This window comes from Rhodoferax saidenbachensis, assembly GCF_001955715.1.
GTDB classification, from domain to species: domain Bacteria; phylum Pseudomonadota; class Gammaproteobacteria; order Burkholderiales; family Burkholderiaceae_C; genus Allorhodoferax; species Allorhodoferax saidenbachensis.
In genome coordinates, this window is record NZ_CP019239.1 from 2778545 (window position 1) to 2836215 (window position 57671).

Consider the following 57671-nt stretch of genomic DNA (forward strand, 5'->3'; position numbering starts at 1 on the left):
GCCAGCGACTTCATGGCTACGCCGCCGTGCGCTGCAGCCAGCGTGTCAGGCTTTGCGCCACAGCTTCGGGCCGCTCCATCAGGGACATATGGCCCGCGTCCTCAATCACATCCAGCACCGCGTGGGGTGCGAGCTTCTGCATGTCCGCATGCTGCGCGGGGGTGGACCAGGCGTCCTGCGCACCACACAACAACAGCGTGGGCACGGTCAGCGTGCACAGCACGTCTGACGCATCAGGCCGCGCCAGCAGCGCTTCGATCTGGGCGGCAAACACACCGGCACTCTTGCGCGCAAACATCGCCACCACCGATTCAATCAACACCGTATCCTGCACACGCGCGGGGTGCACCATGCCCTGCACCCAGGTCTGCGCCATGGCCCGCACACCCTGCATACGGGCGATGTCCAGCAGGGCGTGGCGCTTGGCCGCCTCTTGCGCGCCCGCATCACCGGCCGGGCGTGGCAGATGCCCCGTGTCCAGCAGTGCCAGGTGCGTCACGCGTTGTGGCGCCAGGCGCACCACTTCCAGCGCCGCACGCCCGCCCATCGAATGCCCCGCCAGCGCAAAGTATTCCGTGGGCGCCTGCTGCAACACCAGCTCGGCCATGGCCGTGATGCTGTTGGCCATGCCGTAGTCGATCACACGGGGCGTCGTACCCGCAGGCAAATGCGGGTACAGCGACGCCCAGGCCTCGTCATCACACATCAGGCCGGGCAACAAAATCAGCGTGGAAGAAGTCATGGTGAAGAGGTCCTTGGGGTTGAAAAAGTCAAGTGGTAGTCAGCAGCGGAAACAACGCATCATCCATCACCGCACCATCGGGCAGGTGATCTGACAATCCGGCAAACGGCGGAGAGGTGCGCCAGTTGCGCACCGCGTGGCGCGCGTCGTCGCCCAGGTAACGGGCCGAGAACACACGCCGCCGGTTGCCCGGCCCCACGCCGCTGCTGGCGTGTAACGCGAGCATGTGGAAGGCCACCGCGTCGCCGGGCTGCAGCGTCCAGCCCAGTTGTTCAAACTGCTCCGGGTGCGCGTCAATCTGCGGCAGCTCGGCCAGCGTGCCCTCGGGGAACCACTTGGCCTGCTGGTCGCGGAAGGTGCGCGGCATGTACCAGGTGCCCGCGTGCGAGCCGGCCACAAACCGCAACGTGCTCTCCAGCGGCACCGGGTCCACCGGTATCCAGAAGCTCACGTTCTGCCGCCCGCTCACGTTGTAGTAGGGCTGGTCCTGGTGCCAGGGTGTGGGCTGGCGCGTGCCGGGCTCTTTGACCAGCAGGTGGTCGTGGTAGATGCGCACCGTCTCGCTCTGCATGAGCTGCGCGGCCACACGCGGCAAGGCGCTGTGCTGCATCACGTCCGCATAGTCTGCGTTGTGCTGCCAGGTGCAAAAGTCTTCGACAAACTTGCCCGGGTCATCGGCCTGGCTCGCCACCAGCGCCAGCGGGCTCAGGTGGGCCAGGTTGTGCTCTATGCCGCGCGCAAGCTGGGCCACTTCATCGGGTGTGAGCACACCGCGCAGCACCACGGCGCCCTGGCGCGCGTAGTCCTGCACAGTGGCGGGGGGCAAGGTGTAGGTGGTGGGCATATTGGACATTCAAGTACGGCGGGCTGCGGCCTGCCGAATGGCCGCCAGCAACAGGTCGATATCTTCTTCCCGCGTGCGGTGGTTCACCAGCGCCACGCGAATGGCCATCTTGCCATCCACACGCGTGGTGGAAGGCACGGCCATGCCGGACTCCTGCACGTCGGCCGCTACATCGGCGTTGAACTGGTCCAGGTCTGCCCCTTCCAGGCCTTGGGCCAACACACGGAAGCACACCACGTTCAGCGTCACCGGGGCCAGCAGCTCCAGCGATGCATCTGCCCGCACCCGCGCGGCCAACGTCTGCGCCAGCGCGCAGTTGCCGGCTACCACCTGGCCCAGCTTGTCGGTGCCATAGGTCTTGAGCGTCATCCACACCTTGAGCGCGCGAAAGCCGCGCGACAGGTCGGGCCCGAAATCGGTTGGCCACGGGTGGTTGCCCGCCAGGCCGCGCGCACTGCGCAGCAGGTAGGACGGCTGCGTGGCAAAGGTGGATGCATGCAACGCCGCATCGCGCACCAGAATGCAACCCGCGTCGTACGGCACCTGCGCCCACTTGTGAAAATCAAACGCCACCGAATCCGCATCGCTGAGCCCGGCCACCACATGCCGCTGCGCGGGCGACAACATGGCCAGCGCGCCAAACGCCGCATCCACATGGAACCACAAGGCCTGCGCCCGCGTGAGTGCAGACAGGGCCACCAGGTCATCCACGGCGCCGGTGTCCACCGTGCCTGCACTGCCAATCACCATGAAGGGCTGCAGGCCCGCCGCGCGGTCTTGGGCGATGGCGGCTTGCAGTGCATCCATGTCCATGCGGTGCTGTGCGTCCAGCCCAATCAGCCGCAGCGCCTGGCTGCCCAGGCCGGCCATGTCCATGGCGCGGGCCACGCAGTTGTGCGCCTCGACCGATGTATAGGCCACCAGTTGCTGACCTTGCAGGCCCTGCTGGCGCACGGCCGTGCCCAGCGCCCGCGTGCGCGCCACCAGCACCGCAATCAGGTTGGCCATGGACGTGCCGGTGACCAGCACGCCGCTGGCATCCTGCGGAAAACCCAGCATCTGCGCGGACCAGCGGATCACCTGGCGCTCTACCTCGATGGGCGCGTGGTCGCGACCACCCAGGTTGGGGTTGGTGGCAGAGGCCAGCAGCTCGGCCAGCATGCCCACGGGGTTGCCCCCGCCCTGCACCCAACCCATGAAACGCGGGTGGATGTTGCCGCTGCCATAGGGCTGCACCAGCGTCTGAAAGTCTTGGTACACCGCGGCCAGATCGCCGGGCGCCGTGGGTACATCACCCGTGCGCAGCGCTTGCCGCTTGTCTGCCGGCATGGGCTGCCACACCGGGGCTTCGCGCAGGCCGGCCAGCATGTCCACCATATCGTCCAGCATGCGGTGGCCCATCTGGCGCACAGCGTTCCAGTCGGTCGGGTCCAGGCTGTCGGCTGCCGCCTGGAAGGGGGTGTCGGGCTGGGTCACAGAAGAAGCCATGCCGCTCTACTCTGCCCCGCCTTGCGTCAGCGCCTGCTGCATGCCGGGCACGTAGTCGGTGCTGATCCACTGGGCTATCACTTCGGGGATCAAGCTCTCGGGGTGGCCCGCTTCCTCACTCACACGCGCCACTTCTTCGGCGCCAGTGAGCGTGCCCACAAACATCTGAAACACCGCCTGCAAGCCGCCCTGCGCCAGTGCGGCGTCGCCCAAGGCTTTGAGCGCCTCCCAGGCTTGGGTTTCTGAAGTGGCGGTGGTAGAGAGGTAAGGCGTGGTGGACATGGGAAAACGAAAAGAAATGGCGATGAGGCAAGTCTAAACGGGGTGCCTGCCGCAGGTTGCCGTACGTCAACCCGGCTGGGGCAAGGGAATGCTTTTACCTCGGTGGGCACCGGGAGTTTATGCATGAAATAGGCCCCTAGCCCTTATGAAATATGCGCAAGCAGCTTCTATTTTGATAGCACTTTGGCACTTCTGCACCGGCCCACCATAACCCTTGCACTCACCAAGGTTTATCACATGCAACTAATAATGTTGCATGAAACAGAACAGCCAACTCTCTGACGTCCTCCACGTGCTGCTGCACATGGCCGAGGGCGAAGGCCCCGCCACTTCCGAGGCGCTGGCCGCCGCCATGCAGACCAACCCCGTGGTGCTGCGCCGCCTGATGGGTGGCCTGCGCGACGCCGGATTTGTGGTGTCGGCCAAGGGCCATGGTGGCGGCTGGGTACTGTCGTGCGACATGGACCGCATCACCCTGGGCGACGTGTACCAGGCGCTGGGCGCGCCGCCGCTGGTGTCGCTGGGCTTCCGCGAAGACCAGCCCACCTGCTTGGTGGCCCAGGCCGTGAACGACGCCCTGGCCGGCGCCGCCCAAGAGGCCGAAGCCCTGCTGCTCAAACGTTTTGGCGCCGTCACCCTGGCCACGCTCTCCAACGACTTTCACCACCGCATGGCGCAGCACAAAGCGCTGGGCCATGCGGGCCACCACCATCTACAGGAACACACCCATGAAAACCATTGACTTTGCCGTCATCGGCGGCAGCTACGCCGGCCTCTCTGCCGCCCTGCAACTGGCCCGCGCGCGCCGCAACGTACTGGTGGTAGACGCCGGCCAGCGGCGCAACCGCTTTGTGGACGCAGCAGGCGAAACATCGCACGGCTTCCTGACGCAAGACGGCCGCCCGCCCGCCGAGATAGCCGCCGACGCCCGCGAGCAGCTCATGAACTACCCCAACGTGGAATGGATGCACGGCACCGCAGAAGACGCGCGTGTGGCAGCGGATGGGCGGCTGGAGTTCCGTGTGGGCACGGAGGCCATCAGCGCCCACCGGCTCATCCTGGCCACCGGCGTGCGCGACGAACTGCCACCCGTGCCCGGCCTGACCGAGCGCTGGGGCCGCAGCATCTTCCACTGCCCGTATTGCCACGGCTACGAGATGAACGCAGGCCGCATCGGCATCATCGCCGCGTCACCACTGGCGCTGCACCACGCCCTCATGCTGCCGGACTGGGGCAGCCCTACCCTGTTCCTGAACGATGCCTACACACCCAGCGAAGAAGACCTGGCCGCCATCGCCCGCCGCGGCACGCAGGTGGAGCCGGTGTTGATAAGCCGCATAGACGGCCACGCCGACGTGGTGCTGCAAGACGGCCGCACCATCACGCTGAATGGCCTGTTTACCCAGCCGCGCACGCTGATGAGCAGCCCTGTGGCTGAGCAACTGGGTTGCGCGCTGGAAGAAGGACCTATGGGCCTGTTCATCAAAGTGGACGAAGGCAAGGCCACCAGCGTGCCCAATGTGTTTGCGTGCGGGGATGCCGCGCGGGCTGCGGGGAATGTGACGCTAGCGGTCGCGGATGGAGCGATGGCTGGGTTTGGGGCGCATCGGGCTTCGATGGTTTGAGAACAGCTGTATTTCACAATTGGTCATTGCATCGACTACGGAGCACTGACACTTAGAAACCAAATAGTCGCTAGCCTCTGAGAAATAACCTCTGCGCGAGCAGGCTTCTATTTCTACAACAAATTGATTGCAAAGATCTTCGAGATGTACGTTGTAGCGGTGGCTTCGAGTTAGGTGCTGACTGTCGTTTCAAGCACATGAAAGCTGCCATTGCTATAGTGCAATTATTAGAGTGGTCGAGGCAACCAGTTCGATTAATTAGTTAACTGCAATGCATGCGAGCGTTAACGGAAATTTTTAAAAGTGCGAATAAGCAAACCAATTTCGAGAGAAATGGATGCCAAGGTTGATCCTCCGTCGCCAAATTAAAGTACAGGATTTGCGGCACAAATTACGTTACGCGCCTTTGGGGAGATTTCATGGACTTTCTACAATTAGAAGAAAAATTATCAAGCTATGGCACCGGCGGCTATTACTTGGTTGAATCCTTCTTGATAAAGCTTCTGCAAGCCGAAGCACAAGCCAAAAAACAAGATTTTGTTCACAGCTCAGGTAGCAACATTGCAACGTTTGACGCTTTCGCCCCCAATGGATTCGGAGACATTCATGGCCCAGTTTCCATTGAAATTGTTAGGGCTTTAAGTACGAACAGAGTCATCAAAGAAGCTAATAGATTCTCAAGTGCAACCAAAGAAGCAAGCACATCATTGCTCCTGATTTCACTAACAAAATATAGTCACAATTTAGTTCCGTTTATTAAGAAAAATTTTCCGGCTGCTGCAAGCGTTTATCTATGGGGCCCGAGCGAAATTCAATCCTTAATCGACCGACATCCGACGACGGCATCAAACTTAGCTGAAAACTTGTTTTCGAATCGCTTTCGAGTTGCACTCGAAAGTAATGCAGAAGATTGGAAAACGCAGAGAGAAGGTGTAATAAATGCCGTTCGAGATCAATATAAGTCCGGTCGCTTTTCCATGTTCCTCGGCGCTGGTGTGTCGAGCAGTGCAGGACTGCCCGACTGGGACACGCTTCTGAATTCTTTATTTGTTTCAATGCTCACAGAGGACGTCGCAGGCACAAAGAACACTGATTCCGAACAGATATCAAGCATTGTCAAGCGGCTTAGACAAATCGACGGCCCATCTGCCTTAATGCTGGCAAGATACATACGCAAAGGCATCACCACAGACTCACCAACGGAGCAGGGCAAATTCATTGCCGCAGTGACGACCCAACTCTACGGCCTCCGTAATAAAAAATATTCAATCAGCTCTCAATTAATAAAAGCAATCGCAAACCTGTGCGCACCAAGTCGTACAGGGGCAAAAATGCGAGCCGTATTGACATACAACTTTGACGATTTGCTTGAACGCGAAGTAAAAAGTCGAGGTCTGTCTTATCGGAGCATATTTGAAGAATTAGATCTACCTTCTCCCGAAGAGTTGCCGATTTATCATGTTCACGGCTTCCTTCCGGAAGACCGATCAGAGTATGAAAACATCAATAAGGCGACACTCGTTTTTTCAGAGGAAGGCTACCACCAGATATACAGAGAGTCCTATCACTGGTCTAACCTAATTCAATTAAACAGCCTCAAAGAAACATCTTGCCTGATGGTTGGTCTTTCGTTAACTGATCCAAATCTACGCAGGCTACTTGAGATATCGGCCAAATCAATAGATAAGCCGAAGCACTTCGCATTTATGAAGCGAATAACATATGAGAGCTTTTCAATGGATGGAGAAAAGTCTGTCGTACGTGCACCAACTACAACAGTTCGGCGTTTTCTAGATAGACATCACAAACTTAACGAAGAGGTCTTAAGAGAGTTGGGAGTAAATATTATTTGGTATGAAAACTATGACGAAATCCCAACTATTCTTCAGCAAATCGGGAAAGGTGTCTAACTAACTACTCCATGCCGGTGCGAGCAATGGCAATGTCCAGTGGCACCTAACACGCTTCGTACTCCGGCGCCAGTTGACACAGCGCCATCGACTTACCGGTAGCACGCGATGCGTTCGCGGTCAAAGATAGTGATGTTGTCGACTGGCCTGTAATGAGACTTATAGAAAAAAGTTTCCAACGCCCGTAGGGAGGGCTTAATAAACCTCGCTCTTATAGCGAACGCCAATCAGTAAATCAGCAACTTTGGTGCAGCGGAAGTGACAACAACCGCTAATCGCATAGCCTCTCCATCACAGCTCCGCCAACAGATTCACCCATCACTTCGGCACCCACCAAAGCATTTCCAAGATTCGCCCCCCAGACTTCTCTCATCACCACAAGAGAAGTCCCCACGGCGATCACCTGCTTCATCCGCTACGAAATCGACCCGTTCCAGAAAGACCAGTTCACCGCCTACGCCAACAACTGGGCCCGCATCATTCCGCGCCTGGGTGGACATTTGCTGGGCTACTTTGTGCCGCACGAAGACAGCAACTACGAGGCGTTGCGGACTCATCTCTTTCTCCAGCCTGGCGGAGTAAAGGGCCTACTGCCAGCGGGCAGTGCGCATGCTGAGCAAACGCCACTAGGACGCAAACACCTGGCGGGCCTGCGGCCTTCGGTCAACGCGCAGTAGCCTCAGCAGGCGTTTCGCTGGGATTTATGAGCCAAATTGGCCTCTAGCCCCCGTGGAATATGCGCAAGCAGCTTCTGTTTTGATAGCAAAACAAGCCTCCCCCACGATCCACACCCACCCATTGGCAAGGCGGCCCCACAGTTTGCGTGTGACGCTGGCGGTGGCGATGGGCCGCCGTTTTCTGTGCCCATAGTGTTGTCGGTAACAATAGAAGTTACCCAACCAACCGACCTGCATGCAAGCACCGCTTCTTCTTCTCGTAGCCCTGCCTTTCATCGGTAGCCTGATCGCATCCGTACTGCCGTCCAACGCGCGCAATGCGGAGTCCACACTCGCTGGGCTCATCGCGCTGGCATGTGCTGTACAGGCCGCACTGTATTTCCCTGAAATAGCCGCCGGCCACGTCATCCGCCAGCAGATCGAATGGCTGCCTTCACTGGGCATGAACTTCACGCTGCGCATGGACGGCTTTGCGTGGATGTTCTCGATGCTGGTGCTCGGCATTGGTGCGCTGGTGGTGCTGTATGCGCGCTACTACATGTCGCCGGCCGATCCGGTGCCGCGTTTCTTCTCGTTTCTGCTCGCCTTCATGGGTGCGATGAGCGGTGTGGTGTTGTCGGGCAACCTGATACAGATCGCGCTGTTCTGGGAGCTGACCAGCCTGTTCTCGTTCCTGCTCATCGGCTACTGGCACCACCGGCGGGACGCGCGGCGCGGCGCGCGCATGGCGCTCACAGTCACTGGCGCGGGCGGCCTGTGCCTGCTGGCCGGCATGCTGGTGCTGGGCCACATCGTGGGTAGCACCGACCTGGACGTGGTGCTGGCCGCTGGCGAACAGGTCCGCGCCCATGCGCTGTACCCGGTGGTGCTGGTGCTGGTGCTGTTGGGCGCTTTCACCAAGAGTGCGCAGTTCCCCTTCCACTTCTGGCTGCCACACGCGATGGCCGCGCCCACGCCGGTTTCCGCCTACCTGCATTCGGCAACGATGGTGAAAGCAGGTGTATTTCTGCTGGCGCGCCTGTGGCCCGTGCTTGCGGGCAGCGAGGAGTGGTTCTGGATCGTCACACTCACGGGCCTGGCCACGCTGCTGATCGGCGGTTTCTCGGCGATTTTCCAGAACGACCTGAAAGGCGTTCTGGCCTATTCGACCATCTCGCACCTGGGCCTGATCACCACGCTGCTGGGGCTCAATAGTCCGCTGGCAGCGGTGGCGGCGGTGTTTCACATCATCAACCACGCCACTTTCAAGGCATCGCTGTTCATGGCGGTGGGCATCGTCGACCATGAAACCGGCACGCGCGATATCCAGCGCCTGTCCGGCCTGTGGCGCTATATGCCGATCACCGCCACGTTGACCATGGTGGCGGGCGCGGCGATGGCCGGCGTGCCGCTGCTCAACGGCTTCATCTCCAAGGAGATGTTTTTCTCCGAGGCCGTATTCGTGACCTCTGCCCCCTGGTTTGACCACCTGCTGCCCGTGGCCGCGGTGGTGGCCGGGGCTTTCAGCGTGGCCTATTCACTGCGCTTCACCGTGGAAGTGTTCTTTGGCCCCGACACCTGCAATGCCCTGCCGCGCCAGCCACACGAGCCGCCGCATTGGATGCGGGTGCCGATCGAGTTGCTGGTGCTGGCCTGCCTGGTGGTGGGTACGCTGCCGCAATGGTCGGTGGGCCAGGTGCTGGCGGTGGCCGCCACACCGGTGGTGGGCGGCACGCTGCCGCCCTTTGACCTGGCCGTGTGGCACGGCTTCAACACGCCGCTGGTGATGAGCCTGGTAGCCATGACCTTGGGTATCGCGTTGTATGCGCTGCTGCGCCGGCCGATGGCCGCTGGGCAATTTGTGCGGCCGCCGCTGCTGGGCCGCTTCAGCGGCAACACCGCTTTTCGCCGTGTGCTGGCGCAGTTGACGGCGGCCAGCCGCGTGCTGCTGCGCGTGCTGAGCACCCACCGACTGCAGCCGCAGGTGCTGCTGATGATGGTGGTGACGCTGGCGGCCGCGCTGGCATCGCTGTGGCTCACGCTGCGCGCACCGACAGTGTGGACAGGTACGCGCCCCATACTCACCTTCTCACCGATGTTTGCACTGCTGTGGGTTGTCGGCATCGTGGCCGCCGTCAGCGCCACCTGGCAGGCCAAGTACCACCGCCTCACCGCGCTGGCGCTGATGAGCGTGGCGGGCCTGTGCACCGTCATTACCTTCGCCTGGTTCTCGGCGCCGGACCTGGCGCTCACCCAGCTCTCGGTGGAGGCGGTGACCACGGTGCTCTTTGTGCTGGGCCTGCGCTGGCTGCCCAAGCGTATTGAGCAGCAGGACTATGAACCCACCTTGCTGGCGCGTGTGAAAGCCCGGGCACGCCGCTCACGCGATCTGCTGGTGGCGCTGGGCGCCGGTATTGGTATGGCGACGCTGTCGTACGCGGTGATGACACGCAACTTCCCGCAAAGCATTTCGCCGTTTTTCCTGGAGCGCGCCGTACCCGAGGGGGGCGGCACCAATGTTGTCAACGTGATGCTGGTCGACTTCCGTGGCTTTGACACGCTGGGTGAGATCACCGTGCTGGGCGTGGTGGCGCTCACGGTGTACGCGCTGCTGCGCCGCTTCCGGCCCGCGCGTGAAAGCGTGATGCTGCCGCCGCAACAGCGGGCGGTGCCAGCCGACCTGGACACCGATCTCGTCAATGCGCAGACAGACACCGACACCGCACGCGGTTACCTGCTGGTGCCTGCCGTGCTGATGCGCCTGCTGCTGCCCGTGGCAGCGGTGATCGCGGTCTACCTGTTCATGCGCGGCCACAACCTGCCCGGCGGCGGCTTCGTGGCGGGTCTGGTGCTGTCCACCGCGTTCATCGTGCAGTACATCGTCTCGGGTACGCAATGGGTCGAGGCGCACATGCCTCTGGCGCCGCCACGCTGGATCGCCTTCGGCCTGCTGACGGCCTCAGGCACGGGGCTGGGCTCCTTCTTCTTCGGTTACCCCTTCCTGACAACACACATGGCGCATTTCACGCTGCCTTTGCTGGGCGAAATACACGTGGCCAGCGCCCTGTTTTATGACATCGGCGTATTCACACTGGTGGTGGGTGCCACACTGCTGATCCTCACAGCGCTGGGCCACCAGGCCGTACGCGGCCGTCGCCAGCCGGGCCGTGTGCTGGCCACTCAAGCGTCGGGGGTCTGATGGAAATCATGCTCGCCATCGCCATCGGCGCCCTCACCACCTGCGGTGTCTGGCTACTGCTGCGCCCCCGGACCTACCAGGTCATCATGGGTCTGTCGCTGCTCAGTTACGGCGTCAACCTGTTCATCTTCAGCATGGGCCGCCTGGCGGTGGACCTGGAGCCCGTGCTGGTGCCCGGCCAGCCGGTCACGCTGCAGTTCAACGCCGACCCCATGCCGCAGGCCCTGGTGCTGACGGCCATCGTCATCGGCTTCGCGATGACGGCGCTGTTCCTGGTGCTGCTGCTGGCGCAGCGTGGCTTCTTCGGCAACGACCATGTGGACGGCCAAGGGGACGCCGAATGATTCAGCATCTGTTGGTCATACCGGTACTGCTGCCGCTGCTTGCTGCCTGCCTGCTGCTGTTGGTCGGGGACCGCAGGCACCGCAGCCAGGCCACCTTGGGCGGGCTGGCTTTGCTGGCCAACCTGGGCGTCGCGCTGCTGCTCTTGGCGCAGGCCATGGGCGGCACCGGCCCCAGCGCCTATGGTGTGTACCTGCCCTCCAACTGGGAGGCGCCGTTCGGCATCGTGCTGGTGCTCGACCGCCTGTCGGCCATGATGCTGGTGGTCGCTGCGGTGGTGGCGCTGATGGCGCAGCTGTTTTCTCTGGCGCGCTGGGACAAGGCCGGCGCGCATTTCCACGTGCTGTTGCAGATACAGGTGATGGGTGTCAACGGTGCATTTCTCACCGGCGACCTGTTCAATCTGTTCGTGTTCTTCGAGGTGATGCTGGCCGCATCGTACGGTTTGCTGCTGCACGGCTCGGGGCCGTCGCGTGTGAAGGCGGGGCTGCACTACGTCACCATCAATCTGGTGGCCTCATCGCTGTTCCTGGTGGGTGCGTCGATGATTTACGGCGTCACCGGCACACTCAACTTTGCCGACCTGGCGGCAAAAATCCCGCTGCTGGCCGCACAGGATCGGCCGCTGTTGCACGCCGCCTGCGCGGTACTGGCCGTCGCCTTTTTGGCCAAGGCCGCGATGTGGCCGCTGAATGCCTGGCTCGTGCCCGCCTATTCCAGCGCCAGCGCGCCTGCGGGCGCGGTGTTTGCCTTGCTTACCAAGGTGGGCGTCTACGTGCTGCTGCGGCTATCGACGTTATGGTTCTCGCCGCAGGCAGGCGACTCGGCAGGCTTCGGCAGTGCCTGGCTGCTGTGGGGCGGCATGGGCACATTGGCCTTTGGCGCACTCGGCATGCTGGCTTCGCAGCGGCCGGCGCGCCTGGCGGGTTTTGCGGTCATTGTCTCGTCAGGTACGCTGCTGGCCGTGGTCGGGCTGGCGCGGCCCGAGGTCACCGCGGGCGCGCTGTACTACCTGCCGACCTCCACGTTTGCGGTGTCGGCCTTCTTCCTGATCGCCGAATTGATGGAACGCTCACGCCTGAGCGAGACCCGCTCCAGACTCGCACCGGAGGACGAAGAAGACCATTTGCCCTTTGCCCTGGCCGAGCAGGAACTGAACGAAGACACCAACCTGGACGACCAGCAAGAGGCGCTGATCGGCCGCCCCATACCAGCCGCCACAGCGCTGTTGGGCCTGGCTTTCATCGCCTGCACCCTGTTGGTGGCAGGCCTGCCACCGCTGTCCGGTTTTGTCGGCAAGGTGCTAATGCTGTCGGCCCTGCTGAAAGACACCGGCACCGTGGCCTGGACGTTGCTCACGCTGGTGGTGCTGTCGGGGCTGTTTGCGCTGGTGGCCCTGTCGCGGGTGGGCATGCGCTTCTTCTGGGCGCCCGTGAACCGCGCCGCGCCGGTACTGCGCGTGGCGGAATTCCTGCCGATTGCTTTGCTGGTACTGCTGTGCGGCATCTACACGGTGCGCGCCGAGACTGTCATGGCTTACACCCGTTCCACCGTACAGGCCCTGTACACACCGGCGGGCTACGTGCAGGCGGTAATGGGTGCGCGCCCGTTGCCCACCGCTACCAACGCCGACCGCCTGGGCCTGCCGCCGCCCCAGGCAGCGGCCCCATGACACGATGAAACCGACCATGCTGCGCAAACTCTTCCCTGCTCCTCTGCTGTCTCTGGCACTGGTCGCCCTTTGGATGGTGCTGAACCGCGACTATGGCCTGGGCCAATGGCTGCTGGCACTGCTGCTGGGCGTGGCCGTGCCCATCCTGACGCAACCGCTGCGGCCCACGCCAGTGCGCTTTCGCAAACCCTGGACCGCGTTCAAACTGTTTTGGCGCGTGGGCGGTGACGTTATCGTCTGGAACTGGCGTGTGCTGCTTGGCACGCTGGCACGCACACCACCGCGCGGTGCCTTCGTCACCGTGCCGCTGGACCTGCGCGACCCGAATGGCCTGGCCGTGTTGGCAGCCATCCTGTGCGTGATACCGGGCACCATCTGGAGCGAGCTGGCGCTGGACCGCAGCGCGCTGCTGGTGCACATCTTTGACCTGCACGACGAACACGCAGCGCAGGCCGAGATCGACCTGATCAAAACACGCTACGAAAAACCACTGATGGAGATATTCGAATGAGCACCCTACTGTTCGCCGCCATCGTCTTCACGCTTGCGTGTTACGTGCTGTCCATGGCACTGGCTCTGGTGCGCATGGTGCGTGGCCCTTCCGCACAGGACCGCGTGCTGGCCATGGACCTGATCTGGACCATAGGCATGCTGTTGCTGCTGGTACTGGCCATTCGTTACCGCAATTCGGCCTACTTCGAGGCGGCCTTGCTCATCGCCATTTTTGGCTTCGTCAGCAGCGCGTCGATGGCCAAGTTCTTGTTGCGCGGCGAGGTGATCGAATGAACGAAGCCCTCTCGCTGTGGATTGAGATACCGGTAGCGCTGCTGCTGGTGCTCAGCGGCATCTTTACGCTGTCATCGGCGGTGGGGCTGGTGCGCTTTCATAGCTTCTTCCAGCGCATGCACCCGCCCGCGTTGGCGTTCAGCTTTGCCTCGTGGTGCGTGACGCTGGCGTCCATCCTGTACTTCTCGGCGCTGGATCACAAGCTGTCGCTGCATGCCTGGCTCATCATCATTTTTCTCTCGCTCACCGTACCGGTGACGACCATCCTGCTGGCGCGCACCGAACTCTTTCGCAAACGCACCGGAGGCCATGGAGACGAGGTACCTTTGCCAGTGGGCCAGGTCGCAGCAGCTTCACCCCAGACGACAAGCTCAGCCTCCCACATCCAAAGCTGAGGGGGCTGCGGGACGGCCGTATGCGCGTGCAGCCGCCCTGTCGATCAGGCAAAAGTATCTAGCTGGCTGCCTGGGTTTGCGGTCTGGCGTTCTGTCGTGCGGCGTTGCGCGCTGACGGCCTCGGCCTTGCGGGACTGCACTTCCTGCTGCGCCTGTTGGCGTGCACGCTGGATGGCACTGATCTGTGCCTGCACCATCTGGATCTGGGCTTGCAGCAGTTTGACCTTCTCCTTTTTGGCCTTGGCGTCCATGTCTGACGTGGCCACGCTCTTGAGCTCTTATACCAAAGACATCAGCTGCTTTTGCAGCTTGGCAATATCGCTGGCACCAGCACTGGAGGGCACATTGCCGGTCGATGAAGAGGGGGAGACTTGCATACCCCTTTTATCGACCTTTTGAGGAGGAAATGAAGACCCGCCTCGCTTCCATCGCTCCCACTTGCAGCTTCACAGTGTCTTCCGCTGGCGCGCTGGCCCAGGACTGGATACCGAGACCGATTTCACCAGCCACGCGGGGGATCGCACGGCTGAAGAGGCGGCCGGCAGCGTTATTCACATCGCCACCCATCACGAAGCGGATGTGACTGGCGGCTTCTTCCATGAGGACGGCACACACCTGCCTTGGTAAATCCAGGAATTACTCCACGGGTAATTTTTATAGAAATTGGCCTCTAGCCCCGGCTCGCTCAAAAGTGAAGTGCAACACACCGATTGAAACTTCAATAAGGTGTGTCCATGAAACTGAACCAAGAGTACAAACAGCTCGATTACAAAGAGCGCCAGACCATTGCTGTATGCCTTGAGCTCGGATTGAGTATCCGGGCGGTAGCCCGAGTACTGGGTCGTGCCCCCTCCACGGTGAGTCGTGAGATCAACCGAAACAGCGGTGCTGGTGCCTATAGTTGCCGATTCGCACAACAGCGCTTTGTGCGCAGGCGTCGCCACAGCAGACCGCCCCCGAAGCTGGTGGCGGGCAATGCCCTCTTCGCCTCTGTGCACGCCTTATTGCAACTGCGTTGGTCACCCCAGCAAATTGCCTCTCGCCTAGCTACACTGCATCCGCATGAGGCGCACCAACGCGTCTCTCACGAAACCATCTACAACGTCATCTACGCCCAACCCCGGGGTGAGCTGCGCCGCGAGCTCATTGCCTGTTTGCGTCTGGCCCGCACCAAGCGCTGGCCCCGTTCACGTGGCGAAGACCGCCGCGGTCAGATCGCTGATCTCTTGAGCATCCATGTACGTCCCCCGCAGGTTGAGGATCGACTGTTCCCTGGTCACTGGGAAGGTGACTTGATCAAAGGAGCAGGCAACCTCAGTGCTGTGGGCACCCTGGTAGAGCGCAGCACCCGGCTCCTGATGTTGGTAAAGCTGCCGCATCCCAACCCAGCCACTGCAGCCCACGTGCTGCAAGCGTTTACGGACAAGCTCAACGGTATTGCCAAGCCTATGCGCCAAACACTGACTTATGACCGGGGGCGTGAGATGGCTCACCATGCGCAATTGACAGCCAACACCGGGGTTGCCGTGTATTTCTGTGATCCGCACAGTCCTTGGCAGCGTGGCACCAATGAGAACACCAACGGTTTGGTACGACAGTTCCTGCCAAAGGGGACAGACCTGTCGGGTTACAGCCAGGAGCAACTCGACGGGATTGCTGACTTGATGAATGGACGGCCTCGCAAGACGCTGGGCTGGTTGACTCCGCTGGAGGTGTACGGCCAGTGGCTGGCCAAGCTTGAGCACTCTCCTGACTCCATCCAATAAACTCAGCTTGTGTTGCACTTGGATTTGACTCCGCCCCCCATGGAATATGCGCGAGCAGCTTCTGTTTTGATAGCAATTAACCAGTACCAGGGCTTCTGCACCAGCACCCGCAGGTGTTCGCGTGCGGCCGCCCTGGCGATCAGGCAAACGTATCGAGCTGGCTGCCTGGGCTTGCGGTCTGCCGTTCTGTCGCGCGGCGTTGCGCGCTGGCGGCCTCGGCCTTGCGGGACTGCACTTCCTGCTGCGCCTGTTGGCGTGCGCGCTGAATGGCACTGATCTGGGCCTGCACCATCTGGATCTGGGCCTGCAGCAGTTTGACCTTCTCCTTTTTGGCCTTGGCGTCCATGTCGGACGTGGCCACGCTCTTGAGCTCATCCACCAAGGACATCAGCTGCTTTTGCAACTTGGCAATATCGCTGGCTGCAGTACTGGAGACCGCACTGCCGGTCGATGAAGAGAGGGAGACTTGCATACCCTCTCTATCGGCCTTTTGAGGATGAAATGAAGGACAGCCGCGCTTGCGCCGTCAGTTCCTCCCGGAGCTTGGCCTAGCGCCGCGACCACATGGCGGGCAACCCACAGGCTTTCTTCAAGCTCCTGATCTGGCTGCGATGGGTGCATGCGCTTCCATCACCTCCACAACCCAGTTGATAAAGACGCGCAACTTCACGCTCACATGGCGGTTGGGGTGGAACGCCAGGTACATGGGCATGGGGTCCAACGCCCAGTCTTGGAACAAGGGCACGAGTTCACCACGCGCCAGGTGGGGCTTGGCCATGTAGTGGGGCAGCCAGAGCACGCCCACACCGGCCAAGCCAGCGGCGAGGTAGGCGTTGCCATCGTCCACGGCCAGAGCGTGTTTGCCTTTGACTTCGATACGCGCATCGCCCTGACGCAAGGTGCTGGGCAAAAGCTTGCCGGTGCGCGACGACAAAAAGCCAACGATGCGGTGCGGCTCTGCCTCCAAATCCAAAGGGTGTGACGGGCTGGCAACCCTCTGCAGATAACTGGGTGCCGCATACACGCCAAGTTGCAGGTCGCCCACATGGCGCGCGATGAGCGATGGCTGGGTGACCTCACCACCGCGTATTACGCAGTCCACGTTGTCACCAATGAGGTCGACCAGGCGGTCACTCACACCCATCTCAATCTGAAGGTCTGGATAACGGGCGTGGAACTCCGGGAATGCGGGGACCAATAGCATGCGCGCCAGCGGGCTCGGTACATCCACACGCAGCCGCCCTCGGGGCGAGGCGGTGGCGCTGGACAGGCTGGTCTCGGCATCGTCCAGATCCACCAGCACGCGCACCGCCCGCTCGTAATAGGCAGCGCCATCGGCGGTGACACGGACCTGTCGCGTGGTGCGGTTGAGCAGCTTGACGCGCAGCCGCGCCTCCAGTTGCTGCACCAGCTGGGTCACTGTGGTTTTGCTCATGTGCAGGGTCTGCGCAGCCTTGGTAAAGCTGCCCGTCTCCACCACGCGCACAAAGGCTTGCATTGCATCAAAACGGTCCATATCGGCCTTACCTTACCCCGTTGATTGTTTGGGAATTGCAAACAGTGATTGTGCGGCTTGCTGGTTTATCCCGCAGGCATGGCGCCCTAAATTCAGGGCAAGCCAATTGGCTTTTCCCTACACATCCACCATCCTTCGAGGTATTCCATGTCAGTCCGCAATGTTGTTTTTCCCGCCGGTCGCCAGGCGCTGTATGAACAGAACCGCTACTCGCCCGCCATCCAATCGAATGGCTTCTTGTTTGTCTCCGGCCAGGTGGGCAGCAGGCCCGATGGTTCGCCCGAGCCGGATGTGGCCCAGCAGGTGCGCCTGGCGTTTGAGAACCTCAATGCCATCCTGGCGGCTGCGGGTTGCACCTTTGACGACGTCATTGACGTCACGGTGTTTATTGTGGACCCGGAGAAACATCTGGAGACCATCTGGCCGGTGATCCATGCGTTTTGGGGCCCTGCCCCGCACCCCACGCTCACGGGCATTGGCGTGACCTGGCTCTACGGCTTTCAGTTCGAAATCAAGGTCATCGCCAAGCTGCCAGAGGCTTAACAAGGAAAATTTGAACGAAATGGACCTCTAGCCCCCGTGGAATATGCGCAAGCAGCTTCTGTTTTGATAGCAATCAGGCCTGCGACAAAGCCACCGCATCCGCCCCCGCCGGTATGCGCATGGGGGCGGCAGGGTCCGTCACTGCACGCCAAACGGCTTCGACCACGTCTTGCGTGTGAGTGACAGGTGCGGCGGTGTCTCCCAGGGCTGCGAACACGCTTTGTGTGAAGGCGGCATACGCCTCGTGCGTGCTGCCTGCCATGCGCGGGCGGGCGTTGGCGCCAAAGCTGGTGCTGGGCGCGCGCCCCGGCAACACCAGCCTGGCGCGCACATTGAAAGGCGCCAACTCCAGTGCCAGGGATTCGGTGAACGCGTTGACCGCCGCTTTGCTGCTGGTGTAGACCGACAGCAGGGGCAGTGACTTGAGCGTGACGCTGGAGGTGACGTTGACCACCACGCCCGCACGCCGTTGCCGGAACTGAGGCAGCACGGCCTGCGTCATCGCGATGGTGCCGAAGGTGTTGGTCTCGAAGATCTCACGTACGCTGGACAGCGCAACGCCTTCCAGTGGCGCCAGCAAGCCCACACCGGCGTTATTGACCAGGGCGTCGATGGGCCCGGCCTCCTCCACACAACGACGGATGCTGTCGGCATCGGTCACATCCAGGGCCAGCAGGCGCAACCGCTCGGAGGATGGCAACAGGCCCTCGCGCGGGGTGCGCATGGTGGCCACCACCCGCCAGCCTTTGTCGAGGAAGAAACGCGCCGTCTCCAGGCCAAAGCCCGACGAACAACCGGTAATGAGAACAGTGGAAATGGCAGACATCTAAAAACTCCTTGGTTAAGAGCTGCGTACGATACGGGCCAGAAACCGGACTGACTATGCTTAAATGTCCGTTTCTTTGTTGAGATGATCCAATATGGTTGATCCCCTCGCAGAAGTCGTGTCCTTGCTGCAGCCAGGTGCGCCGTTCTCCAAAGTGGTGGCGGCCTCGGCACCCTGGGCGGTGCGCCGCACCGAGATGGGCCGGCCGTTTTACTTCGTGGTGCTGGAAGGCAGTTGCCACCTGACGGTGGACGGGCCGAAACACAGCGACACCATCACCCTGAACGCGGGCGACTTCGCGCTCATCCCGGCGGCGCGCAGTTTTGCAACCTCCAGCGTGGACCGGCTGCCACCCCGCGCGGACGAAGCGGTGGACACGCCCATCGCAGCCATGCCAGGCGGTGCACGCGTCGGCGACCCCGAGGGCGCGGTAGACGTTCGCATGTTGGTGGGCAACTGCGTGCTGGGCTCACCAGACGCTGCCTTGCTGGTGCCCCTGCTGCCGCAGTGGGTGCACGTGCGCAGCGAGCCGCGCTTGTCCACTCTGGTGCAACTGCTGGGCGACGAGACCCGCACCGACCGGCCCGCGCGCGACATCGTGATGGCCCGCCTGCTGGAGGTACTGCTGATAGAAGCCTTCCGGTCCAGCGCCAGCACGGCTGCATCACCGGGTCTGGTGCGGGGCCTGTCGGACCCCAAACTGGCGCTGGCCCTGCGCAGCATGCATGCGCAGCCCGCGGCGCCCTGGAACATGGCACAACTGGCACGCGAAGCCGCCATGTCGCGCTCCGCATTCTTTGACCGCTTCAGCCGCACGGTGGGCGTCACGCCCATGGACTACCTGCAGACCTGGCGCATGGCGCTGGCCCAACAACTGCTGCGGCAACGCGAACTCGCCATCGCAGAGATTGCAGAGCGCGTGGGCTACAGCTCCGTCAGCGCCTTCGGCGTCGCCTTCACCCGCCATGTGGGGGTCCCACCGGGGCGCTATGCAAAAGGTGAGATGGATGAACGTCGCGCTGAGGTTTATGAGCCAAATTAGCCTCTAGCCCTCGTGGGATATGCGTAAGCAGCTTCTGTTTTTATAGCAAACCGGACTATCCACTTCAGCCCTGCCGTCTGGCAGGCTCGTGCTGGTGGAGGAATTTGGTGAGCAGATCGCGCGGGGGTGTGACGCTGATGCCTTTGAGCACCTGGCCCACATTGCCGCGATGGTAAGCACCGTGGGTGAGCACGTGGAAGAGCATTTCCTCTCGCGTCATGCGGCCGGCATCGCCATCGGTGAATTGGAACGTCAGGCTGTCTGCCAGCGCGGCTTCGTTCAGGTCGGCCAGGTAGGACTCAAACCACAAATCAGTCTCAGCGGCGGCAAAGTGCAACTCGCCCAGCTCGGGTGTTTCTTCCGTGTTGCTTTGGGTGTAGCCATGCGGTTCGCCAGCCAAGTGCGCGCGAAAGATGCGGTCCACCACGTGGATGTGGTTGAGCGTGCGGATGGCGGTGTGCAGTGGCTCGGCGTGTTGGGCCGGGTCTACCGTGGCCATGCAGTCGTACAGCTCGGCATGGGCCCAGGTCTTTTGGGCGAACAGGGTTTTCAGCATCGCGAGGGACATGGCAAGCTCCGAAGTGGTGGTGGCACTGCGAGTGCCTCGATGTTATCGCCGCTCAGGTTGGCGCCACACTGCCCTTGCTGACACTCTCGCCGTCTTCCGGCCGCAGCGTCCAGAACGCGGCGGATGACACCACGGTCAACACCGCCAACGCGATGAAGGCGTGGTGCAGCGACGCCGTTACGGCCAACTGGTCTGACTGCGACAAGCCTTGCAGAAAGTACCCCGTGATCAGCGAGCCAAAGGCCAACCCGAAGCTCATGGACATTTGCTGCAAGGTACTGGCCAGGGTGCTAGCCATGGCGGTGTCTTCGGGATTGATGTCGGCATAGGCCATGGTGTTCATGCTGGAGAACTGCAGCGAGTTGAACAGGCCCAGTGCCAGGCCCAAGGCCACAATGGCCACCACAGGCGTGCCCGCATCCACCAGCGCATAACAGGCAATGGCGCAGGCCACCAGCAGCGTGTTGACGATGAGCACGCGCCGATAGCCAAAGCGCCGCAGCATGGGCCCTGACAGCGCCTTCATGGCCATGGCGCCCATGGCGGCCGGCATCATCAGCAGGCCCGACTGCCAGACCGGCATGCCCAGACCCAACTGGTACAGCAGCGGCAGCAAAAACGGCATGCCGCCCACACCCAGCCGCGTGACAAAACCGCCCAGCACACCCACTCGGAAAGTGCGCGTGGAAAACAGCGACAGGCGCAGCAGCGGGTACGGCACGCGTTGGGCATGCCAGCCATACGCGGCCAGCAGGCCCAGGGACACGGCCACCAGCGTGGCCACCATTTCATTGGACAGGCTGATTTCGCCAAATACCTCCAGCAGCCACGACAACAAACCGGCGCCGCTGGCAAACAAAATCAGGCCGCGCACATCCAGCGGGCGCGGCGTGTCGTTCTGGTAGTTGGGCATGTGTTTGCTGGCAAACCACAGCGCGGCCAGGCCCACGGGCACGTTCACAAAAAAGATCTCGCGCCACGACGCCCAGTGCACGATCAGCCCGCCCACCGTGGGGCCCAGCAGCGGCCCCAAGAGCGCGGGGATGATGACGAAGTTCATGGCCCGCAGCAGCTCGCCCTTGGAGAAGGTGCGCACGATAACCATGCGGCCCACCGGCATCATCATGGCGGCCGCAATGCCCTGCGGCACGCGCGCGGCAATCAGCATGGTGGAGTTGACCGCCAGGCCGCACAACACCGACGACACCGTGAACAGGGCCACCGCAAACATGAAGACGCGCCGGCTGCCATAGCGCTCGGCCAGCCAGCCGCTGACGGGAATGCTGACCGCCAGGGCCAGGATGTAGCTGGTCACCACCGCCTTTAGGCTCAGTGGCGTGACGCCCAGGCTGGCCGCCATGGACGGGATGCCAGTGTTGACGATGGTGGAGTCCAACTGCTCCATGAACAGCGCCGTGGCGACCACCCAGGGCAGATATCGTTTGGTCGTGGATTCGCTGGTGGCCATGGCAAATGGTAGCGCGGGGTTGTTAACCTTGTGTTGCGTTGCGGTATCGCGCGGCCGTGCAGCAGCCTATGCGCCAGAAAGTCTGCGGATAATCAGCGCATGGACCTGTCAACCCTGCCCCAGTACATCACCGGCCCGGCCGCATGGGTCGGCCCGGCCATGGCAGCGGACGAACGCAATTGGCTGTACCAACTGTCCGGCGCCGAGATTGCAGATCTGGAAAACGCGGCGCGGCATTACTTGTCATTGGGCCGCGACGTGGGCGAGGTCACCGCTGCGAACTTCCCCCTCTCCTCCTTCGCCGGCCACCTGAAAGCACTGCAGCAAAAGTTGCTGCATGGCAACGGCATCGAAGTGCTGCGCGGCTTGCCCGTGGCGAACTACAGCCAGGAATTTGCCGCCACGGTGTTCTGCGGCATAGGCGCACACATCGGCAGTGCACGCTCGCAGAACGCGGCGGGCCACATCCTCGGGCATGTGCGCGACCTGGGCGCCTCGTCCCAAGACCCCAACACCCGGATTTACCAGACGGCCGAACGCCAGACCTTTCACACCGACAGCGCGGACGTGGTGGGCCTGTTGTGCATCCGCGAGGCGAAGGAAGGCGGACGCTCATTGCTGGTGAGCGCAGAGACCATCTACAACCGCATGCGCGCGCTGCGCCCTGACCTGTTGGAGAAACTGTTCGACCCCATCGCCACGGACCGCCGGGGCGAAGTGCCCGAAGGCGCCCAACCGTGGATGGAGATACCGCCGCTGAGCTGGCATGCAGGCCGCCTGACCGTGTTTTACCAGCGCCAGTACATCGACAGTGCGCAACGCTTCGAAGGCGCCATGTGCCTGACACCGGCGCACCTGGAGGCGCTGGACATGTTTGACGCATTGGCCAATGACCCCGCGCTGCATTTCGGCATGCAGTTGCAGCCCGGTGACATGCAGTTCGTCTACAACCATTCGCAACTGCATGACCGCACCGGTTTTGTCGATTGGTCCGAACCGGGCAAGAAGCGGCACCTGCTGCGGCTGTGGTTGTCCGTTGGGGGCGACCGGCCGTTGCCGGAGTGTTTCAAAGAGCGTTATGGTTCCATCGAGATCGGCAAACGCGGCGGCATTGTTACCAAGGAAACGCGGCTGCACGCGCCGCTGGATTAAATCGGAAGAGCTAAATATGAATCTCCCAACCCATGAACTGACCATGACGGTACTGATGACACCCGACATGGCCAATTTTTCCGGCAATGTCCACGGTGGCACGGTGCTGAAGTTTCTGGACCAGGTGGCCTACGCGTGTGCCAGCCGCTACGCCGGCCGCTACGTGGTGACACTGTCTGTGGACCAGGTGGTGTTCCGCGAGCCCATTTACGTGGGAGAGCTGGTCACTTTTCTGGCGTCGGTCAATCACACGGGGACCTCATCCATGGAGGTCGGCATCAAGGTCGTGGCCGAGAACATCCGCACGCAAGTCCTTCGCCACGCCAACAGTTGCTTCTTCACGATGGTGGCGGTGGGCGACGACCGCAAACCAGTTGCGGTGCCGCGCCTGGAGCCAGACTCACCCGAGCAAAAGCGGCGTCACGCCGCGGCCGTGATGCGCAAGGAACTGCGGCAGGAGTTTGCGGAACGTTTCGAGAACCTCAAGACACCTCCCGCCAGTACCGCCTGACTATTTCGAAATAGGCCAGGCACCATTCCACGCAAACACGGAGTTCGGCGTGTTGTTGTGCACAGGCCGAGTCTGCGGCTTGGCGGCCACCTTTTTCTTGATGTACTTTCTTTCGATGGACTTGAAGCCTTTGGCCTTCTGCTCCAGTGCCAGGCTGCGCAAGCTGATGGATTTCATGTGCTCCATCAACGCGGTGTGCAGGTTATTCCAGAGGTCTTCGGTGAAATCGAAACTCGGCCCGCGGTCTGCAGGGGTCTCTGCTGCCGGGCTGTCATCCTCGATGGCGGCAATGATGTCCGCCACGGAAATGCGGTCTCCCCGCACCCCCAGGGAATAACCGCCGCCGGGGCCGCGCGTGCTTTCAACGATACCGGCCTGGCGCAGCTTGGCAAAGACCTGCTCCAGGTAGGAAAGAGAGATGTGGTACTGCAGTGCCAGGTCGACCAAAGGCACGGGAAGGCGATCTTCCCGAAGAGCCAGGTCAATCAGCGCAGTGATGGCAAATCTGCCGCGGGTGCTCAATCGCATTGGGTACTCCTGACGGAAGTGAAATGGGTTTGCATGGACGGGGTCCTGTCTTGATTTGAAACGTTTGCATTCCATGGGAAAGGGAGCGTGCGCCGAATGCGGCTTGCTCCTGCACTCAAGTGAGCGTTCCAGGGAATGGAAAAATGGGGATGGAAGCGACGGCACCGCGTGCCGTCAAGCGACATCAAGCGATGTATCTCGGGGGCCGCAAGGGGCCTTCCAGCGTGGGCGAAAGCCACAAGGATGCGGGTGTGTCAGGAAGACGCAGGGCGTTCGAGTCCAGCGGGTTCGGCCATGCAGAGGCCAGCAAGCCCATGCCACCCGAGCCGACGTCGGCGTGGAAATGCTGCAGGTTGGTTTCGTCCGCATCCATGTGCAGCAACTGGTCTGCGGGATGGTGGTGCTGCAGGTGGCTGGCGTCTTGCACGTGCAGGGTCACGTGCTCAAACTCGGCGGCGCGCAGGCTGATGTTGAATCCCTCAAGCGCACCCAATGACTGCCAGAGAAGGGCAGCCAAGAGGATCAGCGCGCGCAGACGACTTGTCATGCGAACAATTTTAGCCGCATGCAATTTGAAGGCCGCTCAATGGTCCTTGTTGGTGATGATGCGGTCGTTCTTGCGCGGCTTGCCAGCGCGCCCAGCTTTGGACCAGTCGTAGTCCTGTCCGTCGGGCGTCTTGCCATCAACAATGGTGTCCACGCCCTGCTTGCCCACGTGCTGAGTGTTTTCGCTGGCCATGGTGACAAAGCTGTAACCGGCGTCGCGTTTGTCCTTGGTGATCTGCAGGGCACGCACGATCTCTGCGGCCTCTTCACCGTGGGCCTGGTTGTTTTCATCGGTCCAGTAAATCTTGAACATGCTTGTGTTTTCCTGTTGCCTCTCCGTGCGCGGCGCACCGCCCCCACCCCACCGTGCCGATCATCCTATCAGCAGGCCGTGGTGTGACGACATCCTGCCAATTGCGCCGAAAAAATACGCCAGTCTTTGCGATCAAACGTGGGGCCATTTTCCATAATGCAGACAGCGGGCATGGTGCCACGCCGCCTGCACAACACACACAGCACACGCCATGCTCACGCCCATCCAAACCGCAAACGCAACCACTCCCCGACAAAACTTCTTCGGAACGCCATTGACAGGCGTGGAAGATGCGAACGCCACGCCCGCACAGGGCGCTACCCGGGTCTCTATATCTGACGAAGCCCTGCGACTCGCAACCGATAACAACCGGGAGCAGTTCCGCCTGACGGGCCCTGTCATCCAGGGCAATTTGAAGTCTGCGTACCAGATGCCCGATGCGCTGGTGCAGGAAATGGCGACGCGGGAGAAAGAAGAGAAGCTGCGCGAAGACATCAATTCCCGCTACGCCTATGAACACCAGTACAAACCCGTGGGACAAGTGCTGGTGGATGGCAAGCTGGTCGCAGAAGTGGACGAAGGCGGCGGTTATGGGCTGGCCCATCACATTGGCGGGCTGAGCCAAAACGACATGGACCCGAAGGCGCGTGTGCAAGAGATAGCACGTGCCCTGCAAGGCAAGGGCAAAGTAGAAGTCAAGTACTCCGACTTCGGCCCCGGCTTTGGCGGCTGGAGCGGCCCGTCTGCCCCAGAGTCGATGTTGCCGAAATTCACCGCACGCAGCCGCGCAGACATCATGGAGGAAGTCATGGACACCATGGACCGCCTGCAAGCAAAGTCAGCACCAGCACCCGCCGCTACGGCGTCTTAAGCACCGGCATACCCGTAGAGCCACGGCACATCCAGCAGCCGTGCGCCCAGTAGCCTGAGCGATACATCCCGCGCCAGGGACATCGGCGCTTTCATGTGAAAGATGTCGCCGTTGCGCTGCGCACGCGCCTGCACGCGGGCGTTGCGTTGCCAGCGGGTCTGGGCGTAGTGCTGCAGCGCGGCGCCGCTGTCTTGCGGCTGCGCTGCCAGCGATGCGGCCAGTTGGTGTGCGTCTTCCATCGCCATGCCCGCGCCCTGCGCCAGGTAGGGGCGCATGGGGTGGGCGGCGTCGCCCAGCAGCGCGATGCGGCCCTGTACATGTTCGGCCGCACTGCGCATGGGCACGCGGTCGCACAGCGCCCACAGGCGCCAGTTGTCTACGGTGTGGATCAAATCCAGCAGCGGCCCGCCGGCGTTGGCCAGGAGCGCGCGCAGTTCGGCTGCATTCGCCGCATGGTCCCAGCTTTGCAGGTCGGCTGGGGCCGTGCCCTTGGCAATCACCACGAGATTGAGCCACTCACCACCACGCACCGGGTACTGCACCACGTGAAAGGCCGGCCCCAGCCAAGCCGTGACCACCTGGCTGCGCAGGCCCTGTGGCAGATCACTTTGGCGCACCAGCGCGCGAAACGCCAGGTGCCCCGTGGCACGCGGCGCCCCGTCTTGCCACACCTGGGCGCGCACGCGGCTCCACAGGCCGTCTGCGCCCACCAGCAATGGGGTCTGCCGGCGTGTCCCATCCACGGTGCTGAACCGAACGCCATGTGCATCCTGCACCACATCCTCCACCGCAGAAGCCAGTTGAATGTCCACCGTACCCGACTGGCGCACGGCGGCAAGCAGCAGGCCATGCAGGTCGGCACGGGCCACGGTGGCGTAGGCCACGCCATACCGCTGCACCATGGCCTGCCCCAGCGGCAACGTGCCTAACAACGTGGCACTGCGCGCATGGCGCACTTCCAGTCGCGTTGGGTAGGCCGCCACGGCCTTCAGGGCTGGGCCCAGCCCCCAGCCGTCCAGCAGGCGCACCGCATTGGGGCCGAGCTGGATGCCCGCACCGATTTCACCCAGCACCGGGCTTTGCTCCAGCACCTGCACGGCCCGCCCCTGGCGCGCACACGCCAGCGCACTGGCCAGCCCGCCAATGCCTGCACCCACAATCACCATTGCTTCATCCATGCCTGCATTGTCCACGCACCCGCAGGCCCTAGGGCCTGCTCACACTAATTTCCCGAGATGCGTTGCGGATCAAAAAAGCCATGCGCGGCGTTGCGAAGCCTTGCCGGGGGGATACCCCGGCTGCGTTTCGCGCCTTGCGCATGGCTTTTTTGGCCGCAACCCGAAGGGAACGTGGTGAAAACAGCGCCACTCGTTGTTGCACTCCTAGCCCAGACACCCGGTCTGGGCGTCGTCGCGCACCTAGATTGGCGCTGTTTTCACCTCGTTCGCACTCGGGACATTAGTGTGAGCAGGCCCCAATCTTGCGTTGGGTCAATACCGCCGCGGACAGTAAACTGTGCCAAAGCGCACAACACAAAGACACAGCAAAGGCTTCCGATAGACATGGCACCCGCTACCTCTGGCGCAGATTTCGAACAACTGTTTGAATCCGCCCCCATTTCCCTTTGGCTGGAAGACTACAGCGCGCTCAAGTCCCTGTTTGACAGCTGGCGCGCGCAGGGCGTGACCGATCTGGAAGCGCATTTGCGCGCATCACCCGAACGGGCGCAACAGTGTTCGCGTTGTTACCAAGTGCTCAAGGTCAACCAGAAAACCCTGCAAGTATTTGCGGCCGAGAGCCAGCAGGAATTGCTGTCGCGCCTGTCCGAGGTGTTTCGCGACGACATGTTCGAGAGCATGGTGGCCGAGCTGGGCTATCTATGGAACGGCACGCTGGACTTCACCAACCACTCGGTCAACTACGCGCTGGACGGGCGGCGCATGAATGTGCGTATCCACGTGCGCGTGCTGCAAGGCCATGAGACCACATGGGACCGCGTCATGGTGGCGCTGGAAGACGTGACCGAGCACACCCAGGCGCGGACGCGCCTGGAGCAGAGCGAGCGGTATGCGCGCAACCTGTTTGATTACTCCCCCGTTTCGCTGTGGGTGGAAGACTTTAGTGGCGTGAAGGCGCTGATGGACGAGGCACGCGCCAGTGGCATTCAGGACTTCCGCGTGTTCCTGAGCGTGCACGGCGATTTTGTGAACCGCTGCATGGCCAAGATCCGCGTGCTGGATGTGAACCAGCAAACCCTGACCATGTTTGCCGCCAACCACCGTGATGAGCTGCTGAACCAACTCGACGTGGTTTTCCGCGACGAGATGCACCACAGTTTTTCGGACCAACTGATTGACCTGTGGAACGGCAAGCTGGTGCAAACGCGCGAGGTGGTGAACTACGCACTGAGCGGCGAGCTGATCAACATCCACATGCAGTTTGCCGTGCTGCAGGGCCACGAAGCCACCTGGGACATGGTGCTGGTGTCGCTGGTGGATATCACCGCCCGCAAGAAGGCCGAGGCCTATCTGGAATACCTGGGCAAACACGATTCACTCACGCGCTTGTGCAACCGTGCTTTTTATGTCGAAGAGCTCAACCGCCTGTCCCGCAGGGGCCCGTGGCCACTGGCGATTCTGGCCATGGACCTGAACTGCCTCAAGCTGGTGAACGACGCCGAAGGCCACGCCGCCGGTGACTCCCTGCTACGCCGCACCGGCGAAGTGCTGGCCAGTGCCACTGCGGGCTACCCCTACTGTGTGGCGCGCATTGGTGGTGACGAATTCATCGCGCTGCTGCCCGGCTGCGATGAGCGCGCGGCCATAGGGCTCAAAGAACGCATTGAGTCCATGATCGAACTCAACAACCAGTTCTACCCCGGCCAGAAACTGACCATGGCGATAGGCACCGCGTCCTGCACCTCCGCCTCCCAGGTGGAAGCCGCCATCCACGCGGCGGACCAGTCCATGTACCAGGCCAAGACGCGGTATTACGAAGAGGCCAAGATAGAGCGCAGGCGGGGTTAATGCGCCCCCCCCCGGTTCGCGTTGAGCTGGTCGAAACGCAGCGCTTACAAACCTGAGGTTTGTCGAAGGCTTCGACAGGCTCAGCCCGAACGGAATATGTGTCGCCTTAGTTGGCGACGGTAAAACGCTTCTGGATGTGCGCGGGCTTCTCGATCTCGTCGACGATGGCCACGGCCATGTCCTGCACCGAGATACTGCCGGGGGCGCCGCCTTCAGCCCACAAGGGCGCATCGGCACCCACGCGGTACTGGCCGGTGCGCACACCGGGGTTCAGCAAAATGGCCGGCGACAGGAAGGTCCAGTCCAGCGTGGTTTCCTTCTGGATCAGGTTCAGCGCGTCACGCGCCGCAGCGGCGGCCACCTTGTATTCGGCGGGAAATTCCGGCGTATCCACGAGTTGCACGCCGGGCGCGACAAACAGGCTGCCTGCGCCACCCACCATCAAAAAGCGTTTCACACCCGACTGCTTCACACCGGCAAAGATGGCGTGGGTAGCCTGGAGGAAGATTTCGGCGATCTTGGGTTCGGTCCAGCCGGGGTTGTAGGCGCTGACCACGGCGTCATGGCCGGCAGCGGCTATGGCCACTTGCGATGCGTCCAGTGCGTCGGCTGCCACCACAGTCAGGCCGGGCTGGGGAGCCAGTTTGCCGGGGTTGCGGGCCAGCACGGTGACCTGGTGGCCACGGCTCAGGAACTCGGTGAGCAAGGGGGTACCGACAAAACCGGTGGCGCCAATCAGAGCGATCTTCATACAAAACTCCTGTGAAAAATGGGTTGGGGAACAGAAGCCTCTAGTTTGATTACTTCACATTCTTCTGAATAGACGGTAAATTTAGCTATCACTGTGAAGTAAAACTAACCAATGAAGACCCAACCCATGGACCAACTCAAACGCATGGCCGTGTTTGCCGAGGTGGTGACCGCGGGCTCGCTCAGCGCCGCAGCCCGCCAACTGGGCATGACCCCCTCCGCCGTGAGTCAGCACCTGCGGCAACTGGAAGATGCGCTAGGCTTGGCGCTACTGCACCGCTCCACGCGCAAGCTCACGCTCACCGAGGCCGGGGCACGTTATGTGGAGGGTTGCACCGCCATGGTGGCCGCAGCGCGTGCGGCCGACCAGGCGCTGGAGCACCACCGGGACGAGCCCGAGGGTGAATTGCGCATTGCTGCGCCCATCGGCTTTGGTAGCCTGCTGGCCACGGCCCTGGCACCGCTGCGCAACTTTCCCAAGCTCAGCCTGCGCCTGATGATGGACGATGCACTGGTGGACGTGATTGCCGAACGGGTGGACATTGCCGTGCGCGTAGGTGGGCTGCCGGACTCCAGCCTGGTGGCGCGCAAACTGGGCACACTGCGGGCACAGCTGTGTGCCTCGCCCGCCTACCTGGCGGCACGCGGCTGGCCGCAGCAACCGGCAGACCTGGCCCGGCACGACTGGTTGGGCGGCCGCCCGCAGGCACCGGCGCAAGAGTCACTGGAGCTGCACACCGCCGATGGGCGGACGGCCCGGGTGCACGTAACCTCCCGCGCGTCGGCCACGCAGGTCACTGCCCTGCATTCCCTGTGTGTGGCGGGCTGGGGTATCAGCATCGTGCTCAGTGACGACGACCGCCGCGCCCTGGCCGACGGCCGCCTGGTACCGGTGCTGCCGGACTGGAGCCCTCCAGACTACGACACCTACGCCATCACCGCGCGGCGCGGCGAACAACCCGCCAAAGTGCGCCATGCGCTGGCGCTGTTGGCGAGCTACTTTGAGGCGATGGAGACGAAGGTCGCCTGAGACCCCATCCGTTCGGCCTGAGGCCTCCAAACCGTCCATGCTGAGCCTGTCGAAGCGCCACGCAGGCCTTCGGCAAGCTCAGGCAGAACGGAATTCAACCCGCCAGTAACTGCCGCAACACAAACGGCAGGATGCCGCCCGCGCGGTAGTAGTCCACCTCGATCGGTGTGTCCACGCGCAGCGTCAACGTCACTTCTTGCGTGGAGCCATCGGCGCGTGTGATGCGCAGTGTGGCGTCGCTTTGCGGCGTCAGGTTCGCATCCGGGATCACGTCAATGCGTTCATTGCCCTTAAGGCCCAGCGACTGCCAGGAGTCCGTGCCCTTGAATTGCAGCGGCAACACGCCCATGCCGACCAGGTTGGAGCGGTGGATGCGCTCAAAACTCTTGGCGACGACGGCCTTGATGCCCAGCAACTGCGTACCCTTGGCGGCCCAGTCGCGGCTGGAGCCGGTGCCGTATTCCTCGCCCGCAAAAATCACCGTGGGCACGCCGTCGGCCTGGTACTGCATGGCGGCGTCGTAGATGAACATCTTGTGGCCCTGGTCCGGGCCGTCGTGCTGATAGATCGTTACGCCACCCTCTTCGCGCGAACCGGCGGCGTCGGCCGGGATCATCAAGTTCTTGATACGCACATTGGCGAAGGTGCCGCGCATCATCACATCGTGGTTGCCGCGGCGCGCGCCGTAGGAGTTGAAGTCCGCCTTTTGCACGCCGTGCGCCAGCAGCCATTGGCCGGCGGGGGAGCTTTCTTTGATGGAGCCTGCGGGCGAGATGTGGTCAGTAGTGATGGAGTCACCAAACAGCGCCATGATGCGGGCGCCCTGCACCGAAGATTCAGTGCCTTTTGTGCCTTTAGCCCCCGTGGAACCTGCGCGACCAGCTATGGAATCCATAGCAAAATCGGCGAAGAACGGCGGCTCGGCGATATAGGTGCTGGTGGGCCAGACGTAGGCCTGACCAGCCACACCCTTGATCTTGTCCCACAGCAGGCCGGGCTCGGTCTTGACCTTGGCGTAGTTCTCGCGGAAGGCCTTGCCCTTCATCGCGTACTTGAGCAGTTTGTAGATCTCGTCACTGGTCGGCCAGATGTCGCCCAGGTACACGTCTTTGCCACCCTTGCCTTTGCCCACGGGCTCGGTCATCAGGTCGCGGTTCACCGTGCCGGCAATCGCATAGGCCACCACCAGCGGCGGGCTGGCCAGGAAGTTGGCTTTGAGGTTCGGGTGGATACGTGCCTCGAAGTTGCGGTTGCCCGAGAGTACGGCGGCGCAGATCAAATCGTTCTTGGTGATGACTTCGTTCAACTCGGGCGTCAGGTCACCCGCGTTGCCGATACAGGTGGTGCAGCCATAGCCGGCCACCGCAAAACCGAGTTTTTCCAGGTACGGCAGCAGGCCGGTTTCGGTCAGGTATTCGGTGACTATGCGGGAGCCCGGGGCCAGGCTGGTCTTGATGTGTGGCTTGACCTTGAGCCCGGCTTCCACGGCCTTCTTGGCCAGCAGGCCCGCGGCCAGCAGCACGCTGGGGTTGGAGGTGTTGGTGCAACTGGTGATGGCGGCGATGAGCACGTCGCCGTTACCGATGGTCACGTCCGACTTGCTGCTGGCGGCGACCGCCGCGGTGGGTGGAACATGGCCAGCGGCCAGCGTGGGCTTGCCGCCACCCATCTCAACCACCTGGCGTGGTGAACCCGGTGCCGTGTCGGGCGCGGTGGGCACCTTGGCATCTGGCTGGACACCAGACGCGCGCGCCAGATGCCGGGTGTGGAACACGGCCGCGCTCTGGTTGAAGCCATTCTCGGCATTGGGCTTGGAGAACAGCGACTCAAACTGGCTGGCCACCTTGCCCAGCTCAATGCGGTCTTGCGGGCGCTTGGGGCCAGCCAGGCTGGGGGTCACATTGCCCAAGTCCAGCTTGACCACCTGCGAGTAATCGATCTCGCCCGCCGCAGGCACGCCAAACAAGCCCTGCGCCTTGAAGTAGGCCTCAAAGGCTTCCATTTCGGGCTTGGTGCGGCCGGTGCCAGCGAAGTAGTCCATGGTCTTTTCGTCGACCGGGAAGAAGCCCATGGTCGCGCCGTATTCGGGCGCCATGTTGGCAATGGTGGCGCGGTCTGGCAGTGCCAGCGTGCGGGTGCCTTCGCCATAGAACTCGACGAACTTGCCGACCACCTTGTGGCGGCGCAGAATTTCGGTCACGGTCAACACCAGATCAGTTGCCGTCACGCCTTCGCGCAAACGGCCGGTCAGCTCAAAGCCCACCACGTCGGGCGTCAAAAAGTACACCGGCTGGCCCAGCATCGCGGCCTCGGCCTCGATACCACCGCAGCCCCAGGCGACAACGCCAATGCCGTTGATCATGGTGGTGTGGCTGTCGGTGCCGACCAGCGTGTCGGGGTAATACACATCCTTGGCCGTCTTGTGCACGCCGCGCGCCAGGTACTCCAGATTCACCTGGTGCACGATGCCAAATCCGGGCGGCACGACACGGAACGTGTCAAACGCCTGCATGCCCCACTTCATGAACTCGTAACGCTCGCGGTTGCGCTGGAATTCCAGCTTCATGTTCAGATCCAGCGAATTCTTCTTGCCGTAGTGGTCCACCATGACCGAGTGGTCGACCACCAGATCGACGGGTACCAGCGGCTCAATGCGTTTGGGGTCTTTGCCCAGCTTCACGGCCACACTGCGCATCGCAGCCAGGTCGGCCAACAGCGGCACGCCGGTAAAATCTTGTAGCACCACGCGGGAGACGACAAACGGGATTTCGTTGGTGCGATGGCCGGTGGGGCTCCAGTTGGCGACTTCGGCCACGTGCTCCGCCGTGACCTTTTTGCCATCGCAGTTGCGCAGCACAGACTCCAGCACGATGCGCATGGACACCGGCAGGCGGTTGATATTGGGAAATTGCTTGGCCAGCGCTGGCAGTGAATAGAACTTGCCGGTTTTGCCGGACGCGGTTTTGAAGTTCTTGAGGGTGGACGCGAAAGCGTGGGGCATGGAACTCTCCTACAGGGTGGTTGCAGATGGCACTGCATCCATTGTGGCGCGATTGCGCGCCTTGTGCAGCCCCCACACGCTTCAACCCCGCATCCAGCCCAACTACACCGTGCGTTTCAGCTGTCCTGCTTCACCACAATGCGTGCGTGCCGCTCGAACGTCCAGTACGACCAGGCCCAGTCAATCATCACGACCAGCCGGTTGCGAAACCCGATCAGGAAAAACACGTGGATAAACAGCCAGAACAGCCACGCCGGGAAACCCGTGAAGCGCAACTGGCCCAACAGCGGCACGCCCACATCCGCCACCGCGGCCTTGCGGCCAATGGTGGCCAGGTCACCGTAGTTGACATAACGAAACGGCAGCCCGGCCAGCCCCTGCATGCGCCGCAGGATGTTGGCGGCGGCGGTGCGGCCCATTTGTTTGGCGCCCGGTGACACGCCGGGCACGGGCGCGGGGTCTTTGCCCGGCACATGGCTCATGGCGGCGGCCAGATCACCCACCACGCTGATTTCGGGATGGCCCGCCAGACTCAGATCAGGCAACACCTGCACGCGGCCCGCGCGGTCCAGCGTGGCGCCAGTGGCGGCGGCCACCACCTTGCCGAGTGGCGACGCAGCCACACCGGCAGCCCAGACCACGGTGGCGGCGTTGATGCGTTGGGTCTGACCGCCCTCGTCCAGCGTGATGCCTTGTGCGTCGATGTGTGTGACACGGGCGCCCAGTCGCACTTCCACGCCAATTTTTTCCAATTGGCGTTTGGCGCTGTCGCTCAGTGCCTGCGGGTAATTGCCCAGCACGCGCGGGCCGCCTTCGATCAGCAGGACACGCGCATTTTTGGGCTGGAAGCGGCGGAACTCTCCGGTGAGTGTGTGGCGTGCAATCTCCACCATGGTCCCTGCCATTTCCACACCGGTAGGGCCAGCACCAATCACCACTGAGGTGAGCAAGGCGTCGCGTTCGGTCACGGGTGCGTCGGCCCGCAGGCTTTCGGCCTCTTCATACGCCATCAGCATCTGGCGGCGGATGACATAGGCGTCTTCCAGGGTCTTGAGGCCGGGCGCGTGGGCGGCCCAGTCGTCATGGCCAAAGTAGCTGTGCGTGGCGCCGGCGGCCACGATCAGATGGTCGTAAACCAGTGTTTGGCCGTCGCCCAACTGCACCGTACGTGCCTGCGCGTCCAGCCCCGTCACCTCGGCCATCAGCACGGTCACATTGGGCTGGCGGCGGAAGATGCGGCGGATCGGTTCGGCGATGGCCGGGGCCGTGAGCCCGGCGGTGGCCACCTGGTACAGCAAGGGCTGAAAGAGATGGTGGTTTTGCCGGTCCACCACAGTGATCTCCACGTCGGCGTTGCGCAAGGCCTTGGTCGCCTCCAGCCCGCCAAAACCACAACCAATGATGACGATGCGCGCACGCGCTGCTGATGTGTGAGAAGCCATGCCTTCATGGTAGCAGTGCAGGCCGCCCCTGCAGCCCGCAGTGTCAACGTGCCTTGTAGACCTTGAAGGTCACACCGTCCGTGCTGGCAATCATCCAGGGACGGCCATCGGGGGCCACGGCCAGATAACGGATCTGCGTCACCACGGGCGAGGTCATCACCACATCCCACTGCAGGCTGGCCGCATTCCAGCGCAGCAGGCGTGGTGAGGCACCTTGCAGGCCGATGGCAAACACCGAGCCATTGGCACCCGAGGCCATGCACCCCGGCAGCGCTCGGTCTGTGGCCGGAAAGGTCGGGCACAGCGTGATGCCAGCCGGTGGCGGGCGTTCAAAGAAGGCGTTGTTGATGTACTGGAAGGCGCGGCGTGTGTACGGGCTGTTGGTGTCGGAACGCACCAGCCAGACCACTCCCGTGGGTTCCACGGCCATCGCGTCTTCATTGCCGGGCAGTTGGAAGCTGGTCGCAGCAAACAGGTTGCTGACCGGGTTGTAGCGGTACAACGTACTCTCCTGCACACCAGCGCCGCCAGTGTCGGGCCCCATCACGTACACGCTGCCGTCGCCCAGGGCTGCCAGGTCCAGCCAGCGCTTGGTAAAGGCCGGCAGCGGTACATCGCTGATGCCCAGTGCGGCCACACCATTCACGGCCTGCCAGCTATTGTTCTTGTAGGCCCAGATTCCGCCGCTCACAGAGCCGTTCACCGGGTGGCGCCAGGTCCACAGACTGTCGGCCTGGCCAACGGCAATGCCATCGAGCTCGCCGCCCGGCATCATGGGCAAGCCGCCAGGCACAAAAGCCTGCTGCGCCGGGTCGTACGCCACGATGGCCGCAGCCCCTGTACCGCGTGCCGCCATCACCTTGCCGCTGGCGCCGATGCCAATGGCATGGATCGCCGTGGGGAAACCCGCGCCTTTGTAGGGCACTTCATCAAACACCAGTGTGGTGGAGAAGGTGAATGGCGACACCGTGGTAGTCGTATTCACAGGCGTGCTCTGGGTGGATGCAGCAACCGTGTCATCCTTGTCTTCCTTGCGGTTGAACGTCGCGCTGGCCCAAACCTCGGTGCCGTTACGCACGATCCATGGCTTACCGCCAGGACCGACGGCTACCGCCACCACACCTGTCGGGCCACTGCGGTCCCAGCGGTTGTCGCGGACGTTAAAGGACTGCAGGTTGCCATCCATATCCACCGCCAGCAGTGTGCCTTCGGGGCCAATGGCAATCTCTTTGGCGCGCAAGGCCTGGCGCTCGCAGGGTTGCACATCGCAGCGGTAGATCCAGTCGTCGCGGATGGTCCAGGGCCGGCCAGCCCCGTCCAGCGCGAGCTTCTTGCCCTTGGGCGCGGGGTCGTCCAGGCGTGGTGGCACGACTTTCTCAAACGCATCGGTCGCGGCGTTGTATTTGTAGAGCGACTCATCACTGGCCGCGGCCATCACCGTGCCATTGCAGGCCACCGCCACGTCGCGCGCCGTGAAGATGCTGCGCACCAGCAGCCACTTGCTGCCGTCGTGGCGCCAGATCTCGCCCTTGGCAGTCACGCCCCAGGGCTTGCCGTCAGGGGCCACGGCGACGCGTACCATCTGGCCCGGAAAGGCTTTGAAGCGTTGCGTGGTGTTGCGCCACTGGCCCAGGTTGCTGTCGGTGTCGATGGCCATCACATTGCCATCCTTGCCAATCGCCAGGCTACGTGCCGCACCCAGCACCTGTCGGAAATCGGTCTGCTTGAAGTCCGGCAGCTTGCCGCCCACTGCCCCACTGCATTCGCCACCACTCGGCACCGGCTCTTCAAACAGCGATGACGCATAAATCTCGCCGCGGGTATTCACCACCCAGGGTTTGTCGCCTGGGCCCACGGCCAGCGCCACGGCCTCGGTGTTGAGGGCCTCCCAGCGCTGCAAGAAGTCGTCAAAACGTGCAAGCGTGCGGTCTTTGGTGACCACAAACACATCTCCATCGGGGCCGATGGCCAGGTCGGTGGCCACCACGCCATCACGGGCCTTCCAACCCTCGGGCGCGTAACTCAGCACCTGGCCTTCACGCGTCACCACCCAGGGCGCATTGGACGAACCCACCGCCAGGCGCAGTGCGCCGACCGGCGCATTGAGCGAAACCCAACCTGCCACCACATCCCAATACGCGGGGCTGCCATCGGGGCGCAATATCCAGATCACGCCTTGCGGTGTGATCGCAATGTCCAGCGCCTGCCCCGGCACCTCGACCCATTGCGAACCACGGTAACTGAAGATGCGACCCTGTGCCGTCACCGCCATGGGCTGACCCGAGGGTGCCAACGCGATGCGCTCAAAGGCACCGGGCAAGCGTTGCCACAGGTCCTTGCCTTTCCACTGCCAGACCTCACCATCCGGCCCCAGTGCCACGGCCTGGCCTTTGGCAGAGATGCTCAATACTTTGGCCTTGCCCTGCACACGGCGCCAGGCCATGTTTTTGGTGAACACGCTCAGGTCGGTCGTCGGCCGGGCCACTTTCTGCGGCGTGCCGGTGTCATTGGTGAATATGGAGCCTTCCGGCGTGACGATCCAGGGTTTGTTCTCCGGGCCTGCGGCCACCAGTTCGGCCACGGCCAGCAGCGGGCCCCAGGTGCTCAACGCCGGGTTCCAGCGAAACGGCTGGTGCTCCGGGCTGACCATGAATGCGCTGTTGCGCACGCCCGCAGAAATGTCCTGCGCGCGGCCGGGCAGTTTGGCCCAGGTCCGGCCGTCAAACATCTGGATGCTTGCATCCGCCAGCACGACCCAGGGCAGGTCGCGGTTATCCACATCGACGCGGGTTATCGCCTTGGGCGCTCCGGTCACAGCGATAAATCCGGCGCGGGTATCGAAGCGCGCCAGGCCCCCTTCTGTCGTCACCACGTAGACCATGCCCGCAGCACCCACGCCCACATCCATCGCCTTGGGTGCGGGCACGGGCTGCCAATACGTGCCGTTGTAGCGCCATACAGCACCCTCGGCATCCACCGCCCAGGCATTGCGCTCGGAGGCGGCGTCTATGCGCCGGAAGGCACCGGGAAGGCTAAGCCAACCGGTGCTGGGCCCGGGGCGGCGCATCCACACCAGACCCTCCAGGTCCAGCGAGAACGCAGTGCCGTCGGCGCCCACTGACAGGTCCATAGCGGTGCCACGCAGCGCAGTCCAGGCCAGACGTTCCGCTGCGTTTTGGGCATGCGCGACAAGGCTTGCCCAACACAGCAAAGCCAAGAAAAGGCGTTTCACGCCGTGGCCCGGTTAGTAGTACAAAAAGCGAACCGCTGCGCGCAGGCGCTCTTCGGTGCTTTCGATGCGGTTCCAAGAGGCTGCAATGTCCCCGGTGCGGAACTCACGGTACATCGTGCCACCCTCTAACGCTTTGGTGATTTCTCCAACGTTGGGCGTGGGTTTGAACCAGGGCTTGTACTTGTCTTCAAACTCGGCCATGGCCACCTCGCTGGCCGACATGGTGGCACGCTCTGCGGCAATGTCGGCCTCGGCACGGTTGGTGTACTGCGTGCGCCGCGGCGTGAGCAGGATCAACACCGACTTGTAGTAGTCCCGCGTGACGTTGCGCGAGAACAGATACTGCACGATGGGCACGTCCTGCAGCACGGGCACACCATCGCGGTCCTTGGTCTGGTCACGTTCGGACAGGCCGGAGAGGATCAACGTTTCGCCAAACTTCATCACCACATTGGCGTTCACCATGGTCTTATTGGTGTCCAGCCGGAAGTCGAACTTCACGCTGGTGCTGGGGATGGCCAGGAAGGTGCGCTCGGCAATCACGTTGAGCTTGATCAGGTTGTCCGGCAAAAACTCGGGTGTGACAGAGAGCTTGACTCCCACTTCCTTCTGGATCTGCACCGAGCTGCCCTGCCCGCCCGACACGGCAGCGCCCACGATGTCCTGGCCCGAGAAGAAGTTGGACGGCATATTGCCCAGCGCCACCAACGTGGGCCGGGCCAGCACTTCGTTGCGCTTGGCGTTGGCGTTGGCGATGTTCAGGCTGTAGGTCAACGCAGGCACCTGAATCAGGCGCGTGATCACGCTGCTGTTGGTGCTGGTGTTGTTGGCGGAATTCAGGTTGTCGGTAGTGGTGCTGCCACCGCCACTACTGGAGAAAGCCGGTGTTTGCGACAGGGGGTTGCCGAACTGGATCTTCAAGCCGTCCAGCAAATTCACACCCATGGCCTGGGTGTTGTCTTCTTCCGTGCTGATGATGCTGACGTCGACTACCGCCATCTGCCTTTCGACGAAGCCAGTGCCACCGCCCATGCCGCCCTGCCCTAGCATGCCCGGCAGGCCTTGCATTCCTGGCATGCCGCCCTGCATGGTGTTGCCGTATGGGTTGTTGGCACCAGCCGAAGGGAAACCGGTGTTGCCACCAGCGCCGGGGAAGTTGTTGGACGGAAACTGCGTCTGGGTGAAGCCCTGCGCGCCGCCGCTGCGGTTTTGGGTCTTCATCATGCCGGCGCGCTGGTAGCTGCGCAGCCACGAGTCGACACGCAGCTCTACCTGCTTCACATCATCAGCCCCCACAGCCGCCTTGCGCAGGCGGCTCAGGTAGTTTTCAGCCTCATCTTTATTGTTGAGCGATGCCGCCACGATGGCCGAGGCGCGCAACACAGTCGGGTCTTCGGGGCGCGCCTCCATAGCGGTGCGCAGACCTTCCAGCGCTGCGGCGGCCACTTTGGGGTCGCGGTCATAGTAGGCGGCCACGGCCAGGTCGTACAACAGTTCGGGCTCGTTGCCAGCGTACAGCGCGGCATCGGCCAGGCGCAGCTTGGCCTTGGCAAAGTCACGCTGCTGCATGGCCAGCAAGCCGCTGTAGTAGCGCGCCAGCCAGTTGGAAGCGTCAAACTGGGTCGCCATCTCGAAACCCTGCTCGGCCAGCGGGAACAGGTTGCTCTCACCGGCCAGGCCACGCATTTGGTAGGCCACGGCGTTCAGGAAGTGCAGGTAGGAGTTCGACATGTCGGTCTTGACCGCCAGGTTGAACAGGTCCGAAGCCTTCTTGTAGTCCTTGGCGTCCAGCGCCTTGATGCCCTCTGCCGCCAGCATGCGCGGCGCGGTGTTTAGCTTTTCCTTGGGAATACTGCTGTAGAGGTTGGTATTGGGTTGGGCGCTGGCCAATGGGCTATCGGGCTCACTCCTGGCAAGGCTGCCCAAGGTGTCGCAGCCCGCCAGGCCCACCGACAGCAACACCGACAGCACAGTGCCCGCCCTGCGCCCGGGCAAGGCCAGCGCGCAGGAAGAAAGGGGAAACAGGGTGATCGGGAGCAAGTGGGACATGGGCAACTTTTCCGCAGGAGAAGCACTGGAGGAGCGCCAGCCGCAGGATGATACGACGTTAGGCGCACGCACGAACCGGTCTTTCGAGGGCCGCCTGTAGAACAAACACGCTACAACACCCGCTCGGCCCACCCATTAGGCTTGTAGCCCTCACAGAATATGCGCAAACAGCTACCAAATTAGTAGCAAAAAAATCCCGCCTCGTTCTTTTCTATGTCCGCCCCCCTCCATTGCGGGCGAGATTCACGACTCGGCGGCGTCAGCCCGCCCGGCAAAAATACTGCGGCAATTTGCACCGACTGGGGGTATGCTCTTTCGGTTTTTCCAGCCACTGGCACGGTGCCCGCGACTGCGAAACGTGACGAAGGGGGCGAACAAATGAAAAATACCGGTCTGCGCGGGATGGTCTTGCGGCTTTTGGCGTGTGTGGCACTGTTCATGGGCGGGCTGGCACAGCCGGCGTTCGCGCAGAATGGCCCCCACACCATCACCGCCCAACACAGCAACAAATGCCTCGGCATCAATGCTGCCAGCCCGGCCAATCAGGCCACACTGCTGCAGCAAGACTGCGCGGCAGGGCCTCACCAGCAGTTCATGTTGGTACCCAGCGAAGGCGGCTTCTTCCAGATCGTCGCCAGGCACAGCAACAAGTGCCTGGACATCAACGGTCTCAGCCAAGCCAATGGCATGGCGGTCCAGCAGTACGACTGCAATGGCGGCGCCAACCAGCTGCTCAAGTATGTCGACCGGGGCGCAGGCTTTGGCAACTTCGTTTTTAAGCACAGCAACAAGTGCCTGGATGTTTTGGGCATTAGCCTGGCGAATGGCGCCAGCCTGATGCAGTACGACTGCAATGGTGGCGCCAACCAGCTTTTCAAGGCCACACCAGTCGCCACAAGGGCCGCAGTGCCCTCGGTCCAAATCCTCACCCCAGCAGAGGCCGCAGCGGCAAACCAGCAAGCCACACAGCAGGCCGCCACCACGGCCCAAATGCAGGCACAGCAACAGGCTGCAGCCACCAAGGCCGCAGCGGATGCCAAGGCGGCGGCCGAGGCCAAAGCCCGGGCTGACGAAATGGCGCGGCAAGAGGCCGCCCGCAAAGCCGTGGCAGAGCAGTCCCAGGCCTTTATCCAACTCAAGCAGGGGCTGGACGCAGCCCTGGCCACCTTCCAGACCCGCACCACGGCCAGCATCACCGCGCTGCGGGGCGCCGCCAGCAGCCCCTTGCCAGCCATGTCGGGCAACGCGGCAGCGGACCAGAATGCGGTTGCCAAACTGAAGGCCGACGCACAGGCCGCACTGGCGCAGAACCGCCCACGCACGGTGGAGCAAACGGGCATGCTGCAGGAAGACAACCAGGCGGCCATGGAGGCAGCGCTGGAGCGCGCGCGAAAAGCCGTGGACATGGGCCAGGCCAGCAACGTGCAGCTGATCGACAGCTACTACAGCCAGATGCAGTTTGTCAGCAAACGGTATGCCGATGAACGGGATCTGGCCCTAACGACCTTGGACCAGCGCGACCTGGCGCAGACCGTTGCCATGGGGGTGACAACGGTGCCGGAGCCAAGTTGCCCCACGCCCTCGGATGGTCCCGAGTTCTGCTGGCGTGACACCGTCACCCGCGGCGTAGGCACCGTGCCCACCAACTGCCCAGCCGGCAGTGACCGGATTGGCGCGCTGTGTTATGCGCAGTGCAAGCCGGGCCAGACCCGCGTGGGCCTGGACTGCCATGCCGACTGTCCGCCCGGCTGGCGCAATGACGGCCTGTTTTGCCGGCTGGCAGAGTACGGCCGGGGCGTAGGCTACCCGTGGAAGGGCTCGGACGGACTCAGCAACAGCGGCATGCTGGGGCGCTGCAATGCCGCCGAGGCGCCCAATAGCTGCCAGATGTGGGGCGCCATTGCCTACCCCAAGTGCAAGGAGGGCTACGAGCCCTTTGGCTGCTGCCTGTGCCGCCCCAAGACCGTGCCCAGCTGCACCTCGGTCGGCCTGCGGCCCGGTGCGTTTGATTTGTCATGCGCCAAGGGCATCAACATCGGCGTCATCAAGGGCAGCATTTGCGAGGCTGGCAAGGAAATGGACGCCGGGCTGTGCTACAGGTCCTGCCCCGTCGGCTATGACGGGGTGGGGCCCGTGTGCTGGGCCAAGGCACCGGCCACCTGGCAAGACTGTGGCATGGGCGCGGCCAAGAACGGCGCCACCTGCGCCAGCGTGATTGGCGGCCAGGTGACGGCGGTCATCAAGCCGCTGATCGCTGTCGTTTCGGCGTTCCGCTCGGGTGGTGTACCAACCCAGCCGGCAAACCCCGCCAAGGTGAACGACCTAAAAGAACGCCTGAAGGAACTCCGGGCGCTCTACAAAGCCGGTGTCTCGACAGACGCCTACAAAGGCCTGAACCAGGTGAAACAGGCCTCCGACATGGCGGACTTTGAGGGCAAGATCAACGGCGTGGTGACCGAGGAAGATGTGGCCCGCGTGGCGGCCGAGCTGGCCGAGGCCAGCATTCCCTCCGGCGGGGTCACGGGCGTGGTGAAGTCGGTGACCGGCATCGTCTCGGCCTACACCTACCCCAAGTGCAGCAAGTACTTCCAGCCCAATCTGTGCCCGGCCACCACCAAGCCCGTCAGCAACGCCCCGCTGACGCAGCTGCAGCGCTCCCTGGCGGAGCAGGATGCGGCGAACCAGAAGCAGGACAAGAAACTGTCCCTGCAGGAGCAGTGCAAGGTCTGCACCCAGGGCGCGACCAACCGGGCGCAGTTTTGTGGCGCGATCGACTTCTGCGACAAGACCTGCAACGTGCCCGAGCTGGAAGTGAACGCCTGGAGGAAGGGCGCCCAAGCGGCGCAGCAGTGCTACCAGCAAGACAAGCTAATCGACTACAAGAGCTGCGAACGCATTGTGCTGGCGGCCTGCACCAGCAACGACCCCAAGGTCTGCGCCGCCAGCATCACGGCCAACTGCGGCGCGCCGCCCGCAGCCGTGGTGCCGACCGTGGTGGACAACGCCAAGGAGCTCCCGACCGCACCCGCCGGCGGCTGGCCGGCCAACTGCCCTGCCAAGAATGACGCCTCCAGCACCGAATGTATGCGGCTGGCCGTGGTCAGCGGCGACGGTCAAACAGGCGCAGGCGGGAGTTTTGGCAAACTGACAGTGCGCCTACGCTGGCGCGATGGCACGCCGGTGGCCAACTTCCCCATCTGGTTCGGCTGCATGCCCACCATCCTAAAGTCCAACGAGACAAACGCCGCCGCATTTGGCGACAACGGATGCCGGGTTGACAACGGCATATCTGCCGACGACGGCGTGGTCAAGCAAGCCATCTACACGGCCGCAGACGGCACCGCCAGTACCAGCGTGCGCGGCAGCGCAGCACGCTTTGGCGCACCACTGGTAGTGGTCGCCGAAGCCGGAAAGATGCAGACCCTCAAGATGAGCCACCCCTCGTTGACCCTGTACGAATGGCCCACCCCCACCAGCGGCTGCTACAACCCGCTGATGCGCGTCGGCAACCCGTATTGCAGATATGGGGCCAACGGTGTGACCAACTATGAGGCGAGCTCGGTGGCCTATTTCAACCTGACCCTGTCGGCCGCACAGCCGAACTCGGGCACGGGCGCAGGTGCCGCAGCCAGCGCCGTGTCGCCATGGGAAGCCTACCCCGGCAACACCAAGGCCAAAGACATCGGCGTGGGTGTAGACGCCAGCAAGAACGTGGCCCTGTGGGCCATCAACAGCAACGGTGATGTCGTCGGCGGCACCGTGGGCGCAACGCCGCAGACGCTGACGCTGGGCGGCAACGTCAAGGCCGCGCGCATTGCGGTGGACAACAAGCTGCGCCCCTGGGTCGTGGGCACCAACGGCTATGTGGCGTACTGGGACAACAACGACCAGGGCGTCAAGGCCTGGATCTCCCCCGTGAAACAGAACCCGGTCCCGCTGGCCAGTGATGTGGCCGTGGGCGCCAATGGCACGGTGTGGATGGTTGGCACGGCCGCCAACAATTACGGCATCTACCGACTCACAAGCAATGCCACCTGGGAACCCCTCTCCAGCAATGCCCGGCGCATCGCGGTCGACCCGCAGGGCAATGCCTGGGTCACCTGGTCGGACGGCACCATGTCACGCTACAACCCGCCTTCGGGCCAGGCCGCTGCAAGCTGGGTGGATTGGAGCGCCGAGCCCAAGGCGCGCGACGTCGCGGTCGCCGGCAACGGCACGGTGTATGCGGTGGGGACCGACAGCCGGGTCTACCAGCGCGTCAGCGGGAAGTGGCAGCTGATCCCCAATATGTTGCTCAACGAGATCGGCGCGAACGGCGACACGGTGTTTGGCATCAAGCCAGACCAGACGATCTGGTACTTGCGCTAAGTGACAGGACTGGGTGCTTCCGCGAAGGCGTTTGCATTGGCACTGTTCAGGCTGTAGGTCAGTGCCGGGGTAGACGCCCGCACCGGTCGCGGGGTAACTGCCAGTGGCGGGCAAGGTGGCGCCTGGATAGGTGGTGCGTGCCTGGGTCTTGATCATGCCCGCGCGCTGGTAGGAGTCCAGCCAGGAGTCCACCCGGCCTTCAACCTCCTTGAGCTCGCCCGCACCAATCGCAGCACTGCGCAATCGCGCCAGATAGTTGCCGGCCTGCTCCTTGTCATTGAGCGACGCGGCCACGATGGCGGAGGCGCGCAACACCCGCGCGTCATCGGGTTTGTCAGCCATGAGGCCACGCAAACCTTCCAGGGCGGCAGCGGAGGTCTTCGGGTCACGGTCGTAATAGGCGGCCACAGCCAGGTCGTACAGCAATTCAGGCTCTTTGCCTGCGTACAGAGCGGCATCGGCGAGTTTGAGCTTAGCCTTGGCAAAGTCGCGCTGCTGCATGGCCAGCAGTCCACTGTAGTAACGCGCCAGCCAGTTGGAGCTGTCAAACTGGGCCGCCATCTCAAAACCCTGCTCCGCCAGCGGGAACAAACTGCTCTCTCCCTGCATGCCACGCATTTGATACGCCACGCCGTTCAGGAAGTGCAGGTACGAGCTGCTCATGTCCGTCTTGACCGCCATGTTGAATAGGTCTGAGGCCTTCTTGTAATCCCGCGCATCCATGGCCTTGATGCCTTCTGCGGCCAGCAGGCGCGATGCGGAGGTCAACTTGTCCTTGGGGATGGACGCGTACAGCTGGGTTTTGGGCAGCGGGGACTCCAGCGGATTCGCCATATCGCTCTTGGCCAGGCCACCAAAACTTTCGCAGCCCGCCAGGCCCAGCGTGGCAAACACGGGAAGCAGAGCCACCACCAGGCGGCGGGGTCCGGTGACCGGATTGGACTGGATAGGTCATGAGACAGGGCTTGGGGAACGGGCTTTCCATACCGGTGCGGGCGAGTGCAGGGACGCGCCAGTGGCCTGTCTGTAGAGCGAACGCGCTACAAACGCCCCTCGAATTCGTCGCACAATGGCAGGGTGATCGAACCCGCGCGCGCCAACCACCCCGAACCCCAGCCCATCCACGTCGCCATCGTCGAGGATGACCCCGGCTTCAGCCATGCGCTGGGCCAGGTGCTGCATGCCGCACCGGACATGCACCTGGCGGGCAAAGCCGCCACCCAGGCCGAGGGCCTGACCCTGTTGCAGGGCCCACCGGCGGATGTGCTATTGGTGGACCTGGGACTGCCCGACGGCTCGGGCATCGCCGTCATCCAGGCTGCCATACAACTTTGGCCGAGTTGCAACATCATGGTCAGCACCACTTTTGGTGACGAGACCCACGTGATGCGCTCCATCGAGGCGGGGGCCGCGGGCTACCTGCTCAAGGACAGTTCCCCCGCCAAGGTGCTGGACGAGATACGCAGCCTGGCCAGTGGCGGCAGCCCTATCAGCCCCATCATTGCGCGCCAGGTACTGGCGCGGTTCCGGCAATCCGCACCCAGCCCCGCCCCACAGGAAGCGGCGGACGCCACGGTATCGCCGCTCTCTGCGCGGGAGACAGAGGTTCTGGAATTCATCACCAAGGGTTTTACGGCGCAGGAGATCGCCAAGCTGATGCAGTTGTCCCCCTTTACGGTGCGCACCTTTGTGCGGCGCATCTACAGCAAGCTCAAAGTCAGCTCCAAGGCCGAAGCCATCTACGAGGCCCGGACCATGGGCCTGTTGTCAGACTAAAGGCCTCCGTCCAGCGCATGGTTTACCGCCCCCGCCTCGCCGACATGGCACTTGCCCTGCTGGTAACAATGGCGCTGAGCGCCTGCGCCTGGCTCGCGGTTCCAGAGCACACCGCCCCGGACGCAGCGGATACCCCCCTGCACCTCACCCAAGCGGACTGGCAAGTGGAAGAGGTTGCCGCCTTCAGCACGCCCGCCCTCTCTCAGGACAGCCACGCCCTGGCACCCCTTTGGCAGCCCGTGGCGCTGCCCCTGGCCTTGCCGATTGCCCTGCTCAACCAGGCCGGCAGCGAGGCCGCCCCCCCTGCGGCACGGGTAACCTGGCTGCGTCTGGCCGTGCCGCCATTGGCGGCTTCGGTGGAGCCATGGGCCCTTTACGCAGCGCGCATCAAGACCGATGGGACGATTGCCGTGTATTTGAATGGCCGCCTGGCGCACCGTGCGCAGGCACAAGGCCCTCTATGGAACAGCACCCGCATGCCCTTGTGGCTGGTGCTGGACAACCAACAGGTGCAAGCCGTTCCGGTGTATGAAATCCTGCTGCGTGTGGAGCATTCGGCCAAAACCCAGGTGGCGGTGTCTTCACTCTGGCTCGGCCCCGAGAAGGCACTGCGCGGGCGCTACGACGTACGCCACTGGCTGCAACTGGAGCTGCCGGCCCTGCTGAGTGCTGCATTTCTGGCCGTTGGCGTGTTTGCGCTTTTTATCTGGCTGCAACGCCGGCGCGAAAGCGGCTACCTGCTGTTTTTTGCGCTGGCTGTCGCGTCCTGCCTGCGCAGCTTGCACTTTTATGTGGACCGGCCTGTGAGCAACGACTGGTTTGCCTGGCTGACTGTCAACTCGCTGTTCTGGCTGGTGGTGACGGTGCATTTGTTTCTGCGCATGGTGCACCGCCGCCCCCAGCGCTGGCTCAACCGGTGTGTGCTGGGTGCCACGCTGCTGGTTGGCGTACTGACGCTACCCGCCTTGGCAGTGTTGCCCAACACGGCCAAGATCACGCCGTTGGTCTACGCACTGGCCGGCAGCCTGGGCGCCATCGTGGTGGTTGTCGGTGGTGTGACCGCATGGCGCACTTCGCCCGAGGGGCGTTTGGTAGTCGGCGGCTTTGTGACCTGCATTCTGTTCGGCCTGTCGGACTGGTTGCTGCAAAACAACTTCGTGACCCCCGAGAGCCTGTATTTCGGCGCCTACGCCAATGCCGTGACCTTTCTCGTGTTTGGTGGGCTCATGTACCGGCGCTACATCCTGGCGATCTCCGAAGTGGAAGCGCTCAACGCGCACCTGGCCGACCGGTTGCAGGCCCGTGAAGCCGAGCTGGAACTGAGCCACCAGCGCCTGCGCGAGGTGGAAATGCAGCAGACCCTGAGCGACGAGCGACAACGCCTGATGCAGGACATGCACGACGGTCTGGGCTCCTCGCTGATCAGCGCCATCCGCTCGGTGGAGCATGGCGGCATGAGCGATGCCAAGGTGTCGCAGATCCTCAAGGACTGCCTGGACGACCTGAAGCTCACCATCGACTCGATGGAGCCGGTCGAAGCCGACCTCTTGCTGCTGCTGGCCACACTGCGCTTTCGCCTGGAGCCACGGCTGGAGGGCACGGGCATCCAACTGGACTGGCAGGTGCAGGAGCTGCCCACACTGCCGTGGCTCGACCCGTCCAGCGCCTTGCACATCCTGCGCATCGTGCAGGAAAGTATTGCCAACATCCTGCGCCATACGCGCGCTACGCAGATCCGGGTCGGCACCGCGCTGGAAGCCACGGGTGTACGGGTGACGATTGAAGACAATGGCCAGGGCTTCGATGTGACGCGGGCCCTGGCCCGCATGAGCGGGCGCGGACTGCAGAACCAGCGGCGCCGGGCCCAGGCCATACAAGGCACGGTGGAATGGCTGTCCGGCGGCACCGGCACCGTGTTCTCGCTGTGGTTGCCACTGGAGCGCGCCGACGCGCTGTAGCACATACGGGCGACATACAGACACAGCAGGTCTTCCGACAATCCCCACACTACCCTCTCAAGGAGAAGACCGTGTGGATTAAGTACCTCATTACGCTGATACAGCGTGTAACCCTGTTAAAAACTTTGGCCACATTGGCTACATTGGCCGCCCTGACATTGCCTATCGGCATTGCGCACGCGCAGAGCGTGGGCTGGGACCCACAGACGCCCATTGCCACCCGCGTCGCCTTGCAAGACCAGCGCCTCATGGTGCTGGACCCCAGTTTCTACCTGAACAAATATCCCGATCTACTGAAAGCGTTTGGCCCCAATAACCTGGAAGCCGCCAAGCAGCACTGGTTGAACTACGGCATCAAGGAAGGCCGCCAGAGCAGCTTCGCCTTCAGCCTGCCAGCTTACCAAGCCAAGAATCCTGGCATTCTTTGGGACCGCAACATCCGCACGTACGAAGCGGTGTTGGATTACTACGTCAAGCAGGGCTACAAGGAGAACCTTGATACCACGCCGCTAGACACGCCCTTCGACATGCCGATTGGTTTTGACCCGGACTTCTACCGCCAGTACTACCCCGACCTCACCAAAGCCTTTGGCAACAACTTCGGGGCATTGACCCGGCACTGGCGAGAAAACGGTAGCAGAGAAGGTCGCCTGCCCAGCCGCAAGGCACTGAGCGAAGCGCTGGCTTTGGGCGTGGACCCGGAGTTCTATGCCAACCGCTACTCCGACCTGCGCAATGCCTTTCGCCTGAATGCGCTGGCCCTGGTGCAGCACTATCAAAATATCGGCAAAAGCGAAGGCCGCTTTGCCATGCCCGGGGTGGAAAACGCGTTTGAAGCAGGGCCTCCCAGTTCCGGCCATGGCCGCCAGTATTTGCGCAAGGGAGACTGGCTTTCCACCGATCAGTACCTGAGATCCGCCTCGCGGGCCTACATCGCTGTCCAGCAGGGCGATGGAAACTTCTGTGTCTACAAGGTGGGAAGTCCGCAGGACCCTACCTACCCCGGCCTGAACTGGTGCAGCCGCAACGTCTCTGCCCCCGCCGGCCAGTACTTCACCATCTTTCAGGGTGACGGCAACCTCTGCACCTATGCCGGCACCGGCCCCGCCGACAACAAGGGCGGCATCGTCTGCCCTTCAGGCCCGCGCAACGGCGAATTCTTCCTGATCTTGCAGGACGACGGCAACCTCGTCATGTACCCCGGCAAGAACATGGCCAGCCGCACGGGCGGCGCCAACTGGAACGTGGGTTATTACAAGAACCCCAAGCAATCGCCCGGTCAGTGGATCACCAATGCGGCCAACACCGTGGCCAACGGCACCGTGATGGCGGCCAACACCGTGGCCAACGCTGCGGTCATCGCAGCCAACGCCACGGCCAACGGTGTGACCACCGCGGCCAACCAGACCGCCGCCGGCACCACCCAGTTGGCCAATACCATTGCCAGCGGTACCGTGATGGCCGCCAACACCGTGGCCAGCACCACCGTCGCCGTAGCCAACCAGGTGGCGGACTTCACCACCAACATGATCGACATGATGCGCGGCAACTGCTCCGCCTACTCCAAGTACTTCCCGGACCCGCTGGCGGGCATGCAGCAGCTCACCCTGCTGGCCCAGGCCATCAACGCCTCGCACAGCAACCAAGTCACCGGTGAAGTGATGGCCTGTGCCAGCGAGTTCAAGGCCGGCTACTACTGCCAGATCCCCGAGGAACTGGTCAGCCTGGTCAAGGACGTCAAGAGCATTCCCGATGTGGTGGCACGCTCGGCACAGCAGTCCATCACCAAGGAATGTGCGGCCAGCTTCGCACTGACCGCGCCGCCCCTGTTCATGGTCCAGGCACCACTGGCCTGCGGCGCTGTCAAGAGCATGGTGGAAGACAGCATCAAGCTCACGCAGTGCCTGATCGCCGCTGAAAAAGCCGGTGCTCTGGGCGAGCTGATCTCGCAGACCGGCGGCGGCAGCGGCACCAGCACGGCCCAGGTTTGCGAGACCGCGGGCAAGATCACATTGAAGATCGCCAAGAGCGTGTTGTCCAAGAATATCTCGGCCAACAATCCGGGCGCCCAGGTCTTGGGCTACTTCAGCAAAATCCGCGGAGCGAGCGCTATCAGCGCCACGACCTACAAAAAGCTCGCAGAACTGCCCGCCTGCCAGTGATAACGCTGTCACGCGGGTGATGGACGCCGCGGCGAAAATCCGGTGTGATGGGGATGGACATTCCATTCCCCATCCCCGGAGGCCCGACCGCCATGACAACCAGCAGCCCGACAGACACCATCCACCACCGCATTTGCCCCCTGTGCGAGGCTTGTTGCGGCCTAGAGATCAAGGTGCGCGACCAGCAGGTCGTGAGCATCCGCGGACATGACGCTGATGTGTTCAGCGCAGGCTACATCTGCCCCAAGGGTGTGGCGCTCAAAGACCTGCACGAAGACCCCGACCGGCTGCGCACACCGCTGATCAAGCGCAATGGCGTGCATGTGCCCGCCACCTGGGAAGAAGCCTTCGCCGAGATTGAACGCCGCCTGCCGCCGCTGATTGCGGCGCATGGCCGCAATGCCACAGGCATCGTGGTTGGCAACCCGTCTGCGCACAAGATCGGTCTGCTGACCTACTTTGGCAAACTGGCCCGCGCTTTAGGTACCAAAAATGTTTTTTCCGCGTCCACGCTGGACCAGATGCCCAAGCAACTGGCCAGCGGGCTGCTGTTTGGCCACTGGCTGTCCATCGCGCTGCCCGACATCACGCGCACCGATCTGCTGCTGGTGATTGGTGCCAACCCGCTGGCCAGCAATGGCAGCATGTGGACCGTGCCCGACTTCAAGGGCAAAGCCAAGGCGCTGCAGGCGCGCGGTGGCCAACTCGTCGTGATCGACCCGCGCCGCACCGAGACCGCGGTCATGGCCGATGCCCACCACTTCATCCGCCCCGGGGCCGATGTGTTCCTGCTGGCGGCGATGGTCAACACGCTGTTTGCCGAAAAACTGGTGACGTTGGGCCATGTGGTGGAGTGGGTCAATGGGGCGGACGACGTGCAAAAGGCAGTCGCGCCGTTCACCGCCGACGCCGTGGCCGCACGCTGCGGCATGGACGCGGACAGCATTCGCAACCTCGCCCGCCAATTGGCAGCAGCTCCGCGTGCCGCTGTCTATGCCCGCATCGGCACCTGCACACAAGAGTATGGCAGCCTGGCAAGCTGGCTGGTCGATGTGCTCAACACCTTGACCGGCAATCTGGACAAGGCGGGGGGCGTGTTGTTCGCCAAGTCCGCTGCATTTGCCAGCAACACGGCGGGCAAACCAGGCATCGGCAAGGGGGTTACCACGGGGCGCCACCATGCACGCGTGAGCGGTGCGCCCGAGGTGTACGGCGAATTGCCCATGACCTGCATCGCCGAAGAGATAGAGAATGAAGGCGAAGACCAAGTACGTGCGCTGTTCACGGTGGCCACCAACCCCGTGCTGTCCAGTCCCAACGGCCCACGGCTGTCCAAAGCGCTGGACACGCTCGACTTCATGGTCAGCCTCGACATCTACCTGAACGAAACCACGCGCCATGCCGATGTGATCCTGCCGGGCCGCTCACCACTGGAGGAAATGCATTACGACGTGGCTTTTCCGCAGCTCTCGTGGCGCAACCATGCGCGCTACAGCCCTGCGGTGTTTGCGGCGCCTGAAGGTCAACCCGAAGAGTGGCAAACGATTATGAAACTGGCCGCCATTGTGCAAGGCAAAGGTGCACAGGCGGACGCGAATGCATTGGACGACGCACAGTTTGCGGAGGATGCGCAACGCATGTTTGGCGAACATGCCAATGCGGTGATCGCTGCAACGAAGAACCTGCGCGGCCCCTCACGCGGCCTGGAAGTCGCATTGCGCACAGGTCCGTATGGCGACCAGTTCGGACGCAAACCCGATGGATTGACACTCGCCAAGGTCATGGCATCGAACGCCGCTGGCGGTATTGACCTGGGTGAATTGCAACCGCGCATCCCCGAAGTGCTGCGCACACCCAGCGGAAAGGTGGAGCTCGCACCTCCCATGTTGCTACAAGATTTAGAGCGGGCTGCGCAGTCCCTGAGCGCGCCAGCACCCGATTTGGTCATTATTGGCAGGCGTGATGTTCGCTCCAACAACAGTTGGATGCACAACCTGCCCATCCTCGCCAAGGGGCCCATGCGCTGCACTGCGCTCGTCCACCCCCAAGATGCAGCACGGTTGCAACTGAAAGACGGTGCGCTGGCGCAGATCGAAACCGCATCCAAACAAGGCCCGCGCAGCGTGCAAGCCCATGTGCAGATCAGCGAAGAGATGATGCCCGGCGTGGTGAGCCTGCCGCACGGCTGGGGGCATGACCTCCAAGGCGCAAAACTGACGCTGGCCGCCCAGCGCCCCGGCGCCAATCTCAACGCGCTACTGGACGATCAACTGCGTGACCCGCTGTCGGGCAATGCGGTGCTCGGTGGTGTAGCCATCACCATGCGGGCCCTGGCCACGGCCTGACCACAGCCCCGGGGGCTGCGGCGCAGCGGGTGTCCTACTACCGCATCGGGGCATTGGCGGTGCGCCGATGTGCCGCAAAAACCCATGGTCAAATCGTGCCATGGCCCCCGCGGATATTGCGCAAGCAGCTATACAAACGATAGCAAAAATGCCAGAGATGGCGGGTGCGTGGCTGCCATGGACCGCCCAAGGAATCCCCATGAAACTGTCAAAAGCCTTTGCGCCCTTGTGTTTTTGCCCCCGCTTTCCGAGCGGTATCTGCCACGCCTAACACAGGGGAACACGTTGATAACGCGGCGCGCACTGGTCTGGTTCAAACGCGATTTGCGCGTGCACGACCATGCGCCGCTGGTCGCGGCCCTCGCGCATACCGACGCGCTGGCGCTTTTCATCATCGAGCCGGAATGGCTGCACAGCCCGGAGTGCGACGCCAGCCACGTGGACTTCGCCCTGCAATGCCTGGCCGAGCTGCGCATCGCGCTGGCCCAGCGCGGTATGCCGCTGCTGGTGCGCGTGGGCTCCGCTGTGCCGGTGCTGGCGCAATTGCACAGCGAGGTCGTGTTCACGCAACTGCTGAGCCACGAAGAGACAGGAACGGGTTGGTCGTACCAGCGCGATCTGCAAGTGGCCGCCTGGTGCAAATCTGCGGATATCCCCTGGCAGGAATTCACCCAAACCGGCGTGGTGCGCCGCCTGCGCAGCCGCTCGGGCTGGGCCCAGCGCTGGCAAGCACGCATGGATGCGCCTTTGCAGTTGCTGGATGGAGGCTTCAGCCCAGCCGTTGCGCTGGAGCAGCCCGAGCTACCCACCCTCGCTGACCTCGGGATGGAACGCCATGGAAAAGCTTTGCAAGCGGCGGGCGAGAAGGCTGCGCGGCGCACGCTGAAGAGTTTTTTGCAAGTGCGGGGCTACGACTACCGCAAGTCCCTCTCCAGCCCGCTCACTGCGGAGGACGGCTGCAGCCGCCTGAGCCCCCACCTGGCGTTTGGCACGCTGTCCATGCGCACGGTGCACCAGGCCACCGAGGTCGCGATTGCGAACACGCCTGACCGTGAGATGGCCTACGCCCTGCGCGGCTTTGCCGGGCGACTGCGCTGGCACTGCCACTTCATGCAAAAGCTGGAAGACGAGCCGGATATTGAATTCCACAACTTTGCGCGCGTATGCGACGGTCTGCGCGAAAACGACTTCAACGATGACTACTTTGCCGCCTGGTGCGAGGGCCGCACCGGCTACCCGATGGTGGACGCCTGCATGCGTTCGCTGATCGCCACGGGATGGCTCAACTTCCGCATGCGGGCCATGCTGGTGAGTTTTGCCAGTTACCACCTGTGGCTGCATTGGCGGCCCACCGGCTTGTTTCTGGCGCGGCAGTTCCTGGACTACGAACCCGGCATCCACTGGAGCCAGATGCAGATGCAAAGCGGGACGACCGGCATCAACACGCTGCGCATGTATTCGCCAACCAAACAGGCGCAAGACCAGGACCCCGAGGGCCTGTTCATCCGCCGCTGGGTGCCGGAACTGGCCCGCGTGCCGCTGCCCTACCTCGCCACCCCCTGGAAGATGGACATCAGCGTGCAGCGCATGGCGGGCTGCATCATCGGTGTGGACTACCCCGCACCCATCGTGGATGACAAGCTGGCGATGAAAGCCGCCAAAGACCGGATGTATGGCCTGCGCAAAACCCAGGAAGCGCGCGAGGAGGCCGGTGAAGTACAAGCGAAACACGGCTCGCGCAAGAGCGGCTTGCCCCCAACCGGGCAACGGCGCAAAACGCCCAGGCGCAAAAGCGACGCGCCCGCCACACCGTCATCGCAGGGTGACCTGTTCGCCTGAGAAACAAGCCACCGCAACAGACCACTGCATATGAAAAGCGACTTCAAAGGCAACAAACAATCCTTGCCCAGCAAGCTGTGCGCCGTGTGCGGCCGCACCATGACCTGGCGCAAAGCCTGGGCTAAAAACTGGGAATCGGTGCTGTACTGCTCCGATGCCTGCCGCGCGCAGAAGGCAGCCCGGAAAACGCCATGACACAAGTTACCCCAGCGCCGCTGCCTGCCCAAGTGCGGCATCTGGTCATCGTGCTGGGAGACCAGCTCGATGCACACTCTTCGGCCTTGCAAGATGTCGATGCCACGCAAGATGTGGTGTGGATGGCGGAAGTGGCTGAGGAGTCCACCCATGTGTGGTCGGCCAAGCAGCGCATTGCGGTCTTCTTGTCTGCCATGCGCCACTTTGCCAACGACCTGCGCGTGCGGGGCTTTCCCGTGGTCTACACGCGGCTGGACGATGGCGACAACCGCGGCACATTGGCATTGGAACTGGACAAAACCATCACCCAACTGCAACCTGCAGCACTGGTCATGACAGCGCCCGGCGACTGGCGTGTGCTGCAAAGCCTGCGCAAGGTGGCGGCAGACCACCAGTTGCCTTTGACTCTTCGCGATGACACCCACTTCTTCAGCACCGTGCGCGAGTTTGCTGCCCATGCCAAGGGCCGCAAACAACTGCGCCTGGAGTACTGGTACCGCGAACTGCGCCAGAAGCACGGCATCCTGATGGAGGGCAAAGACCCGGTGGGCGGGCAGTGGAATTTTGACGCGGACAACCGCGAATCCTTTGGCAAGGCAGGTCCGCAGAACGTGCCACCACCCACGCGTTTTGCGCCCGACGCCATCACGCTCGAAGTGATCGCGCTGGTCAACACACAATTCGCCAGCCACCCCGGTGCGCTGCACACCTTTGGCTGGCCGGTGACGCGCGAACAGGCCGTGGTGGCTTTGCAAGCGTTTATTCAAGAACGCCTGCCGATGTTCGGTTTGTACGAAGACGCCATGTGGTCGGGCGAGGCCTGGCTGTACCACTCGCACCTGAGCTGCGCGCTGAACCTCAAGCTGCTACAAGCCCGCGAAGTGGTGCAAGCCGCCGAAGACGCCTACCGCGCGGGCCATGCACCGCTGGCCGCCGTGGAGGGTTTCATCCGGCAAATCCTCGGTTGGCGCGAATATGTGCGCGGCATCTACTGGACACAGATGCCCAGCTATTTGGAACGCAACGCGCTGGACGCACACGCCGAGTTGCCCGCCTGGTACTGGACGGGTGAGACCGACATGGCCTGCCTTAAAGACGCCATCACACAAACCCTGGAACACGGCTACGCCCACCACATCCAGCGACTGATGGTGACCGGCTTGTACGCCCTGCTACTGGGCGTGAAGCCGCAGGCGGTGCACGCCTGGTACCTGAGCGTGTATGTAGATGCGGTGGAATGGGTGGAACTGCCCAACACTTTAGGCATGAGCCAGTTTGGCGACGAAGGGCTGATGGCCAGCAAGCCCTATGTAGCCAGCGGCAAATACATCCAGCGCATGAGCGACCACTGCAAAGGCTGCCGCTACGACCCCGCGCTTTCCACGGGTGACAAGGCCTGCCCGTACACCACGCTGTATTGGAATTTCTTGATACGGCACGAGCCGCTGCTCAACAAGAACCCGCGCATGGCGATGCAACTCAAAAATTTGGCGCGGCTGGATGATGCGGCGCGCGACGCGATTTCAACGCAGGCCCTTGCGCTTCAAGCGGCGGCGGATTGACATCAGACGCCAGCCGCCGCAGCCAGCTTTCGCAAGCCCTGTGCACTGTCACGCAAGTGCTGCCGGAAGATGTCGGCAATGGGCGAAAGCTTCTTTCCTTTGGGATACACAATGTGCCAGCTGGACTGGATGGGCAATCCCTCAACATTCAGAACCGACACACCATGCTCCTTGCTACGCCCGTGCAGTGCGTGGATAGAGACAATCGACATCCCCAAACCACCCGCCACCGATTCCTTGATCGCTTCATTGCTTCCCAGCTCCAGGCGAAGGCTGGGGCGAAACTTCTCTTTTTTGAAAAATCGGTCGATGGCCATGCGGGTGCCAGACCCCTCCTCCCGCAGAATGAAACGCTGCGGCGCCAGATCCGCAAGCACGAGGTCCTTGCGTTTCGCCAGCGGGTTCGAACTCGCGCAGATGGCAACCAGAGGGTTGGGCATGAACACCTCCTGCACCAGGTCCATATCGGCGGGCGGCGTGGACATCACGTAGATGTCATCCAGGTTTCCCTTCAGGCGGCCGACCACACCGTCACGGTTCAGCACTTCGAGTGACACATCAATCTCGGGGTAACGTTTGCAAAACGTGCCCAGCAACCGGGGAACAAAATACTTGGCGGTGCTGACCACAGCGATGCGCAATTTCCCGCGCTGGTGGCCCTTGAGCGCTTCGACCTGCTGCTCAAAAACATTCCATTCGTCTGACAAGGTGCGTGCCGTACGCGCCAGCTCCTCACCAATCGCGGTCAGATACAGCTTGCGGGCGACGACCTCAAAAATGGGCATACCCAAAATGTCTGCCACTTCCTTGAGCTGCATGGAGGCTGTAGGCTGGGTCACATGCATGACCCTGGCGGCGGCACTCACGCTGCCTGTTTCGGCCAGAGCGAGTACCAGTCGAAGTTGTCGGAAGGAAATATGCATAGAAATTTATCTATAGATAAGTAGATATAAATCGATTTTACAAATATGACTTGGCTGCCTAGGATGCACGCCAAGGAGAAACTTGTATGCAGAACCTGCTGGACCCGGCGATTCTTTTTTTCATTTTTGGAGCGTTGGCTGGAGCCCTGAAGTCCAACCTGGAAATCCCCCCGCAGATATCCCGATTCCTGTCGCTTTACCTGCTGATGGCGCTGGGTCTCAAAGGGGGCTTTGCGCTGGCACATTCCGGCCTGAGCACCCAGGTTGCCGTGAGCCTGGGCACCGCCATGCTGCTGGCCACCATCATCCCCGTTGCCAGTTTTGCGCTGCTGCGCCGATTCGTTCCTCCCTTGGACGCCGCAGCGATTGCGGCCACCTATGGATCCATCAGCGCGGTGACGTTTGTGACCGCAACGCAGTCC

Annotated in this window: 48 protein-coding genes and 1 pseudogene (2 of these 49 running past the window's edge); 27 read left to right on the top strand and 22 right to left on the bottom strand. The window is 62.6% G+C overall.

All coding sequences use genetic code 11. From position 1 onward, the window contains the following. The 5 genes in view from RS694_RS13235 to RS694_RS13255 are tightly spaced (at most 28 nt apart) and all read right to left on the bottom strand, a layout consistent with a single transcriptional unit that may run on beyond the window. Positions 1–14, bottom strand: partial view of a nuclear transport factor 2 family protein gene (locus RS694_RS13235; protein WP_029707190.1) — the 5' portion only. 424 nt of this gene lie to the left of the window's left edge; the window shows 14 of its 438 coding nt (coding positions 1–14); its start codon is at positions 12–14; its stop codon lies beyond the left edge, outside the window. A 2-nt stretch (positions 15–16) separates the two neighbouring features. Further along, positions 17–742: an alpha/beta fold hydrolase gene (locus tag RS694_RS13240; RefSeq protein ID WP_029707189.1), complete on the bottom strand. Its 726-nt coding sequence runs from the start codon at positions 740–742 to the stop codon at positions 17–19. A gap of 28 nt (positions 743–770) precedes the next feature. Next, complete coding sequence (locus RS694_RS13245; protein ID WP_037247109.1) at positions 771–1586, bottom strand: phytanoyl-CoA dioxygenase family protein; 816 nt, start codon at positions 1584–1586, stop codon at positions 771–773. Between the two features lie 9 nt (positions 1587–1595). Further along, a complete protein-coding gene (locus RS694_RS13250) occupies positions 1596–3074 on the bottom strand; it encodes a pyridoxal phosphate-dependent decarboxylase family protein (protein ID WP_029707187.1) in 1479 nt (492 codons plus the stop codon). Between the two features lie 6 nt (positions 3075–3080). Beyond that, complete coding sequence (locus RS694_RS13255) at positions 3081–3356, bottom strand: hypothetical protein (RefSeq protein WP_029707186.1); 276 nt, start codon at positions 3354–3356, stop codon at positions 3081–3083. Between the two features lie 256 nt (positions 3357–3612). On the opposite strand from RS694_RS13255, the gene RS694_RS13260 reads away from it, so the two are divergent. From RS694_RS13260 to RS694_RS13305, 10 genes and pseudogenes are all read left to right on the top strand, one after another. Then, complete coding sequence (locus RS694_RS13260) at positions 3613–4098, top strand: Rrf2 family transcriptional regulator (RefSeq protein WP_029707185.1); 486 nt, start codon at positions 3613–3615, stop codon at positions 4096–4098. Next, a complete protein-coding gene (locus tag RS694_RS13265; RefSeq protein WP_029707184.1) occupies positions 4085–4981 on the top strand; it encodes an NAD(P)/FAD-dependent oxidoreductase in 897 nt (298 codons plus the stop codon). The genes RS694_RS13260 and RS694_RS13265 overlap by 14 nt, the downstream gene beginning before the upstream one ends. A gap of 419 nt (positions 4982–5400) precedes the next feature. Beyond that, the gene (locus tag RS694_RS13270) at positions 5401–6891 is read left to right on the top strand and encodes an SIR2 family protein (protein ID WP_076069684.1); all 1491 of its coding nucleotides are present in this window, start codon (positions 5401–5403) and stop codon (positions 6889–6891) included. 398 nt (positions 6892–7289) lie between these two features. Then, positions 7290–7467 (top strand): annotated as a pseudogene (locus RS694_RS13275) (NIPSNAP family protein); the annotation flags it as partial. 336 nt (positions 7468–7803) lie between these two features. Beyond that, complete coding sequence (locus RS694_RS13280; protein WP_029707183.1) at positions 7804–10746, top strand: monovalent cation/H+ antiporter subunit A; 2943 nt, start codon at positions 7804–7806, stop codon at positions 10744–10746. Beyond that, positions 10746–11090 (top strand): Na+/H+ antiporter subunit C, encoded by a 345-nt coding sequence (locus tag RS694_RS13285; RefSeq protein ID WP_029707182.1) that lies wholly within the window; start codon positions 10746–10748, stop codon positions 11088–11090. The genes RS694_RS13280 and RS694_RS13285 overlap by 1 nt, the downstream gene beginning before the upstream one ends. After that, complete coding sequence (locus tag RS694_RS13290) at positions 11087–12760, top strand: monovalent cation/H+ antiporter subunit D (protein WP_029707181.1); 1674 nt, start codon at positions 11087–11089, stop codon at positions 12758–12760. The genes RS694_RS13285 and RS694_RS13290 overlap by 4 nt, the downstream gene beginning before the upstream one ends. A gap of 4 nt (positions 12761–12764) precedes the next feature. Continuing rightward, positions 12765–13271: a Na+/H+ antiporter subunit E gene (locus RS694_RS13295; RefSeq protein ID WP_241463967.1), complete on the top strand. Its 507-nt coding sequence runs from the start codon at positions 12765–12767 to the stop codon at positions 13269–13271. Further along, on the top strand, positions 13268–13546 hold the full coding sequence (locus RS694_RS13300; RefSeq protein WP_029707179.1) for a K+/H+ antiporter subunit F: 279 nt from the start codon (positions 13268–13270) through the stop codon (positions 13544–13546). The genes RS694_RS13295 and RS694_RS13300 overlap by 4 nt, the downstream gene beginning before the upstream one ends. Beyond that, positions 13543–13941 carry a Na+/H+ antiporter subunit G gene (locus RS694_RS13305; RefSeq protein WP_029707178.1) on the top strand — a complete coding sequence of 133 codons (399 nt, stop codon included), beginning with the start codon at positions 13543–13545 and terminating at the stop codon, positions 13939–13941. The genes RS694_RS13300 and RS694_RS13305 overlap by 4 nt, the downstream gene beginning before the upstream one ends. 44 nt (positions 13942–13985) lie before the next feature. Here RS694_RS13305 and RS694_RS13310 read toward each other — a convergent pair whose 3' ends face one another. Together RS694_RS13310 and RS694_RS13315 are read right to left on the bottom strand one after the other, a co-directional pair. After that, positions 13986–14207, bottom strand: coding sequence for a FlxA-like family protein (locus tag RS694_RS13310; protein WP_152528803.1), 222 nt, complete (start codon positions 14205–14207; stop codon positions 13986–13988). Between the two features lie 118 nt (positions 14208–14325). Next, a complete protein-coding gene (locus RS694_RS13315) occupies positions 14326–14541 on the bottom strand; it encodes a hypothetical protein (RefSeq protein ID WP_029707177.1) in 216 nt (71 codons plus the stop codon). 134 nt (positions 14542–14675) lie between these two features. Here RS694_RS13315 and RS694_RS13320 point away from each other — a divergent pair, with 134 nt between their 5' ends. Beyond that, positions 14676–15707, top strand: coding sequence for an IS30 family transposase (locus RS694_RS13320; RefSeq protein ID WP_029705989.1), 1032 nt, complete (start codon positions 14676–14678; stop codon positions 15705–15707). 139 nt (positions 15708–15846) lie between these two features. Here RS694_RS13320 and RS694_RS13325 read toward each other — a convergent pair whose 3' ends face one another. Then, a complete protein-coding gene (locus RS694_RS13325; protein ID WP_029708684.1) occupies positions 15847–16179 on the bottom strand; it encodes a FlxA-like family protein in 333 nt (110 codons plus the stop codon). 117 nt (positions 16180–16296) lie between these two features. Further along, entirely contained in the window at positions 16297–17223 is a 927-nt protein-coding gene (locus RS694_RS13330) for a LysR family transcriptional regulator (RefSeq protein WP_029708683.1), read from the bottom strand. A gap of 147 nt (positions 17224–17370) precedes the next feature. Between RS694_RS13330 and RS694_RS13335 the strand changes: the two genes are divergently transcribed. Then, on the top strand, positions 17371–17766 hold the full coding sequence (locus RS694_RS13335; protein WP_029708682.1) for a RidA family protein: 396 nt from the start codon (positions 17371–17373) through the stop codon (positions 17764–17766). Between the two features lie 73 nt (positions 17767–17839). On the opposite strand, the gene RS694_RS13340 is transcribed toward RS694_RS13335, so the two are convergent. Further along, positions 17840–18592: an SDR family oxidoreductase gene (locus tag RS694_RS13340; protein WP_076069687.1), complete on the bottom strand. Its 753-nt coding sequence runs from the start codon at positions 18590–18592 to the stop codon at positions 17840–17842. Positions 18593–18686: 94 nt separating this feature from the next. On the opposite strand from RS694_RS13340, the gene RS694_RS13345 reads away from it, so the two are divergent. After that, positions 18687–19634: an AraC family transcriptional regulator gene (locus RS694_RS13345; protein WP_029708680.1), complete on the top strand. Its 948-nt coding sequence runs from the start codon at positions 18687–18689 to the stop codon at positions 19632–19634. 64 nt (positions 19635–19698) lie between these two features. On the opposite strand, the gene RS694_RS13350 is transcribed toward RS694_RS13345, so the two are convergent. Together RS694_RS13350 and RS694_RS13355 are read right to left on the bottom strand one after the other, a co-directional pair. After that, on the bottom strand, positions 19699–20202 hold the full coding sequence (locus RS694_RS13350; RefSeq protein WP_029708679.1) for a DinB family protein: 504 nt from the start codon (positions 20200–20202) through the stop codon (positions 19699–19701). Between the two features lie 52 nt (positions 20203–20254). After that, positions 20255–21670: a DHA2 family efflux MFS transporter permease subunit gene (locus RS694_RS13355; protein ID WP_029708678.1), complete on the bottom strand. Its 1416-nt coding sequence runs from the start codon at positions 21668–21670 to the stop codon at positions 20255–20257. Between the two features lie 99 nt (positions 21671–21769). Here RS694_RS13355 and RS694_RS13360 point away from each other — a divergent pair, with 99 nt between their 5' ends. Together RS694_RS13360 and RS694_RS13365 are read left to right on the top strand one after the other, a co-directional pair. Continuing rightward, positions 21770–22822 (top strand): TauD/TfdA family dioxygenase, encoded by a 1053-nt coding sequence (locus RS694_RS13360; protein WP_029708677.1) that lies wholly within the window; start codon positions 21770–21772, stop codon positions 22820–22822. Between the two features lie 16 nt (positions 22823–22838). Then, complete coding sequence (locus tag RS694_RS13365; protein WP_029708676.1) at positions 22839–23333, top strand: acyl-CoA thioesterase; 495 nt, start codon at positions 22839–22841, stop codon at positions 23331–23333. On the opposite strand, the gene RS694_RS13370 is transcribed toward RS694_RS13365, so the two are convergent. The 3 genes from RS694_RS13370 to RS694_RS13380 form a co-directional block, all read right to left on the bottom strand. Further along, entirely contained in the window at positions 23334–23861 is a 528-nt protein-coding gene (locus RS694_RS13370; RefSeq protein ID WP_029708675.1) for an Rrf2 family transcriptional regulator, read from the bottom strand. A 184-nt stretch (positions 23862–24045) separates the two neighbouring features. Then, positions 24046–24408 (bottom strand): hypothetical protein, encoded by a 363-nt coding sequence (locus RS694_RS13375; RefSeq protein WP_029708674.1) that lies wholly within the window; start codon positions 24406–24408, stop codon positions 24046–24048. Positions 24409–24444: 36 nt separating this feature from the next. After that, positions 24445–24720 carry a hypothetical protein gene (locus RS694_RS13380; protein ID WP_051391992.1) on the bottom strand — a complete coding sequence of 92 codons (276 nt, stop codon included), beginning with the start codon at positions 24718–24720 and terminating at the stop codon, positions 24445–24447. A 211-nt stretch (positions 24721–24931) separates the two neighbouring features. Here RS694_RS13380 and RS694_RS13385 point away from each other — a divergent pair, with 211 nt between their 5' ends. After that, positions 24932–25591: a hypothetical protein gene (locus tag RS694_RS13385; protein ID WP_152528858.1), complete on the top strand. Its 660-nt coding sequence runs from the start codon at positions 24932–24934 to the stop codon at positions 25589–25591. Here RS694_RS13385 and RS694_RS13390 read toward each other — a convergent pair. Further along, entirely contained in the window at positions 25588–26769 is a 1182-nt protein-coding gene (locus RS694_RS13390; protein ID WP_029708671.1) for an FAD-dependent monooxygenase, read from the bottom strand. The genes RS694_RS13385 and RS694_RS13390 overlap by 4 nt on opposite strands. A 384-nt stretch (positions 26770–27153) precedes the next feature. Between RS694_RS13390 and RS694_RS13395 the strand changes: the two genes are divergently transcribed. Further along, on the top strand, positions 27154–28617 hold the full coding sequence (locus tag RS694_RS13395; protein WP_029708670.1) for a sensor domain-containing diguanylate cyclase: 1464 nt from the start codon (positions 27154–27156) through the stop codon (positions 28615–28617). Positions 28618–28723: 106 nt separating this feature from the next. Here the strand turns inward: RS694_RS13395 and RS694_RS13400 are convergent, their stop codons facing one another. Beyond that, positions 28724–29368: an NAD(P)-dependent oxidoreductase gene (locus RS694_RS13400; protein WP_029708669.1), complete on the bottom strand. Its 645-nt coding sequence runs from the start codon at positions 29366–29368 to the stop codon at positions 28724–28726. Positions 29369–29479: 111 nt separating this feature from the next. Between RS694_RS13400 and RS694_RS13405 the strand changes: the two genes are divergently transcribed. Beyond that, positions 29480–30397, top strand: a complete 918-nt coding sequence (locus RS694_RS13405; protein WP_241464106.1) for a LysR family transcriptional regulator — start codon at positions 29480–29482, stop codon at positions 30395–30397. 94 nt (positions 30398–30491) lie between these two features. Here RS694_RS13405 and RS694_RS13410 read toward each other — a convergent pair whose 3' ends face one another. From RS694_RS13410 to RS694_RS13425, 4 genes are all read right to left on the bottom strand, one after another. Next, positions 30492–33398, bottom strand: a complete 2907-nt coding sequence (locus RS694_RS13410) for an aconitate hydratase (RefSeq protein ID WP_029708667.1) — start codon at positions 33396–33398, stop codon at positions 30492–30494. 116 nt (positions 33399–33514) lie between these two features. After that, a complete protein-coding gene (locus RS694_RS13415; RefSeq protein WP_029708666.1) occupies positions 33515–34840 on the bottom strand; it encodes an NAD(P)/FAD-dependent oxidoreductase in 1326 nt (441 codons plus the stop codon). A gap of 43 nt (positions 34841–34883) precedes the next feature. Next, on the bottom strand, positions 34884–38072 hold the full coding sequence (locus RS694_RS13420) for a tectonin domain-containing protein (RefSeq protein ID WP_029708665.1): 3189 nt from the start codon (positions 38070–38072) through the stop codon (positions 34884–34886). Positions 38073–38084: 12 nt separating this feature from the next. Beyond that, the gene (locus tag RS694_RS13425) at positions 38085–40121 is read right to left on the bottom strand and encodes a type II and III secretion system protein (protein WP_029708664.1); all 2037 of its coding nucleotides are present in this window, start codon (positions 40119–40121) and stop codon (positions 38085–38087) included. 378 nt (positions 40122–40499) lie between these two features. Here RS694_RS13425 and RS694_RS13435 point away from each other — a divergent pair, with 378 nt between their 5' ends. The 8 genes from RS694_RS13435 to RS694_RS13475 all read left to right on the top strand — a co-directional run bounded on the left by RS694_RS13435 (position 40500) and on the right by RS694_RS13475 (position 56326). Further along, a complete protein-coding gene (locus tag RS694_RS13435) occupies positions 40500–44489 on the top strand; it encodes an RICIN domain-containing protein (protein ID WP_076069695.1) in 3990 nt (1329 codons plus the stop codon). 1077 nt (positions 44490–45566) lie between these two features. Beyond that, positions 45567–46265: a response regulator gene (locus RS694_RS13445; RefSeq protein ID WP_420805949.1), complete on the top strand. Its 699-nt coding sequence runs from the start codon at positions 45567–45569 to the stop codon at positions 46263–46265. A 17-nt stretch (positions 46266–46282) separates the two neighbouring features. Then, on the top strand, positions 46283–48223 hold the full coding sequence (locus RS694_RS13450) for a sensor histidine kinase (protein WP_029708660.1): 1941 nt from the start codon (positions 46283–46285) through the stop codon (positions 48221–48223). A gap of 71 nt (positions 48224–48294) precedes the next feature. Next, positions 48295–50385 (top strand): hypothetical protein, encoded by a 2091-nt coding sequence (locus RS694_RS13455; protein WP_037247763.1) that lies wholly within the window; start codon positions 48295–48297, stop codon positions 50383–50385. 92 nt (positions 50386–50477) lie between these two features. After that, positions 50478–52730, top strand: coding sequence for a molybdopterin-dependent oxidoreductase (locus tag RS694_RS13460; RefSeq protein WP_029708658.1), 2253 nt, complete (start codon positions 50478–50480; stop codon positions 52728–52730). 285 nt (positions 52731–53015) lie between these two features. Then, complete coding sequence (locus RS694_RS13465; RefSeq protein ID WP_241464104.1) at positions 53016–54569, top strand: cryptochrome/deoxyribodipyrimidine photo-lyase family protein; 1554 nt, start codon at positions 53016–53018, stop codon at positions 54567–54569. Positions 54570–54599: 30 nt separating this feature from the next. Then, entirely contained in the window at positions 54600–54764 is a 165-nt protein-coding gene (locus tag RS694_RS13470; RefSeq protein ID WP_076069698.1) for a DUF2256 domain-containing protein, read from the top strand. Continuing rightward, positions 54761–56326: a cryptochrome/photolyase family protein gene (locus RS694_RS13475; protein ID WP_029708656.1), complete on the top strand. Its 1566-nt coding sequence runs from the start codon at positions 54761–54763 to the stop codon at positions 56324–56326. Before RS694_RS13470 ends, RS694_RS13475 begins: the two co-directional genes overlap by 4 nt. A 2-nt stretch (positions 56327–56328) precedes the next feature. On the opposite strand, the gene RS694_RS13480 is transcribed toward RS694_RS13475, so the two are convergent. Further along, positions 56329–57249 carry a LysR family transcriptional regulator gene (locus RS694_RS13480; protein ID WP_029708655.1) on the bottom strand — a complete coding sequence of 307 codons (921 nt, stop codon included), beginning with the start codon at positions 57247–57249 and terminating at the stop codon, positions 56329–56331. Positions 57250–57335: 86 nt separating this feature from the next. Between RS694_RS13480 and RS694_RS13485 the strand changes: the two genes are divergently transcribed. Next, positions 57336–57671: the 5' end (the start) of a sodium-dependent bicarbonate transport family permease gene (locus RS694_RS13485; RefSeq protein ID WP_029708654.1), read on the top strand. It continues 681 nt past the right edge of the window; only the first 336 of its 1017 coding nucleotides appear in the window; its start codon is at positions 57336–57338; the stop codon falls past the right edge of the window.

What these genes read in the sequence shown, in the direction of transcription:
- RS694_RS13405 (WP_241464106.1), top strand. Translation starts at nt 29,480, where the DNA reads ATGAAGACCCAACCCATGGACCAACTCAAACGCATGGCCGTGTTTGCC.
- RS694_RS13395 (WP_029708670.1), top strand. Translation starts at nt 27,154, where the DNA reads ATGGCACCCGCTACCTCTGGCGCAGATTTCGAACAACTGTTTGAATCC.
- RS694_RS13330 (WP_029708683.1), bottom strand. Translation starts at nt 17,223, where the DNA reads ATGGACCGTTTTGATGCAATGCAAGCCTTTGTGCGCGTGGTGGAGACG.
- RS694_RS13475 (WP_029708656.1), top strand. Translation starts at nt 54,761, where the DNA reads ATGACACAAGTTACCCCAGCGCCGCTGCCTGCCCAAGTGCGGCATCTG.
- RS694_RS13435 (WP_076069695.1), top strand. Translation starts at nt 40,500, where the DNA reads ATGAAAAATACCGGTCTGCGCGGGATGGTCTTGCGGCTTTTGGCGTGT.
- RS694_RS13400 (WP_029708669.1), bottom strand. Translation starts at nt 29,368, where the DNA reads ATGAAGATCGCTCTGATTGGCGCCACCGGTTTTGTCGGTACCCCCTTG.
- RS694_RS13385 (WP_152528858.1), top strand. Translation starts at nt 24,932, where the DNA reads ATGCTCACGCCCATCCAAACCGCAAACGCAACCACTCCCCGACAAAAC.
- RS694_RS13280 (WP_029707183.1), top strand. Translation starts at nt 7,804, where the DNA reads ATGCAAGCACCGCTTCTTCTTCTCGTAGCCCTGCCTTTCATCGGTAGC.
- RS694_RS13380 (WP_051391992.1), bottom strand. Translation starts at nt 24,720, where the DNA reads ATGTTCAAGATTTACTGGACCGATGAAAACAACCAGGCCCACGGTGAA.
- RS694_RS13480 (WP_029708655.1), bottom strand. Translation starts at nt 57,249, where the DNA reads ATGCATATTTCCTTCCGACAACTTCGACTGGTACTCGCTCTGGCCGAA.
- RS694_RS13355 (WP_029708678.1), bottom strand. Translation starts at nt 21,670, where the DNA reads ATGGCCACCAGCGAATCCACGACCAAACGATATCTGCCCTGGGTGGTC.
- RS694_RS13410 (WP_029708667.1), bottom strand. Translation starts at nt 33,398, where the DNA reads ATGCCCCACGCTTTCGCGTCCACCCTCAAGAACTTCAAAACCGCGTCC.
- RS694_RS13335 (WP_029708682.1), top strand. Translation starts at nt 17,371, where the DNA reads ATGTCAGTCCGCAATGTTGTTTTTCCCGCCGGTCGCCAGGCGCTGTAT.
- RS694_RS13270 (WP_076069684.1), top strand. Translation starts at nt 5,401, where the DNA reads ATGGACTTTCTACAATTAGAAGAAAAATTATCAAGCTATGGCACCGGC.
- RS694_RS13290 (WP_029707181.1), top strand. Translation starts at nt 11,087, where the DNA reads ATGATTCAGCATCTGTTGGTCATACCGGTACTGCTGCCGCTGCTTGCT.
- RS694_RS13250 (WP_029707187.1), bottom strand. Translation starts at nt 3,074, where the DNA reads ATGGCTTCTTCTGTGACCCAGCCCGACACCCCCTTCCAGGCGGCAGCC.
- RS694_RS13470 (WP_076069698.1), top strand. Translation starts at nt 54,600, where the DNA reads ATGAAAAGCGACTTCAAAGGCAACAAACAATCCTTGCCCAGCAAGCTG.
- RS694_RS13425 (WP_029708664.1), bottom strand. Translation starts at nt 40,121, where the DNA reads ATGTCCCACTTGCTCCCGATCACCCTGTTTCCCCTTTCTTCCTGCGCG.
- RS694_RS13370 (WP_029708675.1), bottom strand. Translation starts at nt 23,861, where the DNA reads ATGCGATTGAGCACCCGCGGCAGATTTGCCATCACTGCGCTGATTGAC.
- RS694_RS13315 (WP_029707177.1), bottom strand. Translation starts at nt 14,541, where the DNA reads ATGGAAGAAGCCGCCAGTCACATCCGCTTCGTGATGGGTGGCGATGTG.
- RS694_RS13255 (WP_029707186.1), bottom strand. Translation starts at nt 3,356, where the DNA reads ATGTCCACCACGCCTTACCTCTCTACCACCGCCACTTCAGAAACCCAA.
- RS694_RS13365 (WP_029708676.1), top strand. Translation starts at nt 22,839, where the DNA reads ATGAATCTCCCAACCCATGAACTGACCATGACGGTACTGATGACACCC.
- RS694_RS13345 (WP_029708680.1), top strand. Translation starts at nt 18,687, where the DNA reads ATGGTTGATCCCCTCGCAGAAGTCGTGTCCTTGCTGCAGCCAGGTGCG.
- RS694_RS13240 (WP_029707189.1), bottom strand. Translation starts at nt 742, where the DNA reads ATGACTTCTTCCACGCTGATTTTGTTGCCCGGCCTGATGTGTGATGAC.
- RS694_RS13450 (WP_029708660.1), top strand. Translation starts at nt 46,283, where the DNA reads ATGGTTTACCGCCCCCGCCTCGCCGACATGGCACTTGCCCTGCTGGTA.
- RS694_RS13460 (WP_029708658.1), top strand. Translation starts at nt 50,478, where the DNA reads ATGACAACCAGCAGCCCGACAGACACCATCCACCACCGCATTTGCCCC.
- RS694_RS13360 (WP_029708677.1), top strand. Translation starts at nt 21,770, where the DNA reads ATGGACCTGTCAACCCTGCCCCAGTACATCACCGGCCCGGCCGCATGG.
- RS694_RS13265 (WP_029707184.1), top strand. Translation starts at nt 4,085, where the DNA reads ATGAAAACCATTGACTTTGCCGTCATCGGCGGCAGCTACGCCGGCCTC.
- RS694_RS13415 (WP_029708666.1), bottom strand. Translation starts at nt 34,840, where the DNA reads ATGGCTTCTCACACATCAGCAGCGCGTGCGCGCATCGTCATCATTGGT.
- RS694_RS13375 (WP_029708674.1), bottom strand. Translation starts at nt 24,408, where the DNA reads ATGACAAGTCGTCTGCGCGCGCTGATCCTCTTGGCTGCCCTTCTCTGG.
- RS694_RS13295 (WP_241463967.1), top strand. Translation starts at nt 12,765, where the DNA reads ATGAAACCGACCATGCTGCGCAAACTCTTCCCTGCTCCTCTGCTGTCT.
- RS694_RS13300 (WP_029707179.1), top strand. Translation starts at nt 13,268, where the DNA reads ATGAGCACCCTACTGTTCGCCGCCATCGTCTTCACGCTTGCGTGTTAC.
- RS694_RS13350 (WP_029708679.1), bottom strand. Translation starts at nt 20,202, where the DNA reads ATGTCCCTCGCGATGCTGAAAACCCTGTTCGCCCAAAAGACCTGGGCC.
- RS694_RS13285 (WP_029707182.1), top strand. Translation starts at nt 10,746, where the DNA reads ATGGAAATCATGCTCGCCATCGCCATCGGCGCCCTCACCACCTGCGGT.
- RS694_RS13245 (WP_037247109.1), bottom strand. Translation starts at nt 1,586, where the DNA reads ATGCCCACCACCTACACCTTGCCCCCCGCCACTGTGCAGGACTACGCG.
- RS694_RS13320 (WP_029705989.1), top strand. Translation starts at nt 14,676, where the DNA reads ATGAAACTGAACCAAGAGTACAAACAGCTCGATTACAAAGAGCGCCAG.
- RS694_RS13325 (WP_029708684.1), bottom strand. Translation starts at nt 16,179, where the DNA reads ATGCAAGTCTCCCTCTCTTCATCGACCGGCAGTGCGGTCTCCAGTACT.
- RS694_RS13340 (WP_076069687.1), bottom strand. Translation starts at nt 18,592, where the DNA reads ATGTCTGCCATTTCCACTGTTCTCATTACCGGTTGTTCGTCGGGCTTT.
- RS694_RS13305 (WP_029707178.1), top strand. Translation starts at nt 13,543, where the DNA reads ATGAACGAAGCCCTCTCGCTGTGGATTGAGATACCGGTAGCGCTGCTG.
- RS694_RS13390 (WP_029708671.1), bottom strand. Translation starts at nt 26,769, where the DNA reads ATGGATGAAGCAATGGTGATTGTGGGTGCAGGCATTGGCGGGCTGGCC.
- RS694_RS13260 (WP_029707185.1), top strand. Translation starts at nt 3,613, where the DNA reads ATGAAACAGAACAGCCAACTCTCTGACGTCCTCCACGTGCTGCTGCAC.